Consider the following 57,671-nt stretch of genomic DNA (forward strand, 5'->3'; position numbering starts at 1 on the left):
TCGCACGCCTCCGCCACCAGCAGGGCCCGCAGCCCCTCCTCGCCGGGGCAGGGGTTCTCCGCCTCGCCCCGCACGGCCCGGACGAACGCCGCCAGCTCCGCGCGGTAGGCGTCCGCGAACCGCTCCAGGAAGCCGGGCCAGGGCCGTTCGGGCGCCGCGGGGCCGTCCGGCTCGGCCGAGGTCACGGGCGTCCGCCCGGCGAGCCCGACGGCCCACTGGTCGCGCTCGCCCGACAGCTCCATCCGCACGTCGTAGCCGGCGCCGTTGTAACGGGTCGCGGTGGCCGTGGCGAGCGTGCCGTCGTCGAGGGTGAGCAGCGCGGCGGCGGTGTCCACGTCGCCCGCCTCCCGGAAGAAGGCCGCGCCGCCGTTGGAGCCCCGCGCGTACACCTCCACCACCTCACGCCCCGTCAGCCACCGCAGGGTGTCGACGTCGTGGACCATGCAGTCGCGGATCAGGCCGCCGGACAGCGGCACGAAGGCGGCCGGTGGCGGCACGGCGTCGGAGTTCACGCACCGGATGGTGTGCACGCGCCCCAGCACACCCGCCCGCAGCGCCTCGCGCGCCGCCCGGAAGCCGGCGTCGAAGCGCCGCTGGAAGCCGATCTGCAGCAGGATGCCCGCCGCCCCGGCCTCGCGCAGCGCGGCGCGGGTGCCCGCCGGGTCCAGCGCCACGGGCTTCTCGCAGAACACGGGCAGGCCGGCCCGGGCCGCCCGGGTGATCAGCTCCGCGTGCGCGGCGGTGGCGGTGGCGATGACCACCGCGTCGCTCGCCGCGAGCACCTCCTGCGCCGAAGCGGCGGTGCGGACCTCCGCGGGGGACGCGGCCAGGGACGCGGCCAGGGCGGTGGCCCGGGCGGGGTCGGCGTCGGCGATCACCAGCTCTCCGACGTCCCCGGCGGCGGCCAGCGTGCGGGCGTGGAACGAGCCGATGCGGCCGGCGCCCAGCACGCCGACCCGCAGGCGGTCACCGGCCATGGTGCGCGCCCGCCGTCGTCCCGCTCGCCTTCGCCCCGCCCGCCTTCGTGTCATCCGCCGTCAGCTCCTCGGCCGTTGCCTCGTCGGCCGCGTAGAGGCCGGGCCGTTCGGTGAGGGTGACCGGTGTGCGCAGGCCCGTCTCCTGGGCCCGGACGCCCGCCTCGCAGACGGCGGCGGCCGCGTAGCCGTCCCAGGCGCTCGGCCCCACGGTCTCGCCGCGCCGCGTGGCGTCGACCCACGTCTGCAGCTGACGGTCGTAGGCGTCCCGGAAGCGCACCACGTAGTCCTGCGCGATCTCCCCGCCCCACCGGCCGGCGGCGTTGACGTACAGCCCGTGCGCATCGCCGGCCCGGGCGGTGCCGCGCTCGCCGACGGCCTCGCAGCGCACCTGGTAGCCGAAGCCGCAGTTGACGAAGATCTCGACGTCCACGACCGCGCCGCCCGAGGTCTCCAGGAGGACGAGCTGCGGGTCGCTCAGCCCTGCGGGCGCGTCGCCCGAGGGGGCCGGCCGCAGGACGGTGACGGCCGTGATCTCCTGGCCCAGCAGCCAGCGGGTCACGTCGATCTCGTGCACCACCGAGTCGTTGATCGTCATCCGGCTGGTGAAGCCCGGTGGCGTGGAGGCGTTGCGGTGCGTGCAGTGCAGCATCAGCGCCCGGCCGAGCCCGCCGCCGTCCAGCAGCGCCTTCAGCTGCCGGAACTCGGCGTCGTAGCGCCGCATGAAGCCCACCTGCACCCGCCGGTGACCCAGCCGGGTCTCCGCCTGGACCACCCGCAGGGCGGAGGCGGCGTCCGGGGTGAGCGGCTTCTCGCACAGCACCGGCAGGTCGTGCTCGAACGCCGCCAGCAGCGCGGCCTCGTGGGCCGGGCCGGGGGAGGCGACGAGCACGGCGTCGACGTCGGCGGAGGCCATGGCGGCGGCGGGGTCGGTCCACGCGGTGCACCCCGGGACGCGGGCGGCCACCGCCTCGGCGCGGGCGGCGTCGATGTCCACCACGGCGCTCACCCGGGCGCCGCTGACGACCTCGTCGAGGCGCCGGACGTGGTCCGAGCCCATCCGGCCGGTGCCGATCACGGCCACGCCCAGGGTTCCGTTGTGCGTCATTGCTCGTTCCTCGAAGGCTCGTTTCCGCTGGGGCTAGGCGCCGCAGGAGCGCAGGAAGGCGCGGGTGCGCCGGGCGATGGGCAGTGGCCGGTCGGGCGGGCAGGGGTACATGTCCTGCTCGACGATGGCGAACAGGTCCACGCCCAGTCCCTGTGCGGCCGCCAGCACGGGCTCCAGCGCCGGGACGCCGCGCGGCGGTTCGCACATCACGCCCCGCTGCACGGCCGGGCCGAAGGGAAGGCCCTGCCCGAGCACGTCGGACAGGACCGCCGGGTCCACCTGCTTGAGGTGGAGGTAGTCGATCCGTTCCCCGTAGGTCTTGATGAGCTTGACGCTGTCGCCGCCGCAGTAGGCGTAGTGGCCGGTGTCCAGGCAGAGGTTGACCAGGCCGGGGTCGGTGGCGTCGAGGAAGCGTTCGACGTGCGCCTCGGTGTCGATGTGGGTGTCGGCGTGCGGGTGGACGGCGATGGACAGCCCGTACGTGCCCAGGACCCGCTCGGCCAGCCGCTCCATGCCGGTGTTGAGGTGGCGCCACTGCTCGGCGGTCAGCTCCGGGCTCTCGATGAGCTCCGCCGTCCGGTCGTCGCGCCAGAAGGACGGGATGACGACCAGGTGGTGCGCGCCCATCGCCCGCGTCAGCGCCGCGACGCGAGACACCTGTTCCCAGGTCTCCTCCCAGACGGCGGGGCCGCGGTGCAGGGCGGTGAAGACCGTGCCCGCGGAGACCCGCAGGCCGCGGCGGCCGGTCTCGTCGCGCAGCCGGGCGGGGTCGGTGGGCAGATAGCCGTACGGGCCCAGCTCGATCCACTCGTAGCCGGCCTCCGCGACCTCGTCCAGGAAGCGCTCCCAGGGGACCTGGGCCGGGTCGTCGGCGAACCAGACGCCCCACGAATCCGGCGCGGAGCCCACGCGGATGCGGTCCAGAGCGGGAGCAAGGGGCGGTCGGGCGGCGGCGTCCATGCGGCGGCTCTCCTCTCGCCGGTCGGCAGTGACCGGGCAAGGGCTGGGGATGCCCGTAGCTTCCTGGCTGGGCAGGGGAGTGTCAAGGCTTCGTCCGGACATATGGACGTAACGTCAATCCTCCCTCGGAGACGCCCTGATGTGGCGACGTCCGTATGTAAGGACAAATGCTTGACATGGCTGTGCGCGCCCGGCTAGACCTGAGCCCGGAGCGAGCCGAAGCGCGGAGGGGAAGACCATGACCGGTCCCTACGACCTCATCACCATGGGCCGGCTCGGGGTGGACCTCTATCCGCTGCGGACCGGGGTGCCGCTGGGCGAGGCCGAGACCTTCGGGAGGTTCCTCGGCGGATCGGCCGCCAACGTGGCCGTCGCCGCGGCCCGGCTGGGCCGCCGCACCGCCCTGATCAGCCGCACCGGCGACGACCCGTTCGGCGGCTTCCTGCACCGGGCGTTGCGCGACTTCGGCGTGGACGACCGCTGGGTGACGCCCGTGGCCGCCTATCCCACGCCCCTGACCTTCTGCGAGATGCATCCCCCGGACCACTTCCCGCTGTACTTCTACCGCCGGCCCAAGGCGCCGGACCTGGAGATCCACGCCCACGAGCTGGACCTGGACGCGGTACGGGCCGCCCGCGTCTTCTGGATGACCGGCACGGGCCTGAGCGAGGAGCCCAGCCGCGGCGCGACGCTCGCCGCGCTCGCGGCGCGGTCGCGGAGGGCGGTCACCGTCTTCGACCTCGACTGGCGGCCGGTGTTCTGGGACGCCGCGGGCGGCGCGGCCGCCGCCCGCCCGCACTACGCGGCCGCCCTCGCCCACGCCACCGTGGCGGTGGGCAACGCCGAGGAGTGCGAGGTCGCCACCGGGGAGCGCGAGCCGCACGCGGCGGCGCGGGCCCTGCTGGCCGCGGGCGTGGAGCTCGCCGTCGTCAAACAGGGGCCCGAGGGCGTGCTCGCCGTCCACCGCGACGGCACCGCCGTGCGGGTACCGCCGGTGGAGGTGGAGGTCGTCAACGGCCTCGGCGCCGGCGACGCCTTCGGCGGCGCCCTCTGCCACGGCCTCCTCGCGGGCTGGGACCTGCCCCGGACCGTGCGCTACGCCAACGCGGCGGGCGCGATCGTGGCGTCGCGCCTGGCGTGCTCGTCGGCGATGCCGGACCGCGACGAGGTCGCGGAGGTACTGAGGGGAGGGGGAGCGACGGCTGCCGGCGGCCCCCCCGGCCCCGGTACGGGGGCGTCCGACGACACCGGACCGCGCCCGGGCCCGGGCACCGGCCCGGGGGCCGTCCCTGGTGACGGTCCCGGGCCCGGGGCCGGATCGGCTGCCGGCGGCGCGAGTGCCGGTGATGCCGCGAGCGCCGGCGCCCCCACCGGTCCCCATACGGGTGCGGGGGCGTCCGACGACACCGGACCGCGCCCGGGGGTGACGCCTGGCCCGGCCACCGGCCTCGGGGCCGTACCGGATGCCGGCCCCGCTCCCGGCAGCCCCCTCGCAGGGCGTCGGCCGGTCGGGGGTGGCGCGTGAAGGGGGTGCGTATCGGGGAGTTGACCGGGGTGCGCAGTCGGCATCCGGAGGCCATCGGTGAGGCCGCCGCGCGGCGGGTGCGGCGGCCGCTCGTCGGGGACAGCGGGCGGCTCATGATCGTCGCCGCCGACCACACCGCGCGCGGCGCCCTCGACGTCGCCGGGCGGAGCCTCGCCATGGCCAACCGCGCCGACCTCCTGGAGCGGCTCTGCCGCGCCCTCGCGCGCCCCGGTGTGGACGGCGTGCTCGCCACCGCCGACATCCTCGACGACCTGCTGCTGCTCGGCGCGCTGGAGAACAAGGTCGTCATGGGCTCCATGAACCGCGGCGGTCTCTTCGGCGCCTCCTTCGAGATGGACGACCGCTTCACCGGCCCCCGCGCGGACGACCTCGTCCGGCGCGGCTTCGACGCCGGCAAGCTGCTGCTGCGCATCGACTACGACGACCCCGGCTCGCTGACCACCATGGAGTCCGCGGCGCGCGCCATCGACGAGATGGCCGCCCGGCGGCTGCCGGTGTTCGTCGAGCCGTTCCTGTCCCGGCGCGTCGACGGGACGGTCCGCAACGACCTCGGCCCGGAAGCCGTCACCACGTCCATCGCCATCGCCTCCGGGCTCGGCGCCACGTCCGCGTACACCTGGCTCAAAGTGCCCGTCACCCAGGACGCCGAGGACATGGCGCGGGTGATGGAGACCTCGACCCTGCCGGCGGTGCTGCTCGGCGGCGACGTGGGGGACGACCAGGAGGCGGCCTACGAGCGGTGGCGGGCGGCGCTGCGGCTGCCGACCGTTCAGGGGCTGGTGGTGGGGCGGGCGTTGCTGTACCCGCCGGACGGGGACGTCGAAGCGGCCGTGGACACGGCCGTGGGGCTGCTGTGACGTGCGCCGGCGCCCCGGGCCCGGCCGGCCCCCAGCCGGGGCCGGGGCGGGGAGAGGGAGCCCGCCGCACCGGCGATCCGTCCCCGCCGCCTTCCCCGGCGGTGTCGAACCGGCGTCACGAGACGAGGAACCGCATGACCCCGCCCAGCCACCCGTACACCCTGCACATCACCCCCGAGGACGCCGGCTGGGCGTACAGCTCCCTCCGCGTCCTGGCCCTCCCGGCCGGCGGCCGTCACACCTTCGACACCGCCGGCAGCGAGTGGATCGTCCTCCCCCTCAGCAGCCGCGACGTCACCGTCACCACCACCGACGGCGACTCCTTCGCACTCCACGGCCGTGCCGGTGTCTTCACCGCCGTCACCGACTTCGCCTACGTCCCGCGCGACGCCCGCGTCACCCTCACCGCGCCCGCCGGCGGCCGCATCGCCCTCGCCGGGGCGCGCTGCGAGCGCCGGTTCCCGGCGCGCTACGGCCCCGCCCGGTCCGTGCCCGTCGAGACGCGCGGCAGCGGCACCTGCTCCCGCCAGGTCAACAACTTCGCCGCCGCGGGCGTCTTCGACTGCGACCGGCTCATCGCGGTCGAGGTCCTCACCCCCGGCGGCAACTGGTCCTCCTACCCGCCCCACAAGCACGACGAGCACCACCCGGGCCGGGAGTCCGAGCTCGAAGAGATCTACTACTTCGAGATCGCGGACTCCCCGGAGGGCCGCCCGGGCCTCGGCTACCAACGGGTCTCGCCCTCCCGCGACGGGGGCACCGACGTGCTCGCCGAGGTCCGCACCGGCGAGGCCGTGCTGATCCCCGACGGCTGGCACGGCCCGTCCATCGCCGCGCCCGGGCACGACATGTACTACCTCAACGTCATGGCCGGCCCCGGCGCCGAGCGGGAGTGGCTCATCCGCGACCACCCCGACCACGCCTGGATCCGGACCACCTGGCCCCATCAGGCCGTCGACCCGCGCCTGCCGCTGACCCGCCCCGGAGGGGACCGATGACCACCCGGCACCTCACTGTCGCCCAGGCCCTGGTGGAGTTCCTGGCCCGCCAGCACACCGAGCGCGACGGGCGCCGCCGGCGCCTGATCGCCGCCTGCTGGGGCATCTTCGGCCACGGCAACGTGGCCGGGATCGGCCAGGCGCTGCTGGAGAGCGGCGACGCGTTGCCCTACCTCCAGGGCCGCAACGAACAGGCCATGGTGCACGCCGCCGTCGGCTACGCCCGCCACCACGACCGGCTCTCCGCCCATGCCGTCACCACCTCCATCGGCCCCGGCGCCACCAACCTCGTCACCGGCGCCGCCCTCGCCACCGTCAACCGCCTGCCCGTCCTCCTGCTGCCCGGCGACACCTTCGCCACCCGCCCCGCCGACCCCGTTCTCCAGCAGCTCGAACACCCCGGCGCCGGCGACGTGTCCGTCAACGACTGCCTGCGGCCGGTCTCCCGCTTCTTCGACCGCGTCACCCGGCCCGAGGCGCTGATCCCCGCCGCGCTCCAAGCGGCCCGCGTCCTCGCCGACCCCGTCGAGGCCGGGGCCGTCACGCTCGCCCTGCCGCAGGACGTGCAGGTGCAGGCGTACGACTGGCCGGAGGAGTTCTTCGCCGAGCGCGTCTGGCACGTGCGCCGCCCCGCCCCCGATCCGGCCGAGCTGGCCGAGGCGGTGCGGGCCGTGCGGTCCGCCCGGCGGCCCCTGCTGATCGCCGGCGGCGGCGTGCACCACAGCGAGGCGGAGGACGCGCTGCGCGCGCTGGCCGACGCCACCGGCATCCCCGTCGCCTCCACCCAGGCCGGCAAGGGCTCGCTGCGCCACGACCACCCGTGCGACATCGGCGGCATCGGCCACACCGGCACGGCCGTCGCCGACGCCCTCGCCGCCCAGGCCGACCTCGTCATCGGCGTCGGCACCCGCTACAGCGACTTCACCACCGCCTCCGCGACGCTCTTCGCCGCCCCCGGCGTCCGCTTCGTCAACCTCAACATCACCCCCCACGACGCCCACAAGATGGCCGGCCGGCCGCTCGTCGCCGACGCCCGCACGGGGCTGGAGGCGCTGACCGAGGGCCTGCGCGGGTACCGCGTCCCGGACGTGTACGCGAGCGCGTACACCGCCGGGAAGGCCGAGTGGGAGACGGTCGTCGCCCGCGCGTACTCCCCGTCCGACGGGCGCGGCGACGGGGCCCGCCCCACCCAGGCCCAGGTGCTGGGCGCGCTCGACGCCGTCGTCGGCGACGAGGACGTGATCATCAACGCGGCGGGCTCGCTCCCCGGCGACCTGCACAAACTCTGGCGGACCCGCTCCCGCCGCCAGTACCACCTCGAATACGGCTACTCCTGCATGGGCTACGAGATCCCGGCCGCCATCGGCGTGCGGATCGCCGACCCCGACAGCCCGGTGTGGGCGCTCGTCGGCGACGGCACCTACCTGATGATGCCGACCGAGCTCGTCACGGCCGTGCAGGAGGGGATCGCCATCAAGGTGGTCCTGGTGCAGAACCACGGCTACGCCTCCATCGGCGGCCTCTCCCAGGCCGTGGGCGGCGAGCGCTTCGGCACCGCCTACCGCTTCCGCGCGCCCGACGGCACGTACACCGGCGACCCGCTGCCCGTGGACCTGGCCGCCAACGCCGCCTCGCTCGGCATGACCGTGCTGCGCGCCCGCACGACCGCCCAGCTGCGGGCCGCGCTGGCCGAGGCCCGCGCCTCGGACCGGCCCACATGTGTCTACGTGGAGACCGAAACAGCCGACACAGTGCCGGGCGCGCCCCCCGCACAGGCGTGGTGGGATGTGCCTGTCGCCGAGACCGCGACCCGCCCGGCGGCCGTGACGGCCCGGGAGGAGTACGACCGCAACGCAGTCGCCCGCCGTCGCTATCTTTGAAGTGAGAGGCCGCAGCAGATGAAGACCGTCCACCACTGGATCGACGGCAAGTCCGTCGAAGGCACCTCCGGCGAGTTCGGGCCGGTGACCGACCCGGCGACCGGTGCCGTCACCACGCGGGTCGCGTTCGCGTCCGCCGAGGAGGTCGACGCGGCCGTCGCGGCCGCCAAGGCCGCGTACGCGACGTGGGGCGGCTCCTCGCTGGCCGCGCGCACGGCGGTGCTGTTCCGCTACCGCGCGCTGCTGGACGCCCACCGCGACGAGCTCGCCGCGCTGATCACCGCCGAGCACGGCAAGGTGCACTCCGACGCGCTGGGCGAGGTCGCCCGCGGACTGGAGATCGTCGAGCTGGCCTGCGGGATCACCACGCAGCTCAAGGGCGAGCTGTCCACCGAGGTCTCCGGCCGGGTCGACGTCGCCTCGATCCGGCAGCCGCTGGGCGTCGTCGCCGGCATCACGCCGTTCAACTTCCCGGCCATGGTGCCGATGTGGATGTTCCCGCTGGCCGTCGCCTGCGGCAACACCTTCGTCCTCAAGCCCAGCGAGAAGGACCCCTCGCCCGCGATCCGCCTCGCGGAACTCGCCGCCGAGGCGGGCCTGCCCGACGGCGTCCTCAACGTCGTCAACGGCGACCGGACGGCCGTCGACCGGCTGCTCGAACACCCCGACGTCGCCGCCGTCTCGTTCGTGGGCTCCACCCCGATCGCCCGTCACATCCACACCACCGCCTCCGCCCACGGCAAGCGCGTCCAGGCGCTCGGCGGTGCCAAGAACCACATGCTGGTCCTGCCCGACGCCGACCTCGACGCCGCGGCCGACGCCGCCGTCTCCGCCGCCTACGGCTCCGCCGGCGAGCGCTGCATGGCGATCTCCGCGGTCGTCGCGGTGGGCGACACCGGCGACGAACTGGTGGCGAAGATCCGCGAGCGCGCCGAGAAGATCAAGATCGGCCCGGGCGACGACCCCACGTCCGAGATGGGGCCGCTCATCACCAGGGCCCACCGCGACAAGGTCGCCTCCTACGTGCACGGCGCCGCCGCCCAGGGCGCCGAGGTCGTCCTCGACGGCACGGGCTTCACGGTCGAGGGCTACGAGGACGGGCACTGGATCGGGCTGTCCCTGCTCGACAAGGTGCCCACCTCCGCGGACGCCTACCGCGAGGAGATCTTCGGCCCCGTGCTGTGCGTGCTGCGCGCGGAGACCTACGAGGAGGGCGTGGCCCTCATCAACGCCTCGCCGTGGGGCAACGGCACCGCGATCTTCACCCGCGACGGCGGCGCGGCCCGGCGCTTCCAACTGGAGGTCGAGGCGGGCATGGTGGGCGTCAACGTGCCCATCCCGGTGCCGGTGGGCTACCACTCCTTCGGCGGCTGGAAGCACTCGCTCTTCGGCGACCACCACGTCTACGGCAACGACGGCGTGCACTTCTACACCCGCGGCAAGGTCGTCACCACCCGCTGGCCCGACCCGCAGGACGGCGGTGTGGACCTGGGCTTCCCCAGCCACCGCTAGTCCTGATTGCCCCGTTGTGCGGTGATCGGACCGTAAGCTGCGGGCATGACCTGGACGAGCGCGCTGAAGGCCACCGCACGTGCCGGGCTGACGATCGAGCGGACCAAACTGGAACCGCTGGTCGCGCTGCGCGGCGCGTGCGGCGTCGCGATCGTCATCGGCGTCAACCTGTGGCTGTTCACGCCCCAGCTGGCGGTGGCCTCCGCCTTCGGCGCCTTCGCCTCGGGGCTGGCCACCTTCCAGCGCAGCTGGCGGCCGCGGCCGGTGCTGGCCCTGGCCGTGGCGGCCGGCCTGGCCTTCAGCACCTTCATCGGCTACATGGCCATCGCCGATCCCGTGGTCTTCGCCGTCCTGCTGGCCCTCTGGACGCTGCTGGCGGGCATGGCGTGGGCGATCGGCCCGGTGTCGGGCATGGTGGCCTCGCAGATGGTCGCCGTCATGCTGTTCACCGTCACCCTGCCCACCTCGGTCCTCGGCGCGCTGCACCACGCGGGCCTCATCCTCTTCGGCGGGCTGGTGCAGGCGGCGCTCATCATCGTCTTCCCGATCCGCCCCTGGGGGCGCCAGCGCGACGTGCTGGCGGACGCGCTCGCCGCCGAGGCCGACTACGCCCGCCGCCTGCGCCACGACCCCGTGGCCCGCTTCGACCCGCAGCCGCTGATGGACGCCCGCAGCGCCGCCGCCCTGACGCCGCGCCAGGCCAGGCGCCGCCCCCACCAGCTGGCCGGCCCCCGCGGCCTGGCCGAGCGGCTGCGGCCCGTGCTGGCCTCGCTCGCCGACCCCGTCACGGGCGCGCCCGACGAGGGGCCCGAGCGGGACCGCGTCCGTGAACTGCTGGGTGCCGCCGCGGCCGTGCTCGACGCGGTGGCGCACGCCGTCCGCTGGGGGAAGCCGGTGACGATGACCCCCGAGGTGATGGCCGCGCTGGACGTGCCCGACGAGGACCGGCTGGTCCTCCACGGCGCCGCCCGCCGCTCCGGGCTGCGGCTGATCGTGCTGCTCGCCGACGTCGTCGAGGCGGCCGACGAGCGCGTGCAGTCCACCGGCCCCGCCGCCCCCGGCGAGCGCCGGCACCTGCTGCGCCCCTCCGTGCCCCGGCTGGTGCCCGTGGGGCTGCGGGCCCTGCAGCGCGAGGCGCGCTGGTCCTCGGCCATCGGACGGCACGCGGTACGGGTCACGGCGGTGGTCTCGGCGGGCTACGCCCTGGGGAACGCCCTGCCGCTGGGCCACGGCTACTGGGCGCCCATGACCTCGGTGATGGTCATGCGCCCGGACTTCGCCCAGACCTTCTCGCGGGGCGTCGCGCGCTTCGCCGGGACCGTCGTCGGCGTCTGGCTCGCCGGCGGCCTCATGGTCCTCGTCCACCCGGGCACGTACGTGTGCGCGGGCCTGGCGGTGCTGTGCATCGCGCTGATGTACCTGCTGCTGCGCACGGGCTACAGCGTGGCCTCCACCTGCCTGGCCGCCTACGTCGTCTTCCTGCTCGGCATCGCGGGCGAGGGCTGGTCGCAGACGGTGTGGGCCCGGCTGACGCTGACCCTGCTCGGCGGGTTGCTGGCGCTGACCGCCTATGCGCTCTTCCCCGCCTGGGAGACGCTGCGGCTGCGCGACCGGCTCGCCGACTGGCTGCACACCAACGGCCGTTACTCCCTCGCCGTCCTCGCCGTGTACGCCCTCCCCGCCGACCGCAGGCCGCGCCGGGTGCGCGAGGCCCTGCTGGACTCGCGGGCGGCCCGCCTGGAATGGGAGGAGGCCGTCGCCCGCGCGGAGAAGGAGCCGGTGCGCCACCGGGGCATCTCGCGCCGCGCCGAACGCGGGGCGGAGTCGGCGCTCGCCACGATGGGGCGCGCGACGATGCTGATGGAGGCCCACATGCCGGACCGGGACGCCGGAGCCTCGCCGGGGGCCGGGACGTTCGCGGCCGCCCTGCGTGCCGCGCTGCCGGAAGCGGTGTCCGCCGTGCGTGAGCGCCGGCCGCTGGACTGGTCGGCCCCGCACCGGGCGCACGCCGCCTGGCGGGCGGCGGCGGGCGAGGAGGGGGTGGCGGTGCGGGCCTCGGAGCTGCTGCTGGACGCGCTCGACGAACTGGCGGACGCGCTGACCCCGGGCCGCCGCGCCGCGCCCCGCTCCGGCGGCTGACCGCCCCCGGAGCCGCCGCGCGCGGTCAGGGTGTGAACAGCCGGTCCAGGTGTGCGGTGGCCAGGCGCAGCGCCTCGGCGGGCGTGAGCACGTCGAGCAGTACGTAGTTGCCGAGGCCGTCGCTCATGGAGATCAGCAGGATCGCCTCCGTCTCGGGATCCCTGTCGGCCCCCACCTCGCCGCGCTCGATGCCCCGCCGGATCTGCCCCGCCAGCAGCGAGACGAGCGCCGGGGTGCCCTCCTTGGCGTAGTGGCGCATCCGCTCGTCGTGGATGGCGAGGGTGAAGTAGGCGAGCTGGACCAGGATGCCGTTGCGGCTGTTGTCGTCCAGCGGCAGCAGCTCGGCGACGATCTCGCCGAGGACCGTGCGCGGGGACGGGGTGTCGGTCACGGCCGTGACGCGGTCGCGGACGCGGGCGGCAGCGTACTGGTTGATGTGGTCCAGGGCGAAGACGAGCATCTCGCCCCGGCTGCGGAAGTAGTGCTGCAGCTGCCCGAGCGACATCCCCGCCTCGGCCGCCACGTCGCGCAGGCTCGCGCTCTCCAGGCCGCGGGTGGACGCGATCCGCCACAGGGCCTCCGCGATGGTGCGGCGGCGTTCGTCATGGTCGACGCGCTTGGGCACGGCGCCTGCCTCTCGGGTTTTTGCGGGTCAGCTGTATTGCCATACGATTCACATGACGATACAACTGACTTGGAAAGAAATCGGGGGAACATGGTGGCCGGAGATCCGCACCCTCCGCAAACGCACGTGGAACTCCGGCCGCCGGCCCACGCCGTCGGCCCCCGCGCCCGCCGCTGGTGGACCGCCCGGGCATGGCTCGCCGCGAGCGGCCCCCTGCTCGTGGCCGGCGCGCTCCTCGCCTCGTGCCTCCTCTTCTTCCCGGGCGCGCTGCCCTGGCTGGCCCCCCTGACGGCCCTCGTCCTCGTCCTCCCCGCGCTCGGGTACGCCCTGGCCATGCCGGCCCGGCGCCACCGCGTGCACGCCTGGGAGCTGGGGGAGTCGGCGGTGCGCGCCGACAGCGGCTGGCTGTGGCGCCGGCGCCGGATGGTGCCGCTGTCCCGCGTGCGGTCCGCCGCCGTCCGCCGGGGGCCCCTCCAGCGGCGGTTCGGGCTCGCCACGGTGACCGTCGGCACCGGCTCGACCGCCGGCGACCTGCGGATCGGCGGGCTCGACGAGGGCGTCGCCCGGCAGCTGGCCGCCCGCCTCGACGCCGCGGCCCGGCCGCAGTACGACCACCCCGCGGCAACGGCGGTGGCCGGGCCCCGGGGCCCGGTGCTCGCCGTGGGCCGGGCGGCGTGGCTGCGGTACGCACCGCTCACCTTCTGGGTCATCGGCGGCGTCCTCGTCGTGGCCGGCACGGTGTGGAAGGTGCTGACCGCCCTGCGGATCAAGCCCTGGCGGATCGGCTGGGTCCACGACGCGGCCGAGGAGTTCGGCGACAGCGTGCTGTGGCTGACGATCCCCCTGGCCCTGCTGGCCGTCACCGCGCTGGGCGCCGTCGGCGCGGTACTGGTCACCGCGGAGGGCTGGTGGCGGTACCGCCTGGAATGGGCCGGTCCGTCCACCCTCGCCGTCCGCCGCGGCCTGCTGACGAAGAGGACCGTCACCATCGAACGGGCCCGGCTGTGCGGAGTGGCCCTGCGGGAGCCGCTGTTGCTGCGCGCCGGCGGCGGGGCGAGCGTCCGCGCCGTCGCCGGCGGACTCGGCAACCGCGACCAGAACCGCACGCGCAGCGTCGTCCTGCCTCCCGCGCCGCGCGCGGTCGCCACGGGCGTGTGCGCCGGGCTGCTGGGAGCGGGGGCGGGCACCGAGCGGGAGCTGCGACCCCACCCGCGGGCCGCCCTGCGGCGGCGGGTGACGTGGGCGATCGGCTGGGGCGTGCTGCCGGTCACGGCGGCGCTCGCGGTGCTGGGGTGGCTGCTCACACCCGTCCTCCTCCTCTGCGCGGCGGGGTGGACGCTGCTCGCCTCCCCGGTCGCCCGGGCGCTGGCCCGCGACGCCCACCGCTCGCTCGGGCACGCCCTGCACGGGCGTCACCTGGTGGTGCGCTCGGGCACGTTCGGCCGCGAGACGGTGACCCTCGACCGCGATGCCGTGCTTGCTTGGACTTTTACCGACACGCCCTTTTCGCGACGGGCGGGTGTGGTGACCGTCACGGCGGCGGTCCTGGGCGGGGAGGACGGGTACCGCATCCGGGACATGTCCGCAGTCGGGGCAGCGGGTTTCGCGGAGGCGGCGGCTCCGGGGATCGTGCGCGAGTGGCTCGCGCCCGCGGTCCGCTGAGAGCTTTGCCACATATTCACGTCCAACTTTTTGTTATCAACGGACCGGCCCTGGGTCTCCTAGGTGTCGGAACGGACGCCAACGTGGCGGTGCGGAAAGAGGTGCGGGCGTGAAGAGTGTGAGCGTGGCCGTGGTCGAGGCGGCGCGTGCCGGGGACCCGGCGGCACAGGACGAGCTCGTCGCCCTCCACCTGCCGTTGGTCTACAACATCGTCGGCCGGGCCCTGAACGGCCACGCGGACGTCGACGACGTGGTGCAGGAGACCATGCTCCGCGTCATAGGCGGCCTCGACGGCCTCCGCGACCCGGCGAGCTTCCGCTCCTGGCTCGTGGCGATCACCATGAACCAGATACGCAGCCACTGCCGGGAGGACCGCCCCGAGGCCCCCGTCAGTGGCTTGCAGGAAGTGGTCGGCGAAGTCGCCGACCCCGAGGCCGACTTCGTCGACCTGACCATCGTCCGGCTCGGCCTGGAGGGCCAGCGCCGGGAGGCCGCCGAGGCCACCCGCTGGCTCGACGAGGGCGAGCAGGAGGTCCTGTCCCTGTGGTGGCTGGAGGCCGCCGGCGAGCTGCAGCGCGCCGAGGTCGCCACCGCCCTGGAGCTGACCCCGCAGCACACGGCCGTCCGCATCCAGCGCACCAAGGCCCAGCTGGACATCGCCCGGGGCGTGGTGCAGGCCCTCGCCGCGCACCCGCGCTGCCCCCGCCTCGCCGAGGTCGTCGCCCACTGGGACGGCGTCCCCTCCGCGCTGTGGCGCAAGCGCATAGCCCGGCACGTGCGCGAGTGCGGCCGCTGCACCGGCGCCCTGTCGGCGCTCGTCCCCGCCGAGGGGCTGCTGGTCGGCCTCGGACTGGTGCCGGTCGGCGCCGCGCTGCTCGCCCGCTGGGGCGGCGGAGCGGGGCTGCACACCCAGTCCGTCGCCCACACCGCCCCGCTCGGCACCCCCGCCGCGTCCCACGCCTCGCACGCCGCCCGGCCCCGGGGCCGTCGCGCTGCCGGCCGGCAGCACGGCGGCGGTCACCGCGCGGCCGGCGGCCGCTCCCGCACCACCCGGCGCGTCGTCATCGGCGCGGGCATCCTGGCGATCGTCGCGGGCGGCGTGCTGGGCGGCAGCCACTTCTTCGGGGGTTCCGACGACACCACCGTCGCCGAGGCCGCCGACGCCACACAGCTGGGGCAGCAGAGCGCCAGGGAGCCGTCGCCGCTGCGCACCGGGGCCTCCGCCTCCGCCTCGGCGTCCGCCTCCGCGAGCCCCTCGCCGAGCCCCTCGGCCTCCACCGCCAAGCCCTCCGCCTCGGCGTCCCGCTCCGCGAGCCCCGAACCCGAGCGCACGGCCGCCCGCACCGAGAAGCCGGCCCCCAAGCCGCCCGCCAACCCGGGCGGCGGCTCCCTCGCCCAGCAGGTCGTCGCCCTCGTCAACGCCGAGCGCGCCAAGGCCGGCTGCCCGGTCGTGAGCTCCAACAGCCTCCTCGACGCCGCCGCCCAGGGCCACTCCGACGACATGGCGGCCCGCGGCTTCTTCGACCACACCAACCCCGACGGCAAGGGCCCCGGCGAGCGCGTCACCGCCGCCGGCTACAAGTGGAGCACCTACGGCGAGAACATCGCCTACGGCCAGCAGACCGCCTCCGCGGTCATGGACTCCTGGATGAACAGCTCGGGCCACCGCAAGAACATCCTCAACTGCTCCTTCAAGGAGATCGGCATCGGCATCAACAAGGCGCCCGGCGGTCCCCGCTGGACGCAGGTCTTCGGCGCGCGCTGACCGGCGCGCCGGCCCGGCGCGCACGGTCAGCGTCCCCGTCCGCCCTTGACCACCGCCCGCAGGTACTCGCGGTTCATGTGGGCGATGGACTGCAGCGGGATGCCCTTGGGGCAGGCCGTGGCGCACTCCCCGGTGTTGGTGCAGCCGCCGAAGCCCTCGTCGTCCATGGCCGCCACCATGTCCAGCACCCGGGACCCGCGCTCCGGGGCGCCCTGCGGCAGCACGTTGAGGTGCACCACCTTCGCCGAGGTGAAGAGCATGGCCGAGCCGTTCGGGCAGGCGGCCACGCAGGCGCCGCACCCGATGCACTCGGCGTGCTCGAAGGCCAGGTCGGCCACCGCCTTCGGCACGGGCGTGGCATGGGCCTCCGGCGCCGATCCGGTCGGTACGGACACGTAGCCGCCGGAGCCGATGACCCGGTCGAACGCCGAACGGTCGACGACCAGGTCCTTGACGACCGGGAACGCGGCGGCCCGCCAGGGCTCGACGTCGATCGTGTCGCCGTCGCGGAAGTGCCGCATGTGGAGCTGGCAGGTGGTGGTGCGCTCGGGGCCGTGCGCCCGGCCGTTGATGACCATGCCGCAGGCGCCGCAGATGCCCTCGCGGCAGTCGTGGTCGAAGGCGACCGGCTCGTCGCCGGAGAGGATCAGCTCCTCGTTGAGGTGGTCGAGCATCTCCAGGAAGGACATGTCCTCGCTGATGCCCGTGACCTCGTAGGTGGTCATGGCCCCCGGAGCCTCGGGGGTGCGCTGGCGCCAGATGCGCAGGGTGAGGTTCACGCGTAACTCCGCTGGGTGGGGTGGACGTACTCGAAACGCAGGTCTTCCTTGTGCAGCACGGGCGCGTTGCCCGGCCCGGTGAACTCCCAGGCCGCCACGTACGCGAACTCCTCGTCCTTGCGGGCCGCCTCGCCGTCGGCGGTGCGGCTCTCCTCGCGGAAGTGGCCGCCGCAGGACTCGGTGCGGTGCAGGGCGTCCAGGCACATCAGCTCGGCCAGCTCCAGGTAGTCGACGATCCGGTTGGCCTTCTCCAGCTGCTGGTTGAGCTCCTCCCCGGTGCCGGGCACCCTGATCCGGCGCCAGAACTCCTCGCGCAGCTCCGGGATCCTCTCCAGCGCCTTGCGCAGGCCGCTCTCCGTGCGGGACATGCCGCACTCGTCCCAGAGCAGCTCGCCGAGCTCGCGGTGGAAGGACTCCGGCGTGCGGTCGCCGCCGGCCTCCAGCAGCCGGCGCAGGCGGTCCGCCGCCTCCCCGGCGGCCTCCGCGACCGCCGGGTGGTCGTGCGGCACCTGTGCGTGCGGATGGCGGGCGAGGTAGTCGTTGATGGTGGAGGGCAGTACGAAGTAGCCGTCGGCCAGGCCCTGCATCAGCGCGGACGCCCCCAGGCGGTTGGCGCCGTGATCGGAGAAGTTGGCCTCGCCGATCGCGAACAGGCCCGGCACGGTGGTCTGCAGGTCGTAGTCCACCCACAGGCCGCCCATCGTGTAGTGGATGGCCGGGTAGATGCGCATGGGCACCTCGTACGGGTTCTCGGCGGTGATCCGCTCGTACATCTCGAAGAGGTTGCCGTACTTCGCCTCGACGGCCGCGCGGCCCATCCGCGCGATCGCGTCGGCGAAGTCGAGGTAGACGCCCTGACCACCGGGGCCCACGCCGCGGCCCTCGTCGCAGACGTTCTTCGCGGCGCGGGAGGCGATGTCGCGCGGGACGAGGTTGCCGAAGGAGGGGTAGGCGCGCTCCAGGTAGTAGTCGCGCTCGTCCTCGGGGATGGCGGCCGGCGGCCGGGTGTCGCCCGCGGCCTTCGGCACCCAGATGCGGCCGTCGTTGCGCAGCGACTCGCTCATCAGCGTCAGCTTCGACTGGTGGTCCCCCGAGCGCGGGATGCAGGTGGGGTGGATCTGGGTGAAGCAGGGGTTGGCGAAGTGGGCGCCGCGCCGGTGGGCCCGCCACACGGCGGTGGCGTTGGAGTTCTTGGCGTTGGTCGAGAGGTGGAAGACGTTGCCGTAGCCGCCGGAGGCCAGCACCACGGCGTCCGCGAGGTGGGTCTCGATCCGGCCGGTGATCAGGTCCCGGGCCACGATGCCGCGGGCCCGGCCGTCGACGACGATCAGGTCGAGCATCTCGGTGCGGGCGTGCATCTCCACGCCGCCCGCGTCGATCTGGCGGCTGAGCGCCTGGTAGGCGCCCAGCAGCAGCTGCTGCCCGGTCTGGCCGCGGGCGTAGAAGGTGCGGGAGACCTGGACGCCGCCGAAGGAGCGGGTGTCCAGCAGACCGCCGTACTCGCGGGCGAACGGCACGCCCTGGGCCACGCACTGGTCGATGATCTCGACCGATATCTGGGCCAGGCGGTGGACGTTGGACTCGCGGGCGCGGAAGTCGCCGCCCTTGACGGTGTCGTAGAACAGCCGGTGCACGGAGTCGCCGTCGTTGCGGTAGTTCTTCGCCGCGTTGATGCCGCCCTGGGCCGCGATGGAGTGGGCGCGGCGCGGCGAGTCCTGGTAGCAGAACTGCACCACGCGGTAGCCCTGCTCGGCCAGTGTCGCGCCGGCCGCGCCGCCCGCGAGGCCGGTGCCGACGACGATGACGGTGTGCTTGCGGCGGTTGGCCGGGTTGACCAGTTTCGCCTCGAAGCGGCGGCGGTCCCAGCGCCCGGCGACGGGCCCGCCGGGGGCGGCGGTGTCGGTGAGCGGCGCGCCGACGGTGTAGTGGGAGTAGGGGGCGAAGGGGGACATCAGCTCACGACTCCAGTCAGGACGCCGACGGGGATGGCGATGAAGCCGCAGGTCAAAAGGGCCGCGAGGCCGTTGGCGAGGAACTTCAGTGCCCGGTCGCGGCGCGGCGAGCCGGCGCCGAGGGTCTGCGCCGCGCTCCAGAAGCCGTGCCGGACGTGCAGCCCGAGGGCGAGCATCGCCGCGATGTAGAAGGCGGAGACGTACCAGCGGTCGAAGGAGGCGACGAGGTTCTCGTACGGCCGGCCCTCCTGCGCGTTGGGGTTCACGGTGAGGGTGGTGAGGTCGAGGACGTGCCAGACGATGAACAGGCCGAGGATCACCCCGCCCCAGCGCATGGTGCGCGTCGCGTAACTGGCCCGCGGTCGCTTGTGCGCGTACTTCGCGGGCCGGGCGGCGAGGTCGCGACGGCTGAGCTGGTACGCGGCCACGCCGTGCAGCACCACGGAGACGGACAGGGCCGCGCGGGCCGCCCACAGGAACCACTCGCGGTGCAGGAACGGCTCGCCGACGGTGCGGATCCAGTGGCCGTAGTGGTTGAACTCGCCGGCGCCGAAGAACACCTTCAGATTGCCCATCATGTGGGCCACCAGGTACGCCAGCATGATCAGGCCGGTGACGGCCATGACCGCCTTCTTGCCGACGGTCGAACGCCACACGGAGCCGATGAGGGACGGGGGCCGTGCCGTCCGGGTCGCCAGTGCCATGACCACGACGCTAGGCAGCCGCCCCTCGATGCGTCCAAGACATGGCCTAGCTGGTTTCCATAGGCAGCGGCTATCTATCGTGGTGGGGTGCAATTCCAGCAGCTCCGCTACTTCGCCACGGTCGCCGAGGTGCGGCACTTCACCCGGGCCGCCGAGGCGCTGCACGTCGCCCAGCCCTCGCTCTCCCAGCAGATCCGGGCCCTGGAGCGGGAGCTGGGCGCCGAGCTCTTCCACCGCGCCCGCGGGAACATCACCCTCACCGACGCCGGCGAGGCGCTGCTGCCGCTGGCCCGCCGGATCCTCGCCGACACCGAGACGGCCCGCCGCGAGGTGCAGGAGGTCGCCCAGCTGCGCCGGGGGCGGGTGCGGCTGGGCGCGCCGCCGAGCCTGTGCGCGAGCCTCGTGCCGGACGTCCTGCGCACCTACCACGCGCGGTTCCCCGGCATCGAGCTGCACGTCGAGGAGGGCGGCTCGCAGGACCTGGTCCGCCGCCTCGCCGACGGCGGCCTCGACCTCGCCCTGGTCATCACCCCGCTGGGCGCGGCCGCCCCCGCCCTGGCGACCGCGGAACTCCTGCGCGAGGACCTCGTCGTGGTCTCGGCACCCTCCGGCCCGCCGCCCGTCCGGCGCCGGCGCATGCGCGTCGAGGAGCTCCGGGACCGCCCGCTGGTGATGTTCCGCCGCGGCTACGACCTGCGCGAGATCACCGTCGCCGCGTGCCGGGCCGCCGGCTTCGAGCCGTCGTTCACCGTCGAGGGCGGCGAGATGGACGCCGTCCTCGGTTTCGTCCGCGCCGGGCTGGGCCTCGCCGTGGTCCCCGGCATGGTCGCGGCCCGCTCCGGACTGCGCGTCACCCCCTTCGAGGGCGACCGCATGCGCCGGACCGTCGCCATCGCCCACCGCAAGGACGCGGCACCGCCGCGCGCGGCGCGCGAGCTGCGGCGCGTGCTGCTGGAGCACCCGGAGGCGACGGGCGGCTGACCCCGCTCACCCCGGGGCGCCCTCCGTTCAGCCGGCCGCCCGGCCTGCGACCACCGCCAGGCACGCCTCGGCCCGGTCGGCGTCCATCAGCCACTCCTGGTAACCGGCGGGGTCGGCGAAGCCGTTGACGTAGCGGTGCGCGAGCGCCGGGTGCTCGGCGGCCGCCGCCAGCACGTGCTGCACGTGCTCGGGCATCGGGGCGTCCAGCACCATGTTCGTGAACGCCGTGGTGTGCCGGGCGTGCTCCCACCAGCCGGCGAACGTCTCGTGCATCCACGCCCGGTCGAACGGCCGGTCGCCGCGCTCCAGGACCGACTGCAGGTAGCGGTCGGCGCAGCGCGCGGCGTTGTTCGACCCCTGCCCGGTGATGGGGTCGTTGAGGACGACCGCGTCCGCCATGCCCAGGACGTACGAGCCCGGCGCCACCTCCGCGACCGGGTGCCGCACCACCGGCACCAGGGCGCCGGTGAGCAGGGCCCCCGCGTCGGTGGGCACGGCGTCCGCGCACCGTTCGTACTCCCAGGGCGCGTACGAGCGCAGCAGCTGCAACGTGCGTTCCAGCGCGGCCGCCGGGTCGCCCACGCCCTGCCAGCAGTCGAACGGGCCGCCCGGGCAGCCCTCCCACAGCAGGATGTCGCAGGGCCCGGACGCCGTCAGCGCGGGCAGCACGAGGAACTCCCCGGTCCCCGGGAAGGCGCACATGCGCAGGTACGTGGCCGCCGGCCCGGGGGCCGGCCGGGCGCCGTGCACGTAGAGGCAGGCCAGGGCGCGCTTGGGGACCTCGTACGGGCTGTGCCGCTCGTCCCGTCCGAAGACGTGCCCCAGCGGTCCGTGCCCGGAGGCGATCAGCGTCAGGTCGTGGGCGGCCGCCAGGCCCGCCAGCTCCTCGGCGGCGACGTTGCGGTACTCCACCCGGCCGCCGCGCTCCTCCAGCAGCTCCAGCCAGCGGGCGGTCTTCACCCGCTGGTCCACCGAGCGGGCGGGCTCGTCCAGGGCGGCGCTGATGGATCGTTTCGGCGGGATGCCCGGCGCGTCGACCCGGCTGATCTGCAGGCCCTCGACCGGCGGGGTCTGCGCGTCCCACAGGTTCAGGCCCAGCTCGCGCTCCAGCGCCAGCGCCGGGCCGTACATCAGCTGCGTGGACAGCACCCGGCCGTCCCGGATCTCCTGGGGCGTACGGGCGGAGAGGACGGTCACCTCGTGGCCGGCCGCCCGCAGCCCCAGGGCCAGCTGCAGGCCCGCCTGCCCCGCGCCGACGATCGCGATCCTGCGCATGGTTGCCTCCGAAAGCCGGTTCGTCCCGTGGCCCGCCCCCCGTTGTAACCGTCCACGGCGCGCGCTGTACAGACGGCACGCACGGGCCGCCAGGACCGTCACCCCCGTCCGTACCGGTGGTGGCCGAAAAGCGGACGGAGCCGCCCTGGTTGGCAGGAAACCGGCGCTTCCCGCCCGTGCGGCCGGGGCAGCCTCCTGGCCGGTCACCTTCCGCCGTCGAGCGCGGAGCCGCCGCCCGCCAGGGTCGGCCGAAGGCCGTAACCCGGAACACCAGGGAGGCACCACGATGACGCAGCAGCACCGGCCGGCGGGCCCGTCCGCACCCTCCGCCCCCGCGCCCCCGCTCCAGCGTGCCCGGATGCTCGACCGCGTCGAGGAACGGCTGCACGGCCTCTTCGAGGAGGAGCACCGGCACTGGCGCACGGCCGACGCCCGCGGCGCCGGCCTGATCGAGTCCCTGGCCGCCTTCGTGACCGCCGGCGGGGACCGGGCCCGCCCGCTGGTCCTCCTCACCGGCTACCTCGCCGCGGGCGGCGAGGCGGCCTCCGACGAGGCCGTCGACATCGCCGCCGCCCTCGAACTCCTCGACACCTGCACCCTCATACGCGCCGACGTCCGCGACGACGCAGCCCTGCGCAGGGGCATCCCCACGCTGCACGTCAGCCGCGCCACCGAGCACGAGCAGGGCGGCTGGGCGGGCGACTCCCGGCGCTTCGGCGACTCCACCGCCACGCTCGCCGGCGACCTCGCCCTCGCCCTCGCCGACCGGCTCGCGGCCCACCTGCCCGGCGACGTCCGGCCGCTGTGGGACGAACTGCGGCTGCAGCGCGCCATCGGCTCGTACGCGCACGAGGCCGTGGCCGCCGAGTACCTCGACGACCCCTGGCCCGGACGCTGCGTCTCCGGCTGCGACCGGGGCTGCACGGCCGGCTGGTATGCGCTGCGCCACCCGCTGCGCCTGGGCGCGGCCCTCGCCGGACGTCCCGACCTCGGGGCCTCCTTCGACGCCTACGCCCGGCCGCTGCACGCGGCCTGGCGGCTGCGCGGGTTCCTGGAGGGCGGGCCGGAGTACGCGTGGAACGCCCAGCTCATGCGGGAGCTGCTGCTGGACCCGCAGGAGCGCGGGGCGACCGAGGAGCTGATCGAGGACTGCGTGGAGCGGGCGTGCCGGGTGGCGGCGGGCCTGTCGCTGGCGGCGGGCTGGCGCGAGGAACTGGCGGTGTTCGCCGCGCGGGTGGCCGCGCAGGACGGGTGAGGCCGCGCCCGGCTCCGGGCCCCGCTCAGCCCGCGGCCGGGACCGCTATCGCCGTCACGATCAGGCCGTCGGCCACCATCCAGCGGCCCTCGAAGCCCGACAGGCGGCCTCCGGTGGCGGTGCGCAGCGGCTCCGGCGTCAGGATCCGGGCCGAGAAGGTCCGCCGCTCGGCGTCCACCTCGATCACCGCGTCCTGGAAGTCCAGCCAGAGGCGGGTGAGGGGGAACCACGCCTTGTAGACGCTCTCCTTGGCGCTGAAGACCAGGCGGTCCCAGCTCACCTCCGGCCGCTCGGCCTGCAGGCGGGCCAGCCAGTCGTGCTCCTCGGGCCGCGTCACCAGGTCCCGCACCCCGCCCTCGGGCAGCGGCGCGTTGGGCTCGGCGTCCAGCCCGATGGCGGTCACGTCGGTGCTGCGGGCCACGGCCGCGGCCCGGTAGCCCGCGCAGTGCGTCATGCTGCCGACGACGCCGGACGGCCACTGCGGTGCGCCGCGCTGCCCCGGGACGATGGGGCCCGGGGCGATGCCGAGGCGGCCCAGGGCGGTGCGGGCGCAGGCCCGCACGGTGGTGAACTCGTTGCGCCGTTTCGCCACGGCCCGGGCGATCAGCGCCTCTTCCTCGGGGAAGAGCGCAAAAGCGCCGGCCTGGCCGGCGAGGTCGTCGAAAGCCTCGGAGCTCTCGACGGGTGAGGGCAGCAGGGTGCCGATCATCTTCGCCCATCCGTCTCGTGCCGATCTTCGGACTGGAACCCTGCCAGCCGGAAAGCCAATGGGGAAACCCCTATTGCTGTTGATCGTCCCACACCGGTCACGCATTCGGCCCAAACCGGGGTCACCCGGTCGCTTCACGGACGAAACCTTTGTCACTTTCGCACGTTGATCCGGACTCCCGGCCGTAACCGTCCGGGTGCTCGTCCCGTACGTCCAAGCAAAGGTGTCTCCCCATGTCACGAATCGTCAGGGCAGCAGCCATCACCGTCGCTGTGGGCGCCACTCTCGCCGGCGTGGCCGGCGGTGCGGTCGCCGACTCCGGAGCCAAGGGGGCGGCTGTCGGATCCCCGGGTGTCATCTCGGGCAACGTCATCCAGATCCCGATCCACATCCCGATCAACCTCTGCGGCAACACGATCAACATCGTCGGCCTGCTCAACCCCGCGTCCGGCAACGTCTGCCTCAGCGACTGACGACGGCCGACGCGTTCGACGCGTGCATGGCGCTCCCGGCGAACGGCCGGAGGGCGCCATGCGCCGTTTCCGGCCCCGTAGTTCGATCATTACTTTGTGTATATATGCACGTTCGGGGGAATACGGGTAGCAGGGGCAGGGGGGCGACATGCTGGCTGGGGTTTCGGCATCGGCGAGGGCACAAGAGGCGCGGCGGCACGAGCGGGAGCTGCGCGAGCAGTTGAGGGCCGCACAGCGCGAGGCCCGGCGGTGGGAGGCGGCGAGCGAGGGCGAGCGGCAGGTCGCCGCCCAGCTGCTGATGCTCACCCGCAGGGGCTGGCGCCTGCTGGTCGACCGGCGCTGGCCGGGGACCCGGGCGGCCAACGTCGACATGCTGCTCGTGGGTCCGGGCGGCGTGTTCGTCATCGACGTCAAGAACTGGCAGGCGCCGCCCGGGGCGGGCGACGGCCACCTCACGGCCGGCCGGCAGCGGCGGGACGGCGAGATCGGCAAGCTGCTGGCGGTGACCCGGGTGGCGGAGGGCGCGCTGGCCTCGCTCGGCCTGTCGCCCGTGGCCGTCCAGCCGCTGATGGTCTTCGCCGGACGCTCCTTCAGTGGAACGCTCGGCCGGGTGCGGCTGCTGGGCGAACGGGAGGTGGGCCCCGCGCTGCTCGCCGAGCGCTGCCGGCTCGGCCCGGCCCTGGTGCGGGCGATCGCCGACCACCTGGAGCAGGCGTTCCCCGCCTACGAGTCCTCGGCGGTGCCCGCCGTGCCGGCCGGGCGCACCGGCCGGCGGCGGGCGGCCCCGGCGGAGGCGCTGTTCGACGTCGCCGGGCTGTGCGAGGCGGCCATGGACGCCGCCCGCCGCGGCCCGGTCGAGCAGTGGATGACGTTCCTGCACCCCGAGCAGGTCGCCCTGGTGCGGCGCAACTGGTCGGGCCCGGCGCGCGTCAGCGGCCCGGCGGGCACCGGCAAGACCGTGGTGGCCCTGCACCGGGCCGCGCACCTCGCGCAGCGGACGACGGGCCGGATCCTGTACGTCACGTTCGCCAGCAACCTGCCCCGCGTCCAGGGCACGTTCCTGCGCACGATGGCGCCGGCCGTCGCGGAGCGGGTGGAGTTCCGCAGCCTCCATTCGTGGTCCCTGACGTTCCTCGAAGAGCGCGGCATCCCCCACCGGCTGAACGGCAAGGGCGCCAGGACCGCCTTCAACCGCGCCTGGCTGCACCGGGGCCGCGACAGCATCCTGTCCAGGATCGACCCCTCGTCGTACTACTGGCACGAGGAGATCGACTGCGTCATAAAGGGCCGGGGCATCACCCGCTTCGAGGAGTACGCCACGCTGCGCCGCCACCGCCGGCGCGCCAACCTCCGCCGCCCGCACCGCGAGGCGGTGTGGGCGCTGTACGAGGAGTACGAGCGGGTCCGCGCCGAGCGCGGGGTGCACGACTTCAACGACGTCCTGGCCCTGGCCCTGGCCGAGGCCCGCGCCCGGCCGGGCCGCTCGCCCTACTCGGCGGTCATCGCCGACGAGGTGCAGGACCTCACCCTGGTCGGCGTGTGCCTGCTGCACGCCCTCGTGGGCGACGCCCCCAACGGCCTGCTGCTGGTCGGCGACGGCCAGCAGGCCGTCTACCCCGGCGGCTTCCGGCTCTCGGACGCGGGCATCGACGTCCGCGGCGACCGCGGGCAGGTCCTGCGCACCAACTACCGCAACGCCCGGCAGGTGCTCGACGCGGCCCTGGCCGTCGTCGCCGACGACGCCTTCGACGACATCGACGGCACCCGGCTGGCGGGACTGCGCGACATCGACCTCACCTATCACGACGGCCAGGTCGTGCGGTGCGTCGCGCGCACGCCCGCCGAGCAGGACGCGGCCCTGCTCTCCGCCCTGCACGCGCGCGGCGAGGCCAGCTGGCCCGACTCCGCGCTGCTGTGCCGGTCCCCGCGGGAGACCGACCGCTACCAGCGGCTGCTCGACCGGGCGGGCATCGCGCACTGCGCGCTGGAGCGCTACGACGGCCACCCGGTGCCCGGCGTCAAACTGGGCAGCTACCGGCGGGCCAAGGGGCTGGAGTTCAAGCACGTCTACCTCCCCGACCACGACCCGGTCCGGCCGCGCGGCGCCGTCGACGAGGACATCGCCCAGGAGCGCGAGGAGCTCTCGCGCACCCGGCTGTTCGTCGCCATGACCCGGGCCCGGGACACGCTCTGGCTGGGGTCGGTGCACCGGGGAGGCGTGGCTTCGGGCTGAGGTCACGTGTGGCGTGGCACACAGACTGTTTCAAGCCATTGCTGGCCGCATGCATGTTTCATCCGCCGGTCATGCGCCGGGCATCCAAGTCCTGCTGTTGTGACGGGTGTTGTCCAATTGGCCGGATGTCCAGGTTGCGGGGTGGCAACTCGCTGTCACGGGGCGCCTGCGCCGCGCCGTCGAGGTGTCCGGGTTGGCCGTCATGTCCGGGCGGGGTTCTGCAGCTTCCTGACATGCCCTCCTGTGCGGTCGGCGTGCCGCTTGCCGAGGTCCGCTCTCCACCAGCGAAAACCTGACTCTTTGGCGATCCTTTGCGTTTCGACCCACGTTGACGATCATGCAGGGCCCACTTAATCTCAGTCGAGCGGTTGCCGTCGGCTTGTTTGGGGCCTTGCCGACATTCAGAGTTCCGGGGCGGTGGGGGGTTGCAGGGGAAACGTGAATTCCCCGGAGTGTGCCCTTTCATCCAGATTAAGTTCGCCAATCAATCATCTTGTGGCCACTGTTCCGCTGTACGGCGGGTGGCGGTCGCATCGGGGGAGCGAGTGGTTGATATGTCCAGGATGTCTCGTTATTCGCAACATTCGGGTATGGAGCGTCCGTCTGCTTTCGGAGGTGTGTCCGGAAGTCATGGCGGGGTCGAAGAAAATGTGGAGAGCGTGCTCTTGCGCGCTCGCGAACTGATCGAGTCGACGGTTTCTCTGCATCGCCGCACCTCGGGGCAGGACTCCTTGGTGATGATGGCGGAGGACGAGGCCGCCATCGGCAACGCCGTCGGCATGCTGCTGGACCGGGCCCGGCACAGCGTGAGCCTTGCCCTGCCGGGCAACGTCGAGAACGCGAAGGCGGGTGTGCTCGCCCTCGACCGTCTCGGTGCGGCGGGCCGGGAGGACCTCACCGTTCGCCTGTTGTCCACCGCCAGTGCGCTCGCCGGGGCCGCGATGCGCGATGCGGAGATCCGCATACCCCGCCTGGAGACGCGCCTGACGGAAGGCGAACTGCAGGAGGTGCTGATCGCGGACGGCAGGCTCGTACTGGTCCGCTCGAACCACGGCCCGGCCGACGACTGCGTGCTGATCATCGAGGACCCGGCCGCCGCCCGCGCGCTCGACCTCCTGTTCGCGGGCGTCTGGAGCGGTGCGGTACGTCCGGCCGAGCATGCACGGCTGCACGGAAGGCTGCGCTCCGATCTGGCACGACGCATCCTCGAACGGATGCGTGACGGTTGCACGGACGATGTCGCGGCCCGGGAGGTCCAGGTCTCCCTGCGCACCTACCGGCGACATGTTGCGGAAATAATGCGTGAATTGGGAGCAAAATCCCGTTTCCAGGCCGGTGTACGGGCCGTGGAACTCGGACTCCTCTCGGCCGGCGACTGACCTGCCGTCCCGGCATCCTTGGCCGGCATGCGGTTCCTTACTGTTCCAGCAAAGAATCACGGGGTGAGTGTTGTGCTGCAGTCGGCGTATGTCGGCGTCGGGTCCGACGGTGTCGATGCTGATGGCAGGGGTCACAGACCTTTCGGGTACGCGAGTGACGAATTCGAGCAGGAACTCCTTGAGGTCAGCGCACTGATCGAGTCCACGGTCGTCAAACACCGTGACCGTCTGCACGGCAATTCACTCGTCTCCCTGGTGAAGGCGGACGGCGAGGCCGCCGACCTCTCGTGCCGGCTGGTCGGAAGGGCCACCCAGAGCCTCGACGTCGTGCTCGCCTCGGAGGCCGCCTACGCCCGTCCGGTGATCGCGGCGGCTGCGCAGCTCCTGGAGGACCGCCAGGGCGACGTCAACGTCCGCTTCCTGTGCACCGCACCCATGGTCGACTGGCAGTTCGTGCGCAAGTACGCGACGGAATGCCAGTGGATCGAGGTACGCATCGCCAGGATCCCGCTGCTCGCCGGCGTCATCGTCGACAGCCGGGAGGCGCTGGTCTGCGCCGACTCGGCGGTCGGCCGGCGCGCCTCGGCCATCCGGGCCTCCGGGGTCATCAAGCCGCTCCTCACGCTCTTCGACGGGGTCTGGCGCAACTCCGTGGCGGTGACGGACAGGATCGACTTCGGCGACCACGCCCGCACGGAGACGGCCCGCCGCATCCTCGAACAGCTGAGGGCCGGGGCGACGGACGAGGTGTCCGCCCGCGAGCTCGCGATGTCCGTGCGCACCTACCGCCGTTACGTCGCGGAGATCATGTCCCTGGTGGGGGCGACCTCCCGCTTCCAGGCCGGCGTGCGGGCCGCGGAGCTGGGGCTGTTCCCGGCGGCGGCGCGCCAGGGCAGGAGCTAGCGGCCCGTCTTCCGGACAACTGATATGGAGTTCCGGATCCTGGGACCGATGGAGGCGCTCGTCGCAGGGGTCCCGGTACCGCTGACCGGAGCCAAGACGAGGACGGTGCTCGCGGCGTTCCTCCTGTCCCGCGGTCGTGTCGTCTCCGACGAACGACTCAGCGAGTTCCTCTGGGGCTGGCAACCGCCGGTGACCATGGCGGCCCAGCTCTACACGCACATCTCGCGCCTGCGCAAGAGCCTGGGGCCGGGGCTGCGCATCACCCGGCGCAGTCGCGGCTACCACATGGACCTGCGCTCGGTCGTCCTCGACGTGGACACCTTCCGGAGACTGGCCGAACAGGGGCACCGCGAGCTGACGAACGGGCGGTACGGGGCCGCTTCCGCAACCCTGAGCGCGGCCCTGACGCTGTGGCGCGGCAGCCCGCTGTCGGAGGTGACGACCTTCCTCGCCGACGCGGAGCTTCCGCACCTCGAAGAGGGCCGCCTCGCCGCGCTGGAGCACCGTACCGAGGCCGAACTCGCCCTTGGCCGGCACGCCCGGGTCCTGCCCGAGCTGACGCGGCTCGTCGCCGACCACCCGGAAAGAGAGGCGCTGCGAGGGCAGTTGATGACGGCGCTCTACCGCTGCGACCGGCAGGCCGACGCCCTGCGCGTGTACGAACAGGGGCGCCATGTGCTGAAGAGGGAACTGGGCATCGACCCCGGTATCTCCCTGCGCCGCATCCACCGGGACGTGCTCACCGGAGGGCTGCCCGGCCCTCCGGGACCGGAGACGGTGACGCTGGCCGCCCCGGAGGTCCGTCCGGCACCCGCAAGGGACCCGGGCCGGGACGCGCGGCGGGCCCGCAGCCCCTGGGCCCGGCTGGTGCCGGCGATGCTGCCCCTCGACGCCCCCGACTTCACCGGCCGCGAGGAGCAGCTGGCCCAGGTGCTGGGGGAGTTGCGCGGCGTGGTGCCCGCGCGGCGCGGTGCGGTCCTGACGGGAAGGGCGGGCATGGGCAAGTCCGCCCTCGCCGTGCATGCCGCCTACGCCTGCCGCGACGAGTTCCCGGACGGCCAGCTGTACATCGACCTCAGGGGTGAGGACGGTCGGCCCAAGGGCCCGGCGCACGCCCTGGCCTGCTTCCTGCGCGCCCTGCTCCCCGGCCGGCACGAGCTGCCCGCGACGCTCGACGAGCGGGCCCAGCTCTACCGCAGCCGGCTGGCGGGAAGTCGCATGCTCATCGTCCTCGACAACGCCGCCGACGACCGTCAGACGCGTCCTCTGCTGCCCGGCGGCGGCGACTGCCGCACGATCGTCACGAGCCGACGGCCGCTCACCACGCTGGAGGGCATGCGCGTCGTCCGGCTCGGACCGCTCGGACCCGCCGAGTCGCTGCGACTGCTCAGCGCGATGAGCGGGCGTTCCCGGGTCGAGGCCGAGCCCGAGGCCGCGGCCCGCGTCGTGGAGCTGTGCGACGGCCTGCCGCTCGCCCTGCGGGTGTGCACGGCGCGTCTGACGGCGTATCCGCAGCGCCGGCTGGCCCACGTGGCCGACCGTCTTGCTCCCGAGCCGGGGCGGCTGGACGAGCTGCGCATGGGCAGCCTGGACGCGCGGGCGGGGCTGCGGGACATGCTGGAAGGGCTGGGGCCCGCCGCCGCCGATGCCCTGGGTGTTCTCGCCCGCGGTGGCACGGCGGGCTGGTCCGGCCCCGGGGCGGCGCGGCTCCTGGGCTGTACGCAGGAGCGGGCCGAGCGTCTGCTGGAGGAACTGGCCGAGGCGATGCTCGTCGAGGTCGTCGCGGCCGGTGCCGGGCCGGCGTACCGGATCCCCTCCCTGGTGCGGCTGTTCGCCCGGGAACAGCCGCACGCGGGCCGCCTCTCAGGTTGACCCTTCGGGCCGGTACGCCTCGGTCGGCCTCCGGGCGTCGCAGGGGTCGGGCGGAAGGCTGTGCACCGCCTCGATGAACGCGGCCAGCAGATTGGCCCAGCGCAGATCCGAATCACTCGTGAGCGTGACACGCGGTGTGCTCGGCGCGGGCAGTGTGCGCGTCGGCTCCAGCGCCAGTTCGCGGACCGCCTGGTCGAGCACGTCCGGGTCGGTGAGATCACGCCCGTCCAGCCGGGCCATGCGGCTCAGGCCGCCCTGTTCGAGCCAGGTGATGTAGTCGTGCTCCATCTCGGCGAGCACGTCGGCCCCGGTGTCGTCATCCATTTCCCCTCCTTCGGAATAACAGGACCTCTGAGGGTCCGGAGAGTCAGGATGGCGCAACGGACTATGCATTCCCTATCCGTTCACAACGGCAATAAGCCGATTCCATGGAATGTTGGCGCCGGGCGGCGCCTCGGTCAAAGAAAAAGCGGCCTTCACCACCCGGGTCGGGTGGTGAAGGCCGGTCCCTTTCGGTGTCCTGGTGGACGGCGTAGGGCCTACCGGGAGGCGGAACCCGCGGTCATCTCGGGCTCGTGGGACGTGACCGGTGCGGCCGTCGACGGCTGACCTGTCTCCGGACGCCTGGGCCACCACGCCTTGTCGCCGAGCAGCGTGGTGATGGTCGGCACCAGCAGCATGGCCATGATGAAGGCGGTCAGCAGGATGCCGAACGCGACGGCGAAGCCCATCTGCTGGAGCATGCTGTTGTTCGCCAGCATCAGGACGCCGAAGGTGCCGGCGAGGATGATCGCCGCCGCGCCGATGGTGGGCGTCGACTGGGAGACGGCCAGGCGTGCGGCCTCCTTCGGGGAGGTGCCGCGTGCGACCTCCTCACGCAGGCGCGCCACCATGAGGATGTTGTAGTCGGTCCCGATCGCCACCACGAAGAGGTAGACGATGATCGGCAGCATGAACAGCAGGCCGTTCTTGCCCTGGAGGTCCTGGAAGAGCCAGACCGTCGCACCGAGCGTGGCGGCGAAGCCCAGACCGACCGACAGCAGCAGGTAGAGCGGGGCCACGACGCTGCGCAGCAGCAGACCGAGGATGATCAGGATGGCGATGCCCGCCACCGGGAAGACCACCTTGTAGTCGTGGGTGACCGCGGTCTCGATGTCGGCCAGGACGGCCGTCGTGCCGCCCACGAGGGCCTCGGTGCCGTCCGGTGCCGACTGATGGGCCTTGTCGCGCAGCGTGTCGGCCACGAAGGAGATGGCCTTCTCCTCGGCGGGGCGGTACTTCAGCGCCACATTGAAGAGGGCGACGTTGCCCTCCGGGTTGGTCACGGCCTCGCTGACCTGTCCGACGCCGTCCGTCTTCGCCATGCTCGCGCGGAAGGCGGCCAGGGCCGGCGCATCGAGCTTGGCCCCGCCGTCGGACTTCAGGTACACGAGGGTCGGGTCGGTCTCGCCCGCGGCGAAGCCCTTCTCCAGGACCTTCGACGCCTTGACCGACTCCAGGTCCTTCGGCATCGAGCTGCCCATGTCGAACTCGGCCTTGAACCCGAAGACGCCCACGGCCAGCACGGCCAGGAGCCCGGTGGAGATCGCGGCCACGATGCCGGGGCGGCGGGAGACGAGGCCACCCACGCGGTGGGCCATGGCGTTCTTCGGCTGGCGCTGCCACGCCTTCGAGGGCCAGAAGGCCTTGGTGCCCAGGAGCGAGAAGACCGCGGGGACCAGGGTGAGTGCTGCCACGAGGGTCACGGCCACTGCGATGGCCAGGGAGGGGCCCATGGCCTGCATGCTGCCCATGGTGGAGAGCAGCAGGGCGAGGAAGGCGACGATGACGGCGCCGGCGGCGGAGGCGATGGTCTCGCCCACCCGGCCGACGGCCTCGATCAGGGCCTCCTTGGGCTGCTGACCGGTCCTCAGCTGCTCGCGGTAGCGGAAGAGCAGGAAGAGGATGTAGTCGGTGCCGACGCCGAAGAGGACGACGATGAGGATGGCCGAGGTGCCGGCGTCGGCCTTGAGGCCGCCGAGGTCACTGGCGAAGGCGATGACGGCGTTGGCCACCATGAAGACCAGCACGATGATCAGCACCGGAAGCAGGGCGATCAGCGGGCTCCGGAAGATGACGCCGAGGAGCACGATGATCAGCACCAGCGTGGCCAGCATGACCATGCCGTCGGTGTTGCCGGACGACTCGCGGGAGTCCAGGGCGGTCGCTGCGGTACCGGTGAAGCCCGCCTTCAGCGACGTACCCTCCAGGAGCGCCTTGGCGTCCTGCCGCATCGTCTTGATCCCGTCGACGATGACCTCGTCGTAGACGTCCTTGTCGCCGGCCACGACGCTGGCGATCGCGATGGTGCCGTCGGGGGAGACGGCGGAGGGGTCCGCGGTGACCTGCTTGATCTTCTCGTACTTCTTGTCCTGCAGGCCCTTGGCGACCTTGGCCACCGCGGCCTTGTCGCCGTCGGTCAGCTTCCCTTCGTCGGAACGCTGGAAGACGATGGTGGCGGCCGACTGCTCACGCTGAGGGAAGGAGCGTTCCTGCAACTTCCCGGCTTGCACCGACTCGTAGTGGGATGGCAGGAAGTCGGCTTGGTCGTCGGTCGACTTGAGCGAGGGCGCGAGCGCTGACAACGCTACTGCCGCGACGATCCAAGCCACGATGGTCAGCCACGGACGGGTCACCGAGAACCGTCCGATTCGTCCAAACATGAGGCTCCTTACAACGTGACTTGATGCACCGCCCGGACCGTATAAATCGGTTATCTCCACCGAAATCCAGAGCACTTCATCCTTGCATCGGCCACCCGGAAGGGTTGGCTCAGATTGCGGAAGGCGGCAGTTTCCTGACATCGGGCGCGGGAACGGTTGCGTCCGGGCCCGTCCTTGCTGTCCTCTTCCTGCCACCCTCACCCCGCCCCGCGCTCCGTGGCACACGGGCGGGGCTACCGTCGCCAGCGCGTGGAAGCGGCCGGACGTGCGGCCCCCGGAACCGCAGGAGGGACGCATGTCCGTCACCGCCGAAGAGGCCGCACGGGGCCAGACGATGATCACCCGGCTCGCCGTCGCCGAACCGGAACTCGTCGAGAGGCTCAGCGGGCGCCTCGAAGCGGTGGAGAAGCGGCTGTTCCAGTGCGTGAACGAAGCACAGGACCCGTTCGTCGCGCAGACCGTGGGCCACCTCATCGCCGCCGGGGGCAAGCGTATGCGCCCGCTGCTGGCCCTGGTGGCCGCCGAGTTCGGCCCGGCGCCGGGCCGTGACGGCGTGGAGGCCGCCGTCGTCTCCGAACTCATCCACGTCGCTTCCCTCTACCACGACGACGTGATGGACGACGCCCGGGTGCGGCACGGAGTGGCCAGCGCGAACGTCAAGTGGGGGAACGCCGTCGCCGTTCAGGCCGGCAACTGGCTCCTGAGCCGGGCGGCGCACCTGGTGGCGGGGCTGGGTCCCGAGGCGGTCCGGCTGCAGGCGTACGCCTCGGACCGGCTCGTGGAAGGGCAGATGCGCGAACTCCTGGGCCCTGCCGAGGGGGAGGACCGCCTCACCCACTACTTCCGCGTGATATCCGACAAGTCGGCCTCGCTGCTGTCGCTGGCCCTGCGGATCGGCGCCATGGAAGGCGGGGCGGCCCCGGAGACCATGGAGATCCTCGCGGAGTACGGCGAACACCTGGGCGTCGCCTTCCAGATGTCCGACGACCTCCTGGACATCTCCTCGTCCTCCGTGCACTTGGGCAAGGAGCAGGGCAAGGACCTCGCCGTGGGCGTCGCCAGCCTGCCCATCCTCCTGGCGCTGGACGACACGCGCCCACCGGCACGGGAGCTGCGCGAGCTGCTGGCCTCCGGTCCGCTGACCGACGCGGCCGAACGCAGCAGGGCGCTGGACCTCCTGAACGGATCACCCGTCATGGCCGAGGCCCGCTCGATGATGGACGAGCGCCTCGCCCGGGCGACGGCGCTGGTCGACCAGGTGCCGGACCGTCCCGCGGCCCAGGTCCTGCGGGCCTTCTGCACCTTCGTGGCCTCACGCACGGAATAGCGTCCCGGTGGCCCCGCCACCCTTGGCATCTTCCTGAAAGACCGATTGCAGTGCCCCGGGCGACGCCGTTGTATGGGCGCCGGAAACGGCGTTCCCCGACGCTGCGCGGAAGGTGGGGCAATGAATTCATGGCCGGTCGGTCTGGTATTTCCCGGGCAGGGAACCCAGCGCCAGGGAATGGGTGAGCCGTGGCGGGACACCCCGTCCTGGGACATCACGGAAGAGGTCTCCCTGGCCACGGGGGAGGACCTCGCCGAACTGCTGCTGCACACACCGAGCGAGGAATTGCGCCGCACCGACCTGGCCCAGCTCACCGTCTTCACGGTCGCGGTCATGGCCCACGCGGAGGCCGTACGGCGCGGGCTGCTGACGGGCCCGGTGGCCGCCTGCGCCGGCCACAGCCTCGGCGAGTACGCCGCGCTGACCGCGGCAGGTGCCCTTCCGCTCGCGGACGCGGCCACCTTGGTGGCCGCCCGCGGGCGGGCGATGCAGGCCGCGGCGCAGCAGCGCGAGGGCACCATGGGTGTGCTCGTCCGTGCCCCGCTGGCCGAGGTGGAGCAGCTGGTGGGGAGGGTGCGGGAGGCGGGCGCGCCGGTGTGGGTGGCCAACGTCAACGGGCCGGGACAGATCGTGGTCTCCGGCTCTCCCGAGGCCATCGAGCACATCTCCGAGGAGGCGTCCTCGATCGGCGCCAGGATGATCCGGCTGCAGGTCGGCGGAGCCTTCCACAGCCCGTACATGGAGCCCGCCGCGGAGGCGCTGCGCATCGCCCTGAAGAACACGTCGTTCGCCCCGCGGCACACGCCGGTCGTGGCCAACGTGGACGCCGAGCCGTACTCCGGTGACGGCGACTGGGCGGAGCTCGGCACCCGCCAGCTCACCTCGCCCGTGCAGTGGGAGCGCAGCGTGCACACCCTCACCGGGCCGCTCGGCTGCCGCCGGCTGGTCGAGTTCGGCCACGGCCGCACCCTGGCCGGGCTGATCCGCCGGATCGTCCCCGAGACCGAGGTGGTGTCGGTGGACAGCCCCGACGCCCTGGACCAGCTTCAGCCGTGAGGAGGCCGAAATCCATGGCCATAGGTACTGAAAGCGTCTGGCTGCGCCGTTACCGGACTCCGCAGCCGCCCCGGTTGCGCCTGCTCTGCCTTCCGCACGCCGGGGGCTCGGCCGGATTCTTCCACTCCTGGGGGCATGCCTTCGGCGGTGACGTGGAGGTGATGGCGGCCCGTTACCCCGGACGTCAGGAGCGCATCGCCGATCCGTTCATCACGGAGATGGAGCCGCTCGCCGACGTGATCGCCGAGGAGTTGCGGCCCTTCCTGGACACACCGCTGGTCCTGTTCGGGCACAGCATGGGGGCATCGCTCGCCTACGAGATCACCCTCAGGCTGTGGAACCGCCACGGTGTCGCTCCCGCCGCCCTGATGGTGTCCGGCCGCAAGCCGCCGCACCTGCTCACCCCGCGCCCGGACCTGCCGGACGAGGAGGTCCTGGCGGAGGTCAGGCGGCTCGGAGGCACCGATGCCCTGGTGCTGGACGATCCCGACCTGCGCGAACTGGTGCTGCCGGCGATCCGCACGGACTTCCGGATCGTGGCCCGGTACGCGGCCCGGCCCGGCGTGCCGCTGCCGTGCCCCGTGTACGCGTACGTCGGTGACGGTGACGACGACGTGGACGTGGAGTCCGTGCGCGGCTGGTCCGACCTCGCCCCCGGAGGGTTCGGCATGCGCGTGCTGCCCGGCGACCACTTCTACCTGGCCGAGCAGCGGGACGCCCTGATCGCCGACATCCGCGCACGACTGGCGTCGGCGCGGTGAGCGTGCCCGGTCCTGTGCTGCACGACAGCGGAGTCCGCGTGCTGGACAAAGCGTCCATGCTGCTGGGCGTGGTGGAGAACGGCCCCGCGAGCTCGGCGGAGCTGGTGAACCGCACGGGGCTGAGCCGGCCCACGGTGCACCGCATCGCCAAGGCCATGGAGCGGCTGGGTCTGCTGACCCGGGACCTGCAGGGACGGTTCGTGCTCGGCCCCCGCCTGGGCACCCTCATGGTGGAGGCGCACGGCGACCGGCTGCTGTGGATCGCGGCCCCGGCCTTGAGGGAGCTGGCCGGTCTCACCGGTTTCGACGTCCGCCTCTTCCGGCGCCGGGGATCCGTGCAGATCTGTGTGGCGGCGGAGCGGAGCCGCACGGCCGGTGGCCCGGACGTGCCCATCGGCGCGGCACAGCCGGCCAAGGCCGGGCCCGTGGCGCAGACGCTGTTCGCGTGGGAGGCGCCGGAGGAGATCTACGAAGGACTGCGGGGTGCGCGTTTCGGACCGGAACAGCTTGCGGAGGTACGACGCCGGGGCTGGATCTACGGGCCGGACACCGCGGGACCCGACACCCGTACGGTCGCCGTGCCGGTACGGGTCCGGGAAGGCCGTGTGGTGGCGGCACTCGCGCTCTCCGGGCCGGCCGCCCGGCTGACTGCCGGAGCGGGACGGATGCTGAGCGGGGCGGCCATCGACACCGCGATACGCATCGGCGATGCGCTGCATTGTTCCTATGCGAATGATCCGGGCGCTCGGGTCGCCGGATAACGCAAATCGGCTGTGGCAGCTTCATGTAAGGCCACTTGCTGCTGCGTTGGCGAGTGCCATAGAAAGTGATCGACAAGAGGTCGCAATTTCGGCTGAATGGCCGGGAACCGAAGGGGATGTATTCCGTGAGCGGTGTGTACGAAGAGCGTATGTCGAAGATCAGCGAAATCATCTGCGACATTCTTGAGATCGAGGAGGACGAGGTCACCGAGACCAGCCTCTTCAAGGAGGACCACGACGCCGACTCGCTGCGGGCCATCGAGATCCTGGCGGCCCTCGAGAAGGAGTTCGGCATCGTCATCGACCAGTCGGAACTGTCGCGGATGGTCCACCTCAAGGGCGTCTACGAGGTGGTCTCCGAGTCCGCGGGCTGGTAGTCGAACCCGCTGACGCCTGGCACCTGGTCCGGCACAGCAGCTCCGGCCCCGGCGGCCGGCTGACAGGCTTGGGAGAGCAATGACGAGCAAGAACACCCGGGTTGCCCTGGTCACGGGGGGTTCCCGTGGAATCGGCCGGGCCACGGTGCTGCGACTGGCGCAGGACGGCTTCGACGTCGCCTTCTGCTACCAGTCCAACGAGGAGGCCGCACGGCAGCTGGAGAAGGAGGCCGGCGGTTTCGGGGTGCGTGTCCTCGCCCGCAGGGTCGACGTCAGGGACATGGCGTCCGTGCAGTCCCTGGTCGCCGAGACCGAGGATGTGCTCGGCCCCGTCGACGCGGCCGTCACGGCGGCGGGCATCACCCGTGACAACGCGCTGCTCCTGATGAAGGACGAGGAGTGGAGCCAGGTACTCGACGTCAATCTCGACGGTGTGTACAACCTCTGCCGTTCGGTGGTCTTCTCGATGATGAAGCGGCGGACGGGGGCCATCGTCAACGTCTCCTCGGTCGCCGGGGTCTACGGGAACGCCGGCCAGACCAACTATTCGGCGTCGAAGGCCGGGATCATCGGCTTCTCGCGCGCCCTGGCCAAAGAAGTCGGCCGCTACGGAATCCGGGCCAACGTCGTCGCCCCGGGATTCATCGACACCGACATGACGTCGGTGCTCAGTGACTCCGTCAAGGAGAAGGCGCTGGAGACGATCCCCCTCAAGCGACTCGGACGCGCCGACGAGGTCGCCGACCTCATCGCCTACCTCGTGTCGGACCGCGCCGCCTACGTCACGGGTTCCGTCATGCAGATCGACGGCGGCATCACCGTCTAGCACCCGACCCCGGCCCCGAACGCCAGGAGGCTCCCTTGGCCGCCAAGCCACCGCGCTGGTACTTCTCCCTGCGCAGCCCCTACTCGTGGATCGCCTTTCGCGATCTCACGGAGAACCACCCGGACGTCGCCGACGCCATCGAATGGCGACCCTACTGGGAACCCGACGACATCGGGCAGAAGCTGCTCGCCGAGGAAGGCATTCAGCTTCCCTACGTCCCCATGTCCAAGGAGAAGCACTTCTACATCCTGCAGGACGTCCGACGACTGGCGGCCGAGCGTGGCCTCACGATCGCCTGGCCCGTCGACCGTGACCCCAACTGGGACGTCTCCCACCTCGCCTACCTCCTCGCCGAGGACGAGGGCCGTGGGCGCGACTTCATCCGTGCGGCCTACCACGCCCGGTGGGAGCGGGGCCTTGAGCTGTGGGACCGGGAGGTCATCGCCGGGATCGGCGACGAGCTCGGGCTGGACGGCCGGCGCCTGGCGAACGCCGCCGACGACCCCGAGGTCAGACAGCGCGGCCTCGTGGAGCTCCGCAAGGTCTACCGGGACGGCGTCTTCGGCGCCCCCTTCTTCATCCACCGGCACGACAAGTTCTGGGGATCCGACCGGCTGGCCGGGTTCGCGGCCGCCGTGCGCGCCGGCATGCAGGTCGACCTGGGGCCCGCGGGGGACCTGGGTCATGCCGGTGGCTGCGGCTGACCGGTCTCCTCGACGTTGTACCGCAACTCCTGCAAGGAAGGAATCCGACCATGAGCAACCCCTTCGAGGACGAGAACGGCACGTACTACGTCCTCGTCAACGACGAGGCCCAGCACTCCCTGTGGCCGGCGTTCGCCGAAATCCCGGCGGGCTGGACCACGGTGTTCGGCCAGGCCAGTCGTAAGGACTGCCTGGAGTACGTCGAGGAGAACTGGACCGACATGCGCCCGAAAAGCCTCGTGGAGGCCATGGGCTGACATGTCCCATTGACCGCGGGGCCCGGAGTCCTACCCCCGAGACACCGGGCCCCGCAGCTTTTTGGCAGCATGCTGCAGCACTCCTTGTACTGCTTCGCGCACTCCCCGTACCTTGCGCTGGGTCCCGTTTCCGCATAAGGGAACAACCATCGTGCGTGAGAGGCCCGGCACATGACGATAGCGGTCGTCGTCCTCGTAATGGCTTCGGTCACAGTGTTCCTGGTGGTATTCCCTGTGATCGCGCGGCGGTTGCTCGGAGTGCGGGTGGGAATCATCCGCACGCTCCTGACCGGCGCGGTGGCGGTCGCCGGAATGACGCTCTTCAGCTCGGTGATGCAGTCTCCGGACCAGGGCGGCCTGCTCGTGGGGGTGCAGATGGGTTGTGCCCTGCTGCTCGCCATGGGCTTTCTCGCGGGACTGGAGATGCTCGCTCCCGGCGGCGCGGGTTCGCCTGCCGGCTGGCTGCGGGCGGTGCGCGCCCGGACCGCCCGCGCGCGCCGGTACTCCCAGATCAGCGCCATCGCCGTGCGTCACGGCCTGCGCCCCTACCTCCTCGGGCGTCAGCGGCGCGGGGAGGACCTCCACGAGGGGGCGACGGGTACGGCCCGGCTCGCCAGGCCACTGCGGCTTGCACTGGAGGAGGCCGGCCCGACCTTCATCAAGCTGGGACAGGTGCTGTCGACCCGCCACGACCTGCTGCCGCCCGCATTCATCCGGGAATTGAGTCGACTGCAGAACCAGGTGCCGCCGGAGTCTCCGGGGCGCCTCGCCGACCAGCTGCGCACGCATTTCGGGAAACCGACGGAGGACGTCTTCGCGACGTTCGACCACGAGCCGCTGGCGGCGGCCTCGATCGCCCAGGTCCACCTTGCCGAACTCCACTCCGGCGAACAGGTGGTGGTGAAGGTCCAGCGGCCGGGGGTGCGAACCGCCGTCCACCGGGACCTGGACATCGTGTGCCGGATCGCGAGTGTGCTCGAAGCCCGTGCCCGGTGGGCCAGGGCCCTGGGCCTGGTCGACCTGGCCAACGGATTCGCCACTTCCGTACGCGAAGAGCTGGACTTCCGGGTCGAGGCGCGGAACATGGCCACGGTCAAGGCGGCATGGGAACGGCGCCGGGCCGACGACGACGTGGTCATCCCCCGGACGTACGAGGCACTGAGCGGCGAGTTGGTCCTCGTGCTCGAACGATTGCCCGGCTCACCCATCAGCGCCCTGCCCGGCCACGTCGCGAACCCGGGAGCACAGGGTACCGACGTCGCACGGGCATTGCTGGGCAGTCTCCTCAAGCAGGTGCTGGTCGACGGGACGTTCCACGCCGACCCGCACCCGGGCAACATCCTCCTGCTGGAGGACGGCCGGGTCGCACTCATCGACTTCGGCTCGGTGGGCCGGCTCGACGGTCAGATACGGGCCGCGCTGAGCCGATTCCTCATCGCGGTGCACCACTCCGACCCGGCGGCCCTGTGCGACGCCCTGCTGGACCTCGTGTCCAGGCCGGAGGAGATCGACGAGCAGGCCCTGGAACGGTCGCTCGGCCGCTTCATGGCCCGGCACCTCACGCCGGGCGCCGCCCCGGACGTCATGGTCTTCGTCGATCTCTTCCGCCTGATATCCCTGCACGGGCTGGGCATCCCGCCCGAGGTCGCCGCGGTGTTCCGGGCGCTGGCCACCCTGGAAGGCACCCTCACCAGCCTCTCGCCCGGCTTCGACATCATGACGGAGTCACAGAAGTGGGCCGAGGAGCAGGGTGCCTCGCAGGTCGGCTACTCCTCGGCCGGCAGCTCGCTGGAGAGCGAGCTGCTCTCCGCGGTGTCCACGCTGCGCCGGCTGCCCCGCCGGGTGGACCGTGTCACCAGCGCCCTCGAAGAGGGCCGGCTGGGCGTGAACATACGGATGTTCGCAGACAGCCGGGACCGTCGGTACATCCGCGGCCTCGTGCACGAAATCCTGCTCACCGGCCTGGCGGCGACCGCCGGGCTGATGGCGGTCATCCTGCTGCACACCACGGGCGGCCCGATGGTGACCCCGTCGATCAGCCTCTTCCGGGCCATCGGCTACCACATGCTGGTCTTCAGCGGTGTGCTGAGCCTGCGGATGCTCTTCGTCATCTTCCGGACCCAGCGCTGAACCGGTGCTTCACCACACCACGGGCAGGGACTCCAGGGGGCGCACCACCATGCTCTGCACATACCGGAGCCGGGACGGATCGACGGCCAGCTTGACGTCGGGGAAGCGCAGGAAGAGCCGGCGCGCGGCCACCTCGGTCATCAGCTTGGCCAGGTGCGCACCCGAGCAGAAGTGGATGCCGTGCCCGAAGCTGAGGTGGGCGGGTTTCGGCCGGTCGAGCTTGAGCGCGTGCGGGCATTCGGTGAACTGTGCGGGATCGCGGTTGGTGGAGATCGCCGAGATGATCACGGTCTCGCCTGCCGGGATGGTCACGCCGCCGATCTCGACCGGTTCGACAGTGGCCCGCTGCAGCGTGTTCGTGATGGGGCCGACGAAGCGCACCATCTCGTCCATCCGGGCGCCCCAGCGTCCCGGCTCCGCCAGCAGCTCGGCCCGCTCCTCGGGGTGGGTGAGGAGGGCGGCCAGCGTGCCGCCGATGAGGCTGGCGGTCGTGTCGTTGCCGCCGGTCATCAGAGCGAAGGCGGTCGACAGGATCTCGACACTGGTCAACCGGCGGTCGGGCTCGGCGTGGATCAGTGCCGAGATCAGGTCGTCGCCGGGCTCCCGCTCCTTGTCCTCGATGAGCGCCGCCATGTAGGCCGAGAGTTCCTTCACGGTCCGCTCCGCCGCGGGGTCGGTCGGATCGGTCTCCCGCAGGGCGAGCGACCAGCGCAGGAAGTCGGGCCAGGCCGAGCCCGGCACGCCCATGAGCGTGGCGATGACGATCACCGGCAGGGGGTCGGCGTAACCGGAGATCAGGTCCGGCCGGGGCTGCCCCGCCAGTTTGTCGAGCAGTTCGTCGGCCACCTCCTCGATGCGCGGCCGCAGGGCGTCCGCCCGGCGCGGGGTGAACGCCGCGCTGATCGCCCTGCGCAGCGGGGTGTGGCGCGGCGGTTCGAGGTTCGCCAGGTGGTTGGCGTGCTCGGGCGGCGGCGTCAACGCCACCCCGGTCTGCCGGGAGACCAGGTCGTAGTGCACGTGGATGTCGCGGCTCAGCCGGGGGTCGGCGAGGGCGGCCTTGGCGTCCTCGTAGCGGGTCACCACCCAGGCGTGCCCCCCGCCGGGTATGGACAGCTTGGTGACCGGACCCTCCGCCCGGACGCGGTCCAGCACCGGGTAGGGGTTCTGGGTGAAGTCGTCCGTGAGCATCCAGTACTTGGACAGTTTCGGCTGATCCGTCATCTCTTCCCTCTCACCAAAAGAACTCGGGGCGCCCCGGCGCCCGCTCAGGAGGAGCGCAGATGACCGGCCGGGCGGAAGGCCATCACCATGCGCTCCACGGACATCACGGGGTCCGCACCCCGGCGGCTCTCGCCCTCGAAGATCACCGAGTCGCCGAGCGACCGGGAGACCGTGACGTGGTGCTCCAGCACGTCACCCGGCCGGACCGGCCGGTGGAAGACGGCGTGGGACACCGAGCCGAAGAGCATCACCTGGTCGCGGGTCTGTGGAGCGGCCGCCGAGGCCAGCAGGCCCGCCGACTGGCCCCACGACTCCACCAGCAAGGACGCCGGGTAGGACGGGTCCCGGCCCGGTGCGAGGGACGCGTACCAGGGTTCGTTGTGGGTGACGGTCTTGACCGTACTGATCCGCACGCCCGGCTCCAGCGCCGTCACCCGGTCGACCAGGAGCATCGGATACCGGTGCGGCAGCAGGTCCATCACCTCGGGCAGACCCGGCTGCCCGGTCGTGTGCCGGGGTGCGTCCGCGCCGGGCGCGATGCCGTGGGTGCCGGCCGGGGCGCTGCCGCGGACCCGGTACCGCAGACGCATCGACGCGGCGTCACCGCGAGCGGTGACGGCGGTGACCGACACCTGCCAGGAACCGTCCTTGTTCCGCCACTTGAGGTCGAAGGAGAGCACGTCACCGGGGAAGGCCGGTCCGGTGAACCGGGCGGACTCCACGGCCGCCAGCTCGACGGGCTCCGGCGCGGTGGCCAGGGCGCTGCGGTGGGCGCACTCCACGACACAGACCCCGGGGAAGATCGGGAAGTCGGGGTAGTGGCCGGCGAACACGGGCTCGTCGGGGGAGACGGGTACCCGGGTCGCCGAGTGCCCGTCCTGCAGGCCGGACACCACGTGGATGCCGGCGGCCACCGGGCTGACGCCCGTGGCACCCGTCGCCTCCGTCTCCAGCACGTCCATGTCGCTCATCACGCCCCCAGCCGCAGGACCGCGCAGGACAGCGAACCGTCCCGGTCGACGGAGGTGGCCACGACGGGCTGCCCGGCGGCCTCGGGGTTCCCCTCGGCGGCCGCCAGGACCATGGCGATCTGGAAGGCCCCCGACGCGGCGGAGACGTCGCCCAGCGTGTCCACGGAGGGCACCCGCCCCAGCGCCCGGTCGCCGACGACCGACGCGAGGACCTCGCGTTCGGTCGTCCCCGCCTGCCCCGGGGCCGCACTGACACTGGCTGCCCAGACGTCCTCGGCCGCGACGTCCGCCGCGGCGAGCGCGGAGCGCACGCATGCCTCCAGCGTGGCCGCCAGGTCCGCTCCCGTCGCCACGCGGGACTTGACCGAGAGGATCTCGGCGAGCGCGGGCCGCTCGGGGCTGCAGGCGTCGGCGGGCTGGATCAGGAGCATCGCGCACCCCTCACCGAGCGCCGGGCCGCCATCGGTGTCCCTGCTGTGGTGCTCCAGCCAGTAGCGCGCCGAGGAGAACTCCTCCGCGGCGCCGCACAGCACGGACTCGGCCCGCCCCGAGGCCAGCAGCCGCGTCGCGTAGCTCATGGCGGCCAGGCTGGCCGTACGGCCGCCCGCGATGGTGGTGTTGGGACCGCGGATGCCGTACCAGATCGCGCACTGGCCGGCGGCGCAGTTCATCACGGCGTTGGGCATCTGCGCCGGATCGACGTCGAACGGCCGGTCTCCCACGAGGGAGCTGCGGGTGAAGTCCATCATGCTGGCGACGCTGCCCGTGGTGGTGCCGAGGACCAGGGCGGCGCGATCGCCGGTCTCGCGGTCCCGGTCGGCCGAGGGCTGCTCCAGCAGCCCGCCGACCGTGGTCACCGCCAGTCCGGTGACCCGGTCCATGGAACGGGTCCCCTTCTTGCCGAGCACCTGACGCACCTCGAAGTCCGGTACGAGGTGGGCGTCCCCCGCCGGAACCTGCCAGCGCACGGTGTCCAGTGGTGCCGAGGTCGTCCGGCCCGAGCGCACGCCGTCGGAGAAGGAGCCGGCCCCGATTCCGTAGGGGGACACCGCCGACCACGCCGAGATCACCGGTCGTGCCATGGTGCTCATGCGGTCACCTTCTTCGGGGTGCTCAGCGCCTCGATCGTCGCCTCGTCGAGCGTGGCCATGGACCACTCGTTGGGAGCGTGCTCCGTCAGGTAGCCGTGCGTGATGGTGCCGGTGGCCGTCTTGACGAGCTCGCCGTCGCGGATGACGTAGCAGTCCATGCGCGCGGTGTAGAGCAGGCTCTTGAAGACGTTCTCGATGGTGTAGACGGTGTAGAGCTCCTCCTCCATCAGCGTCTCGTCGAGGAGGCGGATCTGCGACTGGGTCACCACGGGGATCCAGTTGCGGGTGTCCAGCACCTCCTTGATCGCCAGCCCGCGCTCGGCGAGGAAGAGGTCCTCGGCCTCCTCCATGATCCGCAGGAAGCCCGACATCTGCACACGGTCGTTGAAGTGGCAGTAGAAGTAGGGCATCCGCCAGCGCCAGCCGAAGGCGTTGTCCTCGCCGATGAGCCGGTCGAGCACCGGGTCGGCACCGGTGGTCCCGCGGCCCTCGGACAGGCTGCCGTACGGGCGCGGGGTGACGCCGAGCTCCAGCCGTTCGCCCTCGCCCAGTCGCGGAACGGCGAACTGCTCCAGGCCGGCCGGGTACGGCTCGGAGGCGGCGATGTGGCCATCCCTCCGCAGGGCGACCCGCACGGTGGAGTCGGCACACTTGACGCGCTGCCCGTCACGCTGGACGAACTGCGCGACCTTGAAGGTGAATTCGTTCGCCCCGGCCTTCGTGGCGGGGGTGACCTCGGCCTCCACCTCGTCGTCGACGTCCAGCAGGGCAGCGAGCCGGGAGCGCAGCTCGACCACCTCGAAGCCCAGCCCGAGGCGCTTGTACAGCGCGCCGACGGGCCAGCCCGCCACCCGGAAGTGGTTCAGCACGGCCGCTTCCGACACGTAGTTGATGTGCTTGAAGCCGATCGCGTAACTGATGTTGTTGCCCTCGAACACCGGGCGCACCCGGTACGTGCTCGGGGACTCCAGCAGCGCCGCCACGGCGGGGTCTGGCATCGGGCTCATCGCTGTCTCCTTGGTATGCATGCGGTTCTCCGCGGTCAGAGGGCGGCCGCCGGGCGGGGCCGGGCCGGGACGCGGTCGAGGAATTCGTGTACGGCGTCGGTGAACCAGCGCGGCCGCTCCAGCATCGGGAAGTGCCCGCCGTCCACGATGTGCGCCTCGCCCGCGGGCAGGTCCGCGGCGAGCAGCCGCGCCTCGTCCACGGGCGCGGTCGGGTCCTCGGCGCCGCCGATCACCAGGGAGGGCACCGTGATCAGGTCGATGCGCAGCCGGGGCGAGTTCAGGTAGGCGTCGAAGAAGCGCAGCCAGCCGTAGGGGCCGACCCACTCGCAGAGCCGGCGCGCCATGTCGGCGCGCAGTTCGGGGTCGATCCGGCGGCTGCCGGACTGCAGCCGGATGCCTTCCCCCATCGTCTCGGGGAAGCTGGTCAGCAGCGGGGCGATCATGTCCCAGTGGAAGTCCTCCGGCTGCCGCCGGTAGAAGGGGGTCACCAGGACGACGCCGCCGATTCCGGCCGGCTGCCCGTCCCGGGCCCTGCGGCTGAGCAGTTCCAGCAGGGGCAGGGCGCTGAACGAGTGCGCCACGACCACGTCCGCCCCGCCGGGCACCGCTGCGAGGACGTCCTCCAGCCGGGCGGCAGAGTCGGTCTCGAACCGCCAGGTGTCGATTCCGTCGCCCCGCCAGGGCAGGTCGGGGGCGTGCACGCGCACGTCGTCCCGCCAGTGGGGACGGACCCCGTTCCAGATGCCGCCGTTGTTGCCGAGCCCGTGCAGCAGCAGGATCTGCTTCACGAGGCCGGTCCGCAGGGGGTGAGGACCAGACCGGCGGCGGGTTCTCCCGCAGCACCGCCGAGCAGCGCGTACAACGGCTCCGTGCGTCCCGACTCCGCCCAGCCGACGGCCGCCGCGCACTGCAGGACCCCCAGGGCGCCGGAGCACTCGCCGCGGCCGCGCAGGTCCAGGTGGTCGGCCTCCAGCGGTACGACCGCCAGGTCGTCGGTCAGCCAGCCGGCGGCGCCCGGGGCGATGTCCGACAGCCGCTCGGCGCAGGTGGACAGCGATGCGGAGCGCACTGCGGGGCCCAGCTCGACGCGCGGGCGTGCGCACTCTCCGGCACGGCTGAGCACCAGGCCGGCACCGCCGTCCACGACGGGCCCGCCCACGAGCGAGCGCGCCACCGGGTTGTCGGGCTCCACGCCCAGCACCAGCATGTGGTCCGCGCGGCCGGACCGCAGCACCAGCGACGCCCAGCGCACCGCGTCCAGGCCCGAGGTGATGCCGTTGCACACCGTCAGGTTCGGCCCGCGCAGGTCGAAGCGGATGGCGGTCTCCGACGCCGTGATGTTGCTGGAGGCGTTCGGTGTGTCCATCGGGCTGAGCCCGGCGGTGCCCTCCTTGGCGATGGTCTCCACCGCCCGGCACACCGTGTCCACGTTCCCCAGGTTGGAGCTGACCACGACGCCCACACGGTCGCCGGGGACGGCCGGTCCGTCCTCTCCGAGCAGCCCGGCGTCTCTCAGGGCCGCCGCGGCCATGCACAGCGCCAGCTGCGTGGCCCGGTCCTTGTAGCGCAGCCCCTTCTTGCCGATCAGAGCCGCGGGGTCGACCGGCGCGGGGTCCGCCGGGGCGGGCCGCAACAGATCGGCCGGTGCGGTCACACCGGGCAGCGCCAGACCGATGCCGCTGATCACCACGCTCATGCGGCACCTGCCACCACGGCCACGGCGTTGACGCCGCCGAACCCGAAACCGTTCACCTGGGCGCACCTCACCGTTTCCGACACCGTGGTGTCGCGGACGAGCCGGAGACCCGCGGCCTCCGGCAGGGGGTCGGCCAGCCCGGCGATCGCGGGGATCGTGCCGGTCTCGATGCTGGACAGGGCTACCAGCAGGCTCATCAGCCCGGCGGAACCGGAGGTGTGGCCCGTCTGCGACTTGATGCCGGTGAGGGCGGGCCGGGCGCCGGCGAAGACGTCGCCGGTCACCTGGGCCTCCATCAGGTCGTTGACCGGGGTCCCCGTGCCGTGCAGCAGGACCAGGTCGATCTCCTCGGGCGTGACGCCCGCGATGTCGTGTGCCTGCCGGACGGAGGCGGTGATGCCCTCCCGGTCGGGTGCCGTGGGGTGCCGGGCGTCGCAGTTGACGGCCACCGAGCGCAGCCAGCCGCGGACCGGCCTGCCGGCCTCGGGCCGGCGGCGCAGCACGACGGCCGCCGCGCCCTCGCCCAGGATGGTTCCCTGCCGCTCGCGGTCGAACGGGCGCACGGCCGGCGGCGGGCTGAACTGGACGCGGTCGGCCTGCCCGAACATGCTCTCCGTGACCGCGTCGCAGCCGGCCACGATGACCGTCTCGGCGTCGCCCTGCTCCAACAGGTCCCAGCCCAGGGCGAGGGCGTAGAGGGAGGCCGAACAGGCGTTGGCGAAGGTGTGGGTGTCCAGCGCGCCGAAGCGCTGCTGCAGGGCGGGGCCGAAGTCCAGGCCGGCGGCGTCGAAGCCGGGGGGGATGCCGTCCCGCCACCACAGCTCCAGCGAGCGCAGCTCGCGCAGCCCGGTGCCGACGAGGACCGGAACGCCGGAGAGGTCCTCGCCGAGCCCGGCGTCCGCGGCGGCCTGCCGGACGGCTTCGACGAGGAAACGGGTCGCCCGGCCGGGCTCGTCGCCGTCGCCGGACCGGTCGTCGATCTCGAAGAGCTGCTGGGCGTTGAAGCGTTCCCGGTCGAAGCCGCGCAGCGGCCCCAACCCGGTGCGGCCCTCGCACAGGCCGGTGAAGATCTCGTCGGGGGAGGCCCCGATGCTCGCCACCGCACCGATGCCGGTGATGGGGAAACTCATGCGGCCTGCTCCTCGTACTTGCCGAGGATGACGATCGCGTTGTTGCCGCCGAACGCCAGGCCGTTGTTCTGCACGATGCGCAGGTCCGCCTCGACGGCGTGGTTGGGCACGCAGTCGATCTCGCACTCGGGGTCGGTCTCGGTGTGGTTGATGGTCGGCGGGATGAAGCCGTGGGAGATCGCGAGGCCGCTGGCGATGGCGCCGAGCGCGCTGGCGGCTCCCATGGTGTGGCCGAGCATCGACTTCAGCGAGATGGTGCGCGGCGGGACGTCGTCGAAGACCTCGCGGATGGCACGGGCCTCGGTGATGTCGTTGGCCTTGGTGCCGGTTCCGTGGGCGGAGATCAGGTCGACCTCCTCCGGCTTCACACCGGCGTTCTCCAGGGCGATCCGCATGCAGTTGGCGACGCTGTCGCCGTTGGGCGCGACCTGGTGGTACGCGTCGCAGTTGAGTCCGTAGCCCAGGACCTCGGCGTAGATCGTCGCGCCCCGGGCCAGCGCCGACTCCAGGCTCTCCAGGACGAGCACGCCCGCGCCCTCGCCGGTCAGGATGCCCTTGCGGTTGACGTCGAAGGGCTGGCAGAACTCCGGCGCGATGGTGCCCAGCCGGTAGAAGCCGGTGAACGTCTTGCGGCACATCGCGTCCGCGCCACCGCACAGGGCGAAGTCCACCTCCCCGGAGCTCACCGCGTCGAAGCCGTATCCGATCGCGTAGTTGCCGGCCGAGCAGGCGGTCGCGATGGTCTGCGCCTCGACGTCCGTCAGCCCGAGCTCCTGGGCGATGGCCGTCGACAGCCGGACCGGCGAGACCCGCCGGACGACCTCGGGGTCCATCTCCTCGGGCCCTTCGGCGAGTTCCACGCCCACGAGCTGGTCGAGCTCGTAGGACTCGCCGTCGGTGGTGCCCATCGAGATCAGCCCGCGCTGCTCGGCGAGCCGGGCCGGGTCCAGACCGGCGTCCTGCAGGGCCATGCGGGCGGCGCCCACGGCGAAGCGGCTGGCCCGGCCGAGGGTGTCGAGGGGGGTCCGGGTGATCCACTGCTCCGGCTCGTACGAGGAGACCTCGCAGCCGTTGCTGTGGGCGAAGCCGCCGACATCGAATATCGAGATCGGCTTTGCTCCGCTCCGGCCCGCCTTGAGACTTTCCGCGAACTCGGCCGCACCGATTCCGATACTGGATACCACGCCGAATCCGGTGAGCACCACGCGGTGCTTTACGGATGCACCGCCAGGAAGCACTGGGGACATAACTATCCTTCGATCGGGCCGCCTCGGCGGGAGATAAATTCCGGGCAGCGGATCAGCGCTGATGCGGATCGTCCCCGGCAAGGTGGACGCCTTCTGCCTGAAGATTTCCGGGTCTCCGGCCCACCCTGAACTTCCGCCCGCGCCCCTCTCAAGTGCGCCTGCAGCAAGCTGCCATGAAGGCTCTCGATCGCCGAAGGAAGGGATGGCAGGTTGTTGCAGGTGTGATTGCCGGGGAAATGCAGGCAGGCGCAGGATGGCATGGTCAGGCTCTGGCCGACTCTCAGGTCACGTACTTTCGTCGGAAAAGGAAGACATTGACGATGGCGACCAATCCCTTTGCTGGCGATGCCGAGGGCCGAACCCATTGCGCATTGATTTGCCTGCCCTTCGCCGGCGGGGGCGCGGGGTTCTACCGCGCCTGGAGGGACCTCCCGGAGGGCAGTCCGGCGATCGTCCCGGTCCAGCTGCCCGGCCGGGAGGAGCTCTTCGTCGACGAGCCGTTCCGGGACGCGGTGCAGGCGGGCGCGGAGCTCGCCCGCCAGGTCGCCGAACTCAGCCGCGGTTACGAACGCTTCGCGCTGTTCGGGCACAGCCTCGGTGCCGTGCTCGCCTACGAGATCGCGCGGAACCTCGACGAGGCCGGTCTGCGGCGCCCCGCCCATCTCTTCGTCAGCGGCTCCCCCGGCCCGTGGACCGGCCGTGACGACCGGGCCACCGGGCTGGACGACGACCAATTCCTCGCTCAGGTCGAGGCGTTCGCCGGGTACAAGCACGAGGCGCTGGAAGACCCCGACATGCGTGAGCTGCTCCTTCCTCTGCTCCGCGCCGATGTGGAGATGCACGAGAACTACAAGCCCGTCTCGGACCGTCCGCTGGGCGTCCCGATCACCTCGCTGCGCGGTGACGACGACGAGCTGGTCTCCCGCGAGCAGGCGGAGCAGTGGCGGGCGGCGACCTCCGCGGACTTCGAGCTGCTGGAGGTCACCGGCCACCACATGTACCTGGCCGACGACCCCCGGCCGCTGCTCGACGCCGTCGTGCGGACACTGGGCTGAGGGCGGGCGACACATGCTTCTCCACGGCAAGACAGCCGTCGTCACCGGCGCCGCCCGCGGCATCGGCCGCGCCTGCGCCACGCGCTTCGCCCGGGAGGGCGCCGACCTGGTCCTGCTCGACATCGGGCAGGACCTCGACGGCGTCCCCTACCCGCTCGGTTCGGGCAGCCAGCTCCAGCACACCGCCGACCTCTGCCGCGCCGAGGGAGCCGCCGTCATCACGGTGACCGCCGACGTCCGCAGCGCCGGGCAGTGCGAGGCGGCGGTGGCCCGGGCCCACGACCGCTTCGGCGCGGTTCACGTGCTGTTCAACGGCGCCGGGATCGCCGCCCCGTCCGGGAAGGCCGTCCACGAGATCACCGAGGACGAGTGGGACCTGATGGTCGACACCGACCTCTCGGGCGCCTGGCGGATGATGAAGGCGGTCGCCCCCGAGATGATCGCCCGCAACGAGGGCAGCATCATCAACGTCGCCTCCACCGCCGGGCTCGTCGGCTACCGCAACTTCGCCGGCTACGTGGCCGCCAAGCACGGACTGATCGGCCTCACCAAAGCGGCGGCGCTCGACTACGCACCGCACCGCGTGCGCGTCAACGCCCTGTGCCCCGGCTCGGTCCGCGACGACCTGCGCGTCGAGGGCCGCATGCTCGCCGAGATCGCCCGGTCCCTCGACGTGGCGGTCGAGGAGCACGAGGACATCTTCGTCCAGGCCCAGCCGATGAACGCCCTCATCGAGCCCGACGACATCGCGGGCGCGGCCGTGTGGCTGGCCGGGGACGACTCCCGCCAGGTGACCGGCACGACGCTCACCGTCGACGGCGGCTTCTCCGCCCGCTGAGCGACGCCCCACCGTCCCCGCCACGTCCTTCCGCTCTCGATCACCTTCGCTCTGCAGGAGTCCGCAAATGGCGACAGCTGTCCGCTACCGTGTGGCCGTCCCAGTCGGCCCGGGCCGACTGCCGGCAGCGCAGGCCAGGTCCTGCCACAGCCTGACCGTCAGGGCCGAGGGCCCGGTCGTCCCCCGGCCCGTGACCGGCCTTCACCTCTGGCAGGAGTCCGTGCCCGCCGCCTCCGGCACGCCGCAGGCCCGGGCACGGCTGCGGGCGGAGGCCGGACGGCCGCCGGTGCCCTCGGCGCCGGCGGTCCGCGCCGTCCTCCTGCGGTACACCGACGGGCAGGCCGACCTCGTCCTCGTCGCCCGCAGGTCCGCGCTCGACGAGCAGGCGCTGCGGGACCTGGCCGCCCACCTGCTGGAGGGGACCGGGACGCCTCCGGTGATCCCGGCCGCCGTGCCCCCGGTGGCCGGCGCGCCGCGCACCGCGGCCCCGTGGGGGCTCGGCGATCCCTCCCGGACGGGCCGGACCGGCTCGGTGCCGGTGGAGACGGAGGTGTCCGAGCCCTCGGACGCGCAGCTCACCGCCGCCGCCGGCCTCGTCCTCGCGCGCTACACCGCGGGCGAGGACACCTCCGTCGCGGTCTTCGCCCCCCAGGACCACGGCACACAGGTGACCGTCCGCTCCGTTCCCCTGGACGAGGCCCGGACCATCGGCGACTACCTCGCCCAGTGGCAGGCACAGGACGGCGAGGAGCTCGCGGAGGGCCCCGTACCGACGGTCGCAGTGCTCGTCGGCGAACAGCAACCCGGCACCCACTACCGCCCGTTCCTCGCCCCGGCGCTGCCCGTCGTCGTCCACTGGTGCCGCTCGGCGGACGGCTCCGTGGACGGCACCCTGACGTACGACGAGGGCGAGACCGCACCCGAGGTCGCCCGCGCCTTCGCAGCATGCGTCGCCCACACCCTGGACCAGCTGGTCCGCGCCGGGGCGGACACCCCGCTCTCCGACGTGGACCTGCTGCCGCACGCCGAGGCGCTCGCCGTCGTCGAGAAGGGCGTCACCCCGCCCGTCGCCGCCTCGGAGGCCACGGACCGGACCATCCACGGGCTCTTCGCCGACGTGGCCCGTCGCCGGCCCGAGGCCGTCGCCGTCGTGGACGGTGCCACCCGGCTCACCTACGCGCAGCTCGACGAGCGCGCCGGGCACGTGGCGAGCGGCCTGCACGCACTCGGAGCCCGGCCCGGCGACCTGATCGGCGTGGCCCTGGACCGCACGGCCGAGCTCATCGTCACCCTCCTGGGCGTCCTCAAGGCCGGCTGCGTGTACGTGCCGATGGACATCAGGTACCCGGAGGAGCGGCTGCGGTACACCGTGGACAACGCGGGTACCGGCATCGTCATCGGCTCCGCCGACGGCTTCCCCGCCATCGACGGCGTCCGCGTGGTCGCGCCCGCCGAACTGATCCCGCTCGCCGGGCAGACGACCGGGCGGACCCCCGTCGCCGAGGACGGGTCGGCCGCCGCATACGTCATCTACACCTCCGGCTCCACCGGCCGGCCCAAGGGCGTGACGGTGCCGCACCGCAACGTGGCGGCGCTGGTGGCGGCCACCCGCGAGGACTTCGCCCTCGCCGGCACGGACGTGTGGACGTTCTTCCACTCCAGCGCCTTCGACTTCTCCGTCTGGGAGATCTGGGGCTGCCTGCTCACCGGCGGCGAACTCGTCGTGGTGCCCTACTGGGTCACGCGCGACACCGACCTGTTCTACGAGCTGCTCGCCGAGCACAAGGTCACGGTCCTCAACCAGACGCCCTCGGCCTTCGCCCAGCTGATCGAGGCCGACAGCCGGATGCGGGCCGAACTGTCGCTGCGCCTGATCGTCTTCGGCGGCGAACCGCTCGACGTCGGCATGCTCGCCCCCTGGTTCGCGCGCCACTCCCACACCCGCTGCCGGCTGTCCAACATGTTCGGGATCACCGAGACCACCGTGCACGTCACCGAACAGACGGTGACCCCGGCCGACGTCGTCGCCCGCACCCGGTCCGTGGGGCGTGCCATGCCCGGCTGGTCGTTGTCGGTACGCGACCCCCGCGGACGGGTGCTGCCGCCGGGCGCGCCCGGCGAGATCTACGTGGGTGGCGCGGGCGTGGCCCTGGGCTACCTCCACCAGCCCGAGCTCACCGCCGAGCGCTTCGTCGACGACCCCTACGGCCACGGCCGCGTCTACCGCAGCGGCGACCGCGGCCGGCTGCGGCCCGACGGCCGTCTGGACCACCTGGGCCGGCTGGACAGCCAGGTCAAGGTCCGCGGGCACCGCATCGAGCTCGACGAGATCCGCAACGTGCTCCTCAGCCACCCGGCGGTCTCCGGGGCCGCCGTCGTCCTCCGCTACGAGACGCCCGGCGACACCGCGACGGCACGCATCGACGCCTACGCCGTCATCAGCGGCTCCGGTGTGGCGACAGCCGAGATCCTCGGCCACGCGAGCGGTGTGCTGCCCGACTACATGATGCCCGCGACCGTCACGGCGGTGGATTCCATCCCGCTGACCATCAACGGCAAGGTGGACACCGCGGCCCTGCCCGAACCGAACACCCGCGAGGCGGCCGCCCCCGCTCCGGCACCCGCGCAACGGGAGGACGACGGCCCGGCCGACCCCCTGGCCGGCGAGATCCTGCAGCTGTGGAGCCATGCGCTCAACACCGACGTGGGCCTGACCGACAACTTCTTCGAACTGGGCGGCAACTCCCTGCTCGTGATCCGGCTGCTGCGGGAAATGCGGGACCGCGGCCTGCCCCGCGTCTCCACCCAGGACTTCTACCGCAACTCCGTCGCGGCGCAGTTCATTCAGCTCGTCCACTCCGCTGGAGGTAACTAGTCGTGTCCGACCGACAGGACAACCTGCTGCCGCTGACCGCCGCCCAGGCCGGTGTCTGGTACGCACAGCGACTCAACCCGCAGAACACCGTCTTCCACCTCGGCGAGTACCTCGACATCGAAGGCCCCGTGGACACGGAGCTCCTCGTCCGGGCCCTGCACCGGGTGGTCGAGGAGGCGGAGACGCTGCGCGTGCGGTTCGAGGAGCACGACGGCGAGCCCGTCCAGCGCGTGGTACCCGCACGGGATTTCGCCTGGGAGCCTCGACGGCTGGACTTCAGCACGGAGAACGACCCGTGCGCCGCGGCCCGCGCCTGGATGGATGCAGAGCTGGCCGGGCCGGTCGACCCGCTGACCGACCCGCTGTTCCTCTTCGCCCTGCTCAAGGTCGGAGAGGACCGGCACTTCTGGTTCTACCGCTACCACCACCTGCTCGCCGACGGTTACACCGTCGTTCTCATCGCGCAGCGCGTCCCTCAGATCTACACGGCCCTCGCATCGGGGGAGCCCGTCGGCGACAGCCCCTTCGGGCCGCTGCGCGACCTGCTCGACGAGCACGCGGCCTACCGCGAGTCCGAGCGGTGCGCGAAGGACCGTGCGTACTGGACCGAGCACATGGCCGGCGCCCACGAGCCCGTCGCCCTGGCCGGACGGCCCGCCAGGGAGGTCCGCAGCCTCCTCCACCGCACCGCCCGTGTGGACCAGCAGGACACCGACGCCCTGCGCAACCTCGGACGCGCCGCGGAGGTGTCCTGGCCGCCGGTGCTGTTCGCCGCGGTCGCGGCGTACCTGCGTCGGCTGACCGGCGAGCAGGAGGTGATCCTCGGCCTGCCGGTGTCCAACCGGCTGGGGCGCACGGCCCTCAAGACGCCCTCCATGGTCTCCAACGTCCTGCCCCTGCGCCTCACCTTCGGCCCCGGTACGACCGTCGCCGAGCTGATGGCCCAGGTCTCGGGAGAGCTCCGCGGCGCCACCCGGCACCAGCGCTACCCGTACGAGGACATCCGCCAGGACCTCGGCATGCTGGCCGACGACCGCAGGCTGGTCGGTCCGCACGTCAACCTGATGCTCTTCGACCACAAGCTCTCGTTCGGCGAGCACCCCTCCCGTCCGCGCACCCTGGCCACCGGACCCACCGACGACCTGTCCTTCCTGATCTACGACCGGACGACCGAGGCCGGCCTGCAGATCGACTGCGACGCCAACGCCGACCTCTACACCGAGGACGACCTGGCGGCCTACCAGGACGGTTTCGCCGCATTCCTCAGGGAGATCGCGGAGGCCGGGCCGGACCGAGCGGTCGAGGACCTCACCGTGTCCGGCCCGGCCCGGCAGGCGAGGGAGCGGCACGCCGCGGTTACCACCTGGGACACCGGCACGGGGATCCCGGCCGCTCCGCCCACCGCGCAGACGGCCGGAACCGGCCCGCGCACCCCGCAACAGGACGTCCTGTGCGGCATCGCCGCCGAGATCCTCGGCGTCGACGAGATCGGCGTCGACGACAACTTCTTCCTCCTGGGCGGACGTTCGCTCCAGATCACGAAGCTCGTCAGCCGTATCCGCGCCCTCTTCAAGGCCGAGCTGTCACTGCGCCGCGTTTTCGAGAACCCGACCGTGGCCGGCCTGGCCGAGCAACTGAGCACCGCACACGGCGCACGGCAGCCGCTCAAGGCCGTCGAGCGTCCCGAGTCGGTACCGCTGTCACCCGCACAGAACCGGCTGTGGTTCCTCAACACCCTCGGCAGCCAGGACGCGGTCTACAACGAGGCCGTCTCCATCCGGCTGCACGGCCGGCCCGACGCCGCCGCCCTGAAGGCGGCGCTCAACGACGTCGTGGCCCGCCATGAGAGCCTCCGCACGGTGTACCCGGAGCTCGCCGGCGAAGCCCGCCAGGTGGTCCTGAGCCCGGCGGCCGCCACCGTCGAGCTGCCCGTACAGCCGGTCGCGGCACCGGACCTCGCGGCCGAGCTCGCCGGCTTCGCACGCCTGGGCTTCGACCTCGCGACCGGGATCCCCGTCAGGGCGAGGCTGCTCACCCTGGCCGAGGACGAGCACGTCCTGCAGCTCGTGGTGCACCACATCGCTTGCGACGGCTGGTCCGTCACGCCCTTCACCCGCGATCTGTCGGCCGCGTATGCCGCTCGCGCCGAGGGCACGGCGCCCGAGTGGCAGCCGCTGCCCGTGCAGTACGCCGACTACGTCCTCTGGCAGCGCGACCTCCTGGGCGACGCCGACGACCCGGACAGTGAGCTCGCCCGGCAGATGCGCTACTGGCGGGAGGCGCTCGACGGCCTCCCCGAGGAGATCGACCTCCCCACCGACCGCCAGCGACCCGCGGTGGCCACCTACGAAGGCGGGCGCGTCACCTTCCGGCTCTCCCCGCAGACCCACGAGAAGCTCAGGAACCTGGCGGTGGAGAACCGCGCCAGCATGTTCATGCTGGCGCAGGCAGCCGTGGCGGCCCTGCTGACCCGCCACGGCGCCGGCACGGACGTTCCCCTCGGCTCGCTGATCGCGGGCCGTACGGACGCGGCGCTGGACGACCTGGTCGGCTTCTTCGTCAACACCCTGGTGCTGCGGACGGACACCTCCGGTGACCCGACCTTCCGGGAACTGCTGGGCCGGGTCCGCGAGACCGACCTGGCGGCCTACGCCCACCAGGACCTGGCCTTCGAGCGCCTCGTGGAGGCCCTCAACCCCGTCCGCTCCCTGGCGCGCCACCCGCTGTTCCAGACCGCGCTCGACGTTCAGGTCGATGCCGGCGAGCAGCTCGACCTCGTCGGCATGACCGCGGACTCGGAGCTGATGGACACGGGCAGCGCCCGGTTCGACCTGTTCTTCGGGCTGGTCGAGAACAACGCGCCGGACGGCTCCGCCGCCGGTGTCACCGGCTCCCTGCAGTTCGCCCGCGACCTCTTCGACGAAGCGTCGGCGCAGCGGCTGGCCGACGGTCTGGTGCGGTTGCTCGATGCCGTGGCCGACGATCCCGACGCATCGATCGGTGACCTGGAGCTGCTGTCGGACGAGGAGCGCCGGCGCATCCTCGTCGAGTGGAACGACAGGCCGTACGAGGTGCCCGAGGCCACCCTGCCGGCACTG

46 protein-coding genes and 1 pseudogene (2 of these 47 only partly in view) are annotated in these 57,671 nt (G+C 72.6%); 28 read left to right on the top strand and 19 right to left on the bottom strand.

Features of this window, described 5'->3' with window-relative positions:
* The 3 genes in view from IE182_RS22355 to IE182_RS22365 are tightly spaced (at most 33 nt apart) and all read right to left on the bottom strand, a layout consistent with a single transcriptional unit that may run on beyond the window.
* On the bottom strand, nt 1-962 hold the 5' portion of the coding sequence (locus IE182_RS22355; RefSeq protein WP_190111721.1) for a Gfo/Idh/MocA family protein. The gene continues 49 nt to the left of window position 1, outside the view; 962 of the gene's 1,011 nt are visible here — the first part of the coding sequence; it begins with the start codon at nt 960-962; its stop codon lies off the left edge, out of view.
* A gap of 4 nt (nt 963-966) precedes the next feature.
* A complete protein-coding gene (locus IE182_RS22360; RefSeq protein WP_190111668.1) occupies nt 967-2,082 on the bottom strand; it encodes a Gfo/Idh/MocA family protein in 1,116 nt (371 codons plus the stop codon).
* 33 nt (nt 2,083-2,115) lie between these two features.
* Nucleotides 2,116-3,042: a sugar phosphate isomerase/epimerase family protein gene (locus IE182_RS22365; protein ID WP_190111669.1), complete on the bottom strand. Its 927-nt coding sequence runs from the start codon at nt 3,040-3,042 to the stop codon at nt 2,116-2,118.
* Between the two features lie 238 nt (nt 3,043-3,280).
* Between IE182_RS22365 and iolC the strand changes: the two are divergent.
* The 6 genes and pseudogenes from iolC to IE182_RS22395 form a co-directional block, all read left to right on the top strand.
* Nucleotides 3,281-4,363, top strand: a pseudogene (gene iolC, locus IE182_RS22370) (5-dehydro-2-deoxygluconokinase); the annotation flags it as partial.
* A 209-nt stretch (nt 4,364-4,572) separates the two neighbouring features.
* Nucleotides 4,573-5,445 (top strand): Cgl0159 family (beta/alpha)8-fold protein, encoded by an 873-nt coding sequence (locus IE182_RS22375; protein ID WP_190111722.1) that lies wholly within the window; start codon nt 4,573-4,575, stop codon nt 5,443-5,445.
* A gap of 134 nt (nt 5,446-5,579) precedes the next feature.
* A complete protein-coding gene (iolB, locus tag IE182_RS22380; RefSeq protein ID WP_190111671.1) occupies nt 5,580-6,443 on the top strand; it encodes a 5-deoxy-glucuronate isomerase in 864 nt (287 codons plus the stop codon).
* Nucleotides 6,440-8,323, top strand: a complete 1,884-nt coding sequence (iolD, locus tag IE182_RS22385; RefSeq protein ID WP_190111672.1) for a 3D-(3,5/4)-trihydroxycyclohexane-1,2-dione acylhydrolase (decyclizing) — start codon at nt 6,440-6,442, stop codon at nt 8,321-8,323. Before iolB ends, iolD begins: the two co-directional genes overlap by 4 nt.
* A gap of 18 nt (nt 8,324-8,341) precedes the next feature.
* Nucleotides 8,342-9,835 (top strand): CoA-acylating methylmalonate-semialdehyde dehydrogenase, encoded by a 1,494-nt coding sequence (locus tag IE182_RS22390; RefSeq protein WP_190111673.1) that lies wholly within the window; start codon nt 8,342-8,344, stop codon nt 9,833-9,835.
* Between the two features lie 45 nt (nt 9,836-9,880).
* Complete coding sequence (locus IE182_RS22395; RefSeq protein ID WP_190111674.1) at nt 9,881-11,974, top strand: FUSC family protein; 2,094 nt, start codon at nt 9,881-9,883, stop codon at nt 11,972-11,974.
* A 25-nt stretch (nt 11,975-11,999) separates the two neighbouring features.
* Here IE182_RS22395 and IE182_RS22400 read toward each other — a convergent pair whose 3' ends face one another.
* A complete protein-coding gene (locus IE182_RS22400) occupies nt 12,000-12,599 on the bottom strand; it encodes a TetR/AcrR family transcriptional regulator (RefSeq protein WP_190111675.1) in 600 nt (199 codons plus the stop codon).
* 126 nt (nt 12,600-12,725) lie between these two features.
* Between IE182_RS22400 and IE182_RS22405 the strand changes: the two genes are divergently transcribed.
* Entirely contained in the window at nt 12,726-14,261 is a 1,536-nt protein-coding gene (locus IE182_RS22405; RefSeq protein ID WP_229845020.1) for a PH domain-containing protein, read from the top strand.
* A gap of 109 nt (nt 14,262-14,370) precedes the next feature.
* Nucleotides 14,371-16,026 carry a sigma-70 family RNA polymerase sigma factor gene (locus tag IE182_RS22410; RefSeq protein ID WP_190111677.1) on the top strand — a complete coding sequence of 552 codons (1,656 nt, stop codon included), beginning with the start codon at nt 14,371-14,373 and terminating at the stop codon, nt 16,024-16,026.
* 26 nt (nt 16,027-16,052) lie between these two features.
* Here IE182_RS22410 and IE182_RS22415 read toward each other — a convergent pair whose 3' ends face one another.
* The 3 genes from IE182_RS22415 to IE182_RS22425 are packed head-to-tail and all read right to left on the bottom strand — an operon-like array spanning nt 16,053 to nt 19,461.
* Nucleotides 16,053-16,805: a succinate dehydrogenase/fumarate reductase iron-sulfur subunit gene (locus tag IE182_RS22415; RefSeq protein ID WP_190111678.1), complete on the bottom strand. Its 753-nt coding sequence runs from the start codon at nt 16,803-16,805 to the stop codon at nt 16,053-16,055.
* Nucleotides 16,802-18,757: a fumarate reductase/succinate dehydrogenase flavoprotein subunit gene (locus tag IE182_RS22420; protein ID WP_190111679.1), complete on the bottom strand. Its 1,956-nt coding sequence runs from the start codon at nt 18,755-18,757 to the stop codon at nt 16,802-16,804. Before IE182_RS22420 ends, IE182_RS22415 begins: the two co-directional genes overlap by 4 nt.
* Entirely contained in the window at nt 18,757-19,461 is a 705-nt protein-coding gene (locus IE182_RS22425) for a succinate dehydrogenase cytochrome b subunit (RefSeq protein WP_190111680.1), read from the bottom strand. Before IE182_RS22425 ends, IE182_RS22420 begins: the two co-directional genes overlap by 1 nt.
* Before the next feature lie 87 nt (nt 19,462-19,548).
* On the opposite strand from IE182_RS22425, the gene IE182_RS22430 reads away from it, so the two are divergent.
* Entirely contained in the window at nt 19,549-20,442 is an 894-nt protein-coding gene (locus IE182_RS22430; protein WP_190111681.1) for a LysR family transcriptional regulator, read from the top strand.
* A 27-nt stretch (nt 20,443-20,469) separates the two neighbouring features.
* Here the strand turns inward: IE182_RS22430 and IE182_RS22435 are convergent, their stop codons facing one another.
* The gene (locus IE182_RS22435; protein WP_190111682.1) at nt 20,470-21,717 is read right to left on the bottom strand and encodes a styrene monooxygenase/indole monooxygenase family protein; all 1,248 of its coding nucleotides are present in this window, start codon (nt 21,715-21,717) and stop codon (nt 20,470-20,472) included.
* 286 nt (nt 21,718-22,003) lie between these two features.
* On the opposite strand from IE182_RS22435, the gene IE182_RS22440 reads away from it, so the two are divergent.
* Nucleotides 22,004-22,972: a polyprenyl synthetase family protein gene (locus IE182_RS22440; protein ID WP_229845021.1), complete on the top strand. Its 969-nt coding sequence runs from the start codon at nt 22,004-22,006 to the stop codon at nt 22,970-22,972.
* A 25-nt stretch (nt 22,973-22,997) separates the two neighbouring features.
* On the opposite strand, the gene IE182_RS22445 is transcribed toward IE182_RS22440, so the two are convergent.
* Nucleotides 22,998-23,681 carry a 4'-phosphopantetheinyl transferase family protein gene (locus IE182_RS22445; protein ID WP_190111683.1) on the bottom strand — a complete coding sequence of 228 codons (684 nt, stop codon included), beginning with the start codon at nt 23,679-23,681 and terminating at the stop codon, nt 22,998-23,000.
* A 233-nt stretch (nt 23,682-23,914) separates the two neighbouring features.
* Here IE182_RS22445 and IE182_RS22450 point away from each other — a divergent pair, with 233 nt between their 5' ends.
* From IE182_RS22450 to IE182_RS22470, 5 genes are all read left to right on the top strand, one after another.
* Nucleotides 23,915-24,154: a chaplin gene (locus IE182_RS22450; protein WP_190111684.1), complete on the top strand. Its 240-nt coding sequence runs from the start codon at nt 23,915-23,917 to the stop codon at nt 24,152-24,154.
* Nucleotides 24,155-24,302: 148 nt separating this feature from the next.
* A complete protein-coding gene (locus IE182_RS22455; protein WP_190111685.1) occupies nt 24,303-26,387 on the top strand; it encodes a nuclease-related domain-containing DEAD/DEAH box helicase in 2,085 nt (694 codons plus the stop codon).
* A gap of 650 nt (nt 26,388-27,037) precedes the next feature.
* Complete coding sequence (locus IE182_RS22460; RefSeq protein WP_229845022.1) at nt 27,038-27,766, top strand: helix-turn-helix transcriptional regulator; 729 nt, start codon at nt 27,038-27,040, stop codon at nt 27,764-27,766.
* A gap of 63 nt (nt 27,767-27,829) precedes the next feature.
* On the top strand, nt 27,830-28,669 hold the full coding sequence (locus tag IE182_RS22465) for a helix-turn-helix domain-containing protein (RefSeq protein ID WP_190111686.1): 840 nt from the start codon (nt 27,830-27,832) through the stop codon (nt 28,667-28,669).
* Nucleotides 28,670-28,717: 48 nt separating this feature from the next.
* Nucleotides 28,718-30,541 (top strand): AfsR/SARP family transcriptional regulator, encoded by a 1,824-nt coding sequence (locus tag IE182_RS22470; protein ID WP_229845023.1) that lies wholly within the window; start codon nt 28,718-28,720, stop codon nt 30,539-30,541.
* On the opposite strand, the gene IE182_RS22475 is transcribed toward IE182_RS22470, so the two are convergent.
* Together IE182_RS22475 and IE182_RS22480 are read right to left on the bottom strand one after the other, a co-directional pair.
* Entirely contained in the window at nt 30,533-30,865 is a 333-nt protein-coding gene (locus IE182_RS22475; protein WP_190111688.1) for a hypothetical protein, read from the bottom strand. The genes IE182_RS22470 and IE182_RS22475 overlap by 9 nt on opposite strands.
* A gap of 215 nt (nt 30,866-31,080) precedes the next feature.
* Complete coding sequence (locus IE182_RS22480) at nt 31,081-33,243, bottom strand: MMPL family transporter (protein ID WP_190111689.1); 2,163 nt, start codon at nt 33,241-33,243, stop codon at nt 31,081-31,083.
* Between the two features lie 295 nt (nt 33,244-33,538).
* On the opposite strand from IE182_RS22480, the gene IE182_RS22485 reads away from it, so the two are divergent.
* From IE182_RS22485 to IE182_RS22525, 9 genes are all read left to right on the top strand, one after another.
* A complete protein-coding gene (locus IE182_RS22485) occupies nt 33,539-34,570 on the top strand; it encodes a polyprenyl synthetase family protein (RefSeq protein ID WP_190111690.1) in 1,032 nt (343 codons plus the stop codon).
* A 120-nt stretch (nt 34,571-34,690) separates the two neighbouring features.
* Nucleotides 34,691-35,626, top strand: a complete 936-nt coding sequence (locus tag IE182_RS22490; RefSeq protein ID WP_190111691.1) for an ACP S-malonyltransferase — start codon at nt 34,691-34,693, stop codon at nt 35,624-35,626.
* A gap of 14 nt (nt 35,627-35,640) precedes the next feature.
* Nucleotides 35,641-36,387: a thioesterase II family protein gene (locus IE182_RS22495; RefSeq protein ID WP_190111692.1), complete on the top strand. Its 747-nt coding sequence runs from the start codon at nt 35,641-35,643 to the stop codon at nt 36,385-36,387.
* Between the two features lie 38 nt (nt 36,388-36,425).
* Complete coding sequence (locus tag IE182_RS22500; protein ID WP_229845024.1) at nt 36,426-37,148, top strand: IclR family transcriptional regulator; 723 nt, start codon at nt 36,426-36,428, stop codon at nt 37,146-37,148.
* A gap of 149 nt (nt 37,149-37,297) precedes the next feature.
* Nucleotides 37,298-37,525 (top strand): acyl carrier protein, encoded by a 228-nt coding sequence (locus IE182_RS22505; protein ID WP_229845025.1) that lies wholly within the window; start codon nt 37,298-37,300, stop codon nt 37,523-37,525.
* A 79-nt stretch (nt 37,526-37,604) separates the two neighbouring features.
* Nucleotides 37,605-38,351: a 3-oxoacyl-[acyl-carrier-protein] reductase gene (gene fabG, locus IE182_RS22510; protein WP_190111694.1), complete on the top strand. Its 747-nt coding sequence runs from the start codon at nt 37,605-37,607 to the stop codon at nt 38,349-38,351.
* Between the two features lie 35 nt (nt 38,352-38,386).
* Nucleotides 38,387-39,055, top strand: a complete 669-nt coding sequence (locus IE182_RS22515) for a 2-hydroxychromene-2-carboxylate isomerase (RefSeq protein WP_190111695.1) — start codon at nt 38,387-38,389, stop codon at nt 39,053-39,055.
* A 50-nt stretch (nt 39,056-39,105) separates the two neighbouring features.
* Nucleotides 39,106-39,312, top strand: a complete 207-nt coding sequence (locus IE182_RS22520) for an MbtH family protein (protein ID WP_190111696.1) — start codon at nt 39,106-39,108, stop codon at nt 39,310-39,312.
* Between the two features lie 222 nt (nt 39,313-39,534).
* Nucleotides 39,535-41,442 (top strand): ABC1 kinase family protein, encoded by a 1,908-nt coding sequence (locus IE182_RS22525; protein WP_229845027.1) that lies wholly within the window; start codon nt 39,535-39,537, stop codon nt 41,440-41,442.
* Between the two features lie 9 nt (nt 41,443-41,451).
* Here IE182_RS22525 and IE182_RS22530 read toward each other — a convergent pair whose 3' ends face one another.
* Genes IE182_RS22530 through IE182_RS22570 form a run of 8 tightly spaced genes read right to left on the bottom strand, consistent with a single transcriptional unit; the run spans nt 41,452 to nt 49,805 of the window.
* Entirely contained in the window at nt 41,452-42,663 is a 1,212-nt protein-coding gene (locus IE182_RS22530; protein WP_229845028.1) for a cytochrome P450 family protein, read from the bottom strand.
* Nucleotides 42,664-42,707: 44 nt separating this feature from the next.
* Nucleotides 42,708-43,634 carry a 3-hydroxyacyl-ACP dehydratase FabZ family protein gene (locus IE182_RS32650; RefSeq protein WP_308432149.1) on the bottom strand — a complete coding sequence of 309 codons (927 nt, stop codon included), beginning with the start codon at nt 43,632-43,634 and terminating at the stop codon, nt 42,708-42,710.
* The gene (locus tag IE182_RS22545) at nt 43,634-44,725 is read right to left on the bottom strand and encodes a beta-ketoacyl synthase N-terminal-like domain-containing protein (RefSeq protein ID WP_190111698.1); all 1,092 of its coding nucleotides are present in this window, start codon (nt 44,723-44,725) and stop codon (nt 43,634-43,636) included. Before IE182_RS22545 ends, IE182_RS32650 begins: the two co-directional genes overlap by 1 nt.
* On the bottom strand, nt 44,722-45,732 hold the full coding sequence (locus IE182_RS22550; RefSeq protein WP_190111699.1) for a hotdog family protein: 1,011 nt from the start codon (nt 45,730-45,732) through the stop codon (nt 44,722-44,724). Before IE182_RS22550 ends, IE182_RS22545 begins: the two co-directional genes overlap by 4 nt.
* A gap of 35 nt (nt 45,733-45,767) precedes the next feature.
* A complete protein-coding gene (locus tag IE182_RS22555) occupies nt 45,768-46,520 on the bottom strand; it encodes an alpha/beta fold hydrolase (protein ID WP_190111700.1) in 753 nt (250 codons plus the stop codon).
* Nucleotides 46,517-47,428, bottom strand: a complete 912-nt coding sequence (locus IE182_RS22560; protein WP_190111701.1) for a beta-ketoacyl synthase N-terminal-like domain-containing protein — start codon at nt 47,426-47,428, stop codon at nt 46,517-46,519. Before IE182_RS22560 ends, IE182_RS22555 begins: the two co-directional genes overlap by 4 nt.
* The gene (locus IE182_RS22565; RefSeq protein ID WP_190111702.1) at nt 47,425-48,558 is read right to left on the bottom strand and encodes a beta-ketoacyl synthase N-terminal-like domain-containing protein; all 1,134 of its coding nucleotides are present in this window, start codon (nt 48,556-48,558) and stop codon (nt 47,425-47,427) included. The genes IE182_RS22560 and IE182_RS22565 overlap by 4 nt, the downstream gene beginning before the upstream one ends.
* Entirely contained in the window at nt 48,555-49,805 is a 1,251-nt protein-coding gene (locus IE182_RS22570) for a beta-ketoacyl-[acyl-carrier-protein] synthase family protein (protein WP_190111703.1), read from the bottom strand. The genes IE182_RS22565 and IE182_RS22570 overlap by 4 nt, the downstream gene beginning before the upstream one ends.
* A 371-nt stretch (nt 49,806-50,176) precedes the next feature.
* Between IE182_RS22570 and IE182_RS22575 the strand changes: the two genes are divergently transcribed.
* The 4 genes from IE182_RS22575 to IE182_RS22590 form a co-directional block, all read left to right on the top strand.
* Nucleotides 50,177-50,860: a thioesterase II family protein gene (locus tag IE182_RS22575; protein ID WP_373303597.1), complete on the top strand. Its 684-nt coding sequence runs from the start codon at nt 50,177-50,179 to the stop codon at nt 50,858-50,860.
* 13 nt (nt 50,861-50,873) lie between these two features.
* Nucleotides 50,874-51,698: an SDR family oxidoreductase gene (locus IE182_RS22580; RefSeq protein ID WP_190111705.1), complete on the top strand. Its 825-nt coding sequence runs from the start codon at nt 50,874-50,876 to the stop codon at nt 51,696-51,698.
* 67 nt (nt 51,699-51,765) lie between these two features.
* Nucleotides 51,766-54,573, top strand: coding sequence for an amino acid adenylation domain-containing protein (locus tag IE182_RS22585; RefSeq protein ID WP_190111706.1), 2,808 nt, complete (start codon nt 51,766-51,768; stop codon nt 54,571-54,573).
* Nucleotides 54,574-54,575: 2 nt separating this feature from the next.
* Nucleotides 54,576-57,671, top strand: partial view of a non-ribosomal peptide synthetase gene (locus tag IE182_RS22590; RefSeq protein ID WP_190111707.1) — the beginning only. The gene runs 6,441 nt beyond the window's last position; the window shows 3,096 of its 9,537 coding nt (coding positions 1-3,096); the start codon lies at nt 54,576-54,578; the stop codon falls past the right edge of the window.

Source organism: Streptomyces cinnamoneus, assembly GCF_014650495.1.
GTDB classification, from domain to species: domain Bacteria; phylum Actinomycetota; class Actinomycetes; order Streptomycetales; family Streptomycetaceae; genus Streptomyces; species Streptomyces cinnamoneus.

Coding starts and splice junctions, on each gene's coding strand:
- IE182_RS22505 (WP_229845025.1), top strand. CDS start 37,298: ATGTCGAAGATCAGCGAAATCATCTGCGACATTCTTGAGATCGAGGAG.
- IE182_RS22435 (WP_190111682.1), bottom strand. CDS start 21,717: ATGCGCAGGATCGCGATCGTCGGCGCGGGGCAGGCGGGCCTGCAGCTG.
- IE182_RS22360 (WP_190111668.1), bottom strand. CDS start 2,082: ATGACGCACAACGGAACCCTGGGCGTGGCCGTGATCGGCACCGGCCGG.
- fabG (WP_190111694.1), top strand. CDS start 37,605: ATGACGAGCAAGAACACCCGGGTTGCCCTGGTCACGGGGGGTTCCCGT.
- IE182_RS22530 (WP_229845028.1), bottom strand. CDS start 42,663: ATGACGGATCAGCCGAAACTGTCCAAGTACTGGATGCTCACGGACGAC.
- IE182_RS22365 (WP_190111669.1), bottom strand. CDS start 3,042: ATGGACGCCGCCGCCCGACCGCCCCTTGCTCCCGCTCTGGACCGCATC.
- IE182_RS22440 (WP_229845021.1), top strand. CDS start 22,004: ATGACGCAGCAGCACCGGCCGGCGGGCCCGTCCGCACCCTCCGCCCCC.
- IE182_RS22455 (WP_190111685.1), top strand. CDS start 24,303: ATGCTGGCTGGGGTTTCGGCATCGGCGAGGGCACAAGAGGCGCGGCGG.
- iolB (WP_190111671.1), top strand. CDS start 5,580: ATGACCCCGCCCAGCCACCCGTACACCCTGCACATCACCCCCGAGGAC.
- IE182_RS22445 (WP_190111683.1), bottom strand. CDS start 23,681: ATGATCGGCACCCTGCTGCCCTCACCCGTCGAGAGCTCCGAGGCTTTC.
- IE182_RS22495 (WP_190111692.1), top strand. CDS start 35,641: ATGGCCATAGGTACTGAAAGCGTCTGGCTGCGCCGTTACCGGACTCCG.
- IE182_RS22545 (WP_190111698.1), bottom strand. CDS start 44,725: ATGAGCACCATGGCACGACCGGTGATCTCGGCGTGGTCGGCGGTGTCC.
- IE182_RS22565 (WP_190111702.1), bottom strand. CDS start 48,558: ATGAGTTTCCCCATCACCGGCATCGGTGCGGTGGCGAGCATCGGGGCC.
- IE182_RS22585 (WP_190111706.1), top strand. CDS start 51,766: ATGGCGACAGCTGTCCGCTACCGTGTGGCCGTCCCAGTCGGCCCGGGC.
- IE182_RS22470 (WP_229845023.1), top strand. CDS start 28,718: ATGGAGGCGCTCGTCGCAGGGGTCCCGGTACCGCTGACCGGAGCCAAG.
- IE182_RS32650 (WP_308432149.1), bottom strand. CDS start 43,634: ATGAGCGACATGGACGTGCTGGAGACGGAGGCGACGGGTGCCACGGGC.
- IE182_RS22550 (WP_190111699.1), bottom strand. CDS start 45,732: ATGAGCCCGATGCCAGACCCCGCCGTGGCGGCGCTGCTGGAGTCCCCG.
- IE182_RS22475 (WP_190111688.1), bottom strand. CDS start 30,865: ATGGATGACGACACCGGGGCCGACGTGCTCGCCGAGATGGAGCACGAC.
- IE182_RS22420 (WP_190111679.1), bottom strand. CDS start 18,757: ATGTCCCCCTTCGCCCCCTACTCCCACTACACCGTCGGCGCGCCGCTC.
- IE182_RS22520 (WP_190111696.1), top strand. CDS start 39,106: ATGAGCAACCCCTTCGAGGACGAGAACGGCACGTACTACGTCCTCGTC.
- IE182_RS22560 (WP_190111701.1), bottom strand. CDS start 47,428: ATGAGCGTGGTGATCAGCGGCATCGGTCTGGCGCTGCCCGGTGTGACC.
- IE182_RS22390 (WP_190111673.1), top strand. CDS start 8,342: ATGAAGACCGTCCACCACTGGATCGACGGCAAGTCCGTCGAAGGCACC.
- IE182_RS22570 (WP_190111703.1), bottom strand. CDS start 49,805: ATGTCCCCAGTGCTTCCTGGCGGTGCATCCGTAAAGCACCGCGTGGTG.
- iolD (WP_190111672.1), top strand. CDS start 6,440: ATGACCACCCGGCACCTCACTGTCGCCCAGGCCCTGGTGGAGTTCCTG.
- IE182_RS22485 (WP_190111690.1), top strand. CDS start 33,539: ATGTCCGTCACCGCCGAAGAGGCCGCACGGGGCCAGACGATGATCACC.
- IE182_RS22395 (WP_190111674.1), top strand. CDS start 9,881: ATGACCTGGACGAGCGCGCTGAAGGCCACCGCACGTGCCGGGCTGACG.
- IE182_RS22490 (WP_190111691.1), top strand. CDS start 34,691: ATGAATTCATGGCCGGTCGGTCTGGTATTTCCCGGGCAGGGAACCCAG.
- IE182_RS22480 (WP_190111689.1), bottom strand. CDS start 33,243: ATGTTTGGACGAATCGGACGGTTCTCGGTGACCCGTCCGTGGCTGACC.
- IE182_RS22450 (WP_190111684.1), top strand. CDS start 23,915: ATGTCACGAATCGTCAGGGCAGCAGCCATCACCGTCGCTGTGGGCGCC.
- IE182_RS22580 (WP_190111705.1), top strand. CDS start 50,874: ATGCTTCTCCACGGCAAGACAGCCGTCGTCACCGGCGCCGCCCGCGGC.
- IE182_RS22425 (WP_190111680.1), bottom strand. CDS start 19,461: ATGGCACTGGCGACCCGGACGGCACGGCCCCCGTCCCTCATCGGCTCC.